The organism is Mesorhizobium sp. M0018, assembly GCF_040323955.1.
Lineage (GTDB): Bacteria > Pseudomonadota > Alphaproteobacteria > Rhizobiales > Rhizobiaceae > Mesorhizobium.
In genome coordinates this window covers 336,358-392,392 of record NZ_JAMYVL010000002.1, presented here as the reverse complement: position 1 = coordinate 392,392, position 56,035 = coordinate 336,358, and the positions used below count along the sequence as shown (strand labels likewise).

At 63.4% G+C, this 56,035-nt stretch carries 53 protein-coding genes (2 of these 53 running past the window's edge); 23 read left to right on the top strand and 30 right to left on the bottom strand.

The window, feature by feature from the left end:
- The 3 genes from NKJ81_RS04165 to NKJ81_RS04155 form a co-directional block, all read right to left on the bottom strand.
- On the bottom strand, positions 1-165 hold the beginning of the coding sequence (locus NKJ81_RS04165) for a nuclear transport factor 2 family protein (protein WP_352539721.1). Its footprint begins 282 nt before the window's first position; only the first 165 of its 447 coding nucleotides appear in the window; its start codon is at positions 163-165; the stop codon falls past the left edge of the window.
- Positions 166-312: 147 nt separating this feature from the next.
- Complete coding sequence (locus NKJ81_RS04160) at positions 313-654, bottom strand: nuclear transport factor 2 family protein (RefSeq protein ID WP_352539720.1); 342 nt, start codon at positions 652-654, stop codon at positions 313-315.
- Between the two features lie 138 nt (positions 655-792).
- Complete coding sequence (locus NKJ81_RS04155) at positions 793-1,701, bottom strand: LysR family transcriptional regulator (protein WP_352539719.1); 909 nt, start codon at positions 1,699-1,701, stop codon at positions 793-795.
- A gap of 169 nt (positions 1,702-1,870) precedes the next feature.
- Between NKJ81_RS04155 and NKJ81_RS04150 the strand changes: the two genes are divergently transcribed.
- The gene (locus tag NKJ81_RS04150) at positions 1,871-2,569 is read left to right on the top strand and encodes a type 1 glutamine amidotransferase domain-containing protein (RefSeq protein ID WP_352539718.1); all 699 of its coding nucleotides are present in this window, start codon (positions 1,871-1,873) and stop codon (positions 2,567-2,569) included.
- A 237-nt stretch (positions 2,570-2,806) separates the two neighbouring features.
- Here NKJ81_RS04150 and NKJ81_RS04145 read toward each other — a convergent pair whose 3' ends face one another.
- From NKJ81_RS04145 to NKJ81_RS04135, 3 genes are read right to left on the bottom strand one after another with little or no spacing between them, the layout of a single operon-like run.
- Positions 2,807-3,361: a nuclear transport factor 2 family protein gene (locus tag NKJ81_RS04145; RefSeq protein WP_352539717.1), complete on the bottom strand. Its 555-nt coding sequence runs from the start codon at positions 3,359-3,361 to the stop codon at positions 2,807-2,809.
- Entirely contained in the window at positions 3,358-4,341 is a 984-nt protein-coding gene (locus tag NKJ81_RS04140; protein WP_352539716.1) for an alpha/beta hydrolase, read from the bottom strand. The genes NKJ81_RS04145 and NKJ81_RS04140 overlap by 4 nt, the downstream gene beginning before the upstream one ends.
- 59 nt (positions 4,342-4,400) lie before the next feature.
- The gene (locus tag NKJ81_RS04135) at positions 4,401-4,904 is read right to left on the bottom strand and encodes a nuclear transport factor 2 family protein (RefSeq protein ID WP_352539715.1); all 504 of its coding nucleotides are present in this window, start codon (positions 4,902-4,904) and stop codon (positions 4,401-4,403) included.
- A gap of 128 nt (positions 4,905-5,032) precedes the next feature.
- On the opposite strand from NKJ81_RS04135, the gene NKJ81_RS04130 reads away from it, so the two are divergent.
- The gene (locus NKJ81_RS04130) at positions 5,033-5,941 is read left to right on the top strand and encodes a LysR family transcriptional regulator (RefSeq protein ID WP_352539714.1); all 909 of its coding nucleotides are present in this window, start codon (positions 5,033-5,035) and stop codon (positions 5,939-5,941) included.
- Between the two features lie 27 nt (positions 5,942-5,968).
- Here NKJ81_RS04130 and NKJ81_RS04125 read toward each other — a convergent pair whose 3' ends face one another.
- Positions 5,969-6,424: a carboxymuconolactone decarboxylase family protein gene (locus NKJ81_RS04125; RefSeq protein WP_352470362.1), complete on the bottom strand. Its 456-nt coding sequence runs from the start codon at positions 6,422-6,424 to the stop codon at positions 5,969-5,971.
- Positions 6,425-6,665: 241 nt separating this feature from the next.
- On the opposite strand from NKJ81_RS04125, the gene NKJ81_RS04120 reads away from it, so the two are divergent.
- Both NKJ81_RS04120 and NKJ81_RS04115 read left to right on the top strand, forming a co-directional pair.
- Positions 6,666-7,430, top strand: a complete 765-nt coding sequence (locus NKJ81_RS04120) for a copper homeostasis protein CutC (protein ID WP_352539713.1) — start codon at positions 6,666-6,668, stop codon at positions 7,428-7,430.
- Positions 7,431-7,449: 19 nt separating this feature from the next.
- Positions 7,450-7,947 (top strand): GNAT family N-acetyltransferase, encoded by a 498-nt coding sequence (locus NKJ81_RS04115; RefSeq protein ID WP_352470358.1) that lies wholly within the window; start codon positions 7,450-7,452, stop codon positions 7,945-7,947.
- 19 nt (positions 7,948-7,966) lie between these two features.
- On the opposite strand, the gene NKJ81_RS04110 is transcribed toward NKJ81_RS04115, so the two are convergent.
- Positions 7,967-8,989 carry an acyltransferase family protein gene (locus NKJ81_RS04110; protein ID WP_352470357.1) on the bottom strand — a complete coding sequence of 341 codons (1,023 nt, stop codon included), beginning with the start codon at positions 8,987-8,989 and terminating at the stop codon, positions 7,967-7,969.
- Positions 8,990-9,358: 369 nt separating this feature from the next.
- Between NKJ81_RS04110 and NKJ81_RS04105 the strand changes: the two genes are divergently transcribed.
- The 3 genes from NKJ81_RS04105 to NKJ81_RS04095 are packed head-to-tail and all read left to right on the top strand — an operon-like array spanning position 9,359 to position 11,790.
- A complete protein-coding gene (locus NKJ81_RS04105) occupies positions 9,359-10,069 on the top strand; it encodes a fumarylacetoacetate hydrolase family protein (protein ID WP_352470356.1) in 711 nt (236 codons plus the stop codon).
- Positions 10,066-10,716, top strand: a complete 651-nt coding sequence (gene maiA / locus NKJ81_RS04100) for a maleylacetoacetate isomerase (RefSeq protein WP_352500892.1) — start codon at positions 10,066-10,068, stop codon at positions 10,714-10,716. Before NKJ81_RS04105 ends, maiA begins: the two co-directional genes overlap by 4 nt.
- Before the next feature lie 33 nt (positions 10,717-10,749).
- Entirely contained in the window at positions 10,750-11,790 is a 1,041-nt protein-coding gene (locus NKJ81_RS04095; RefSeq protein ID WP_352500893.1) for a zinc-dependent alcohol dehydrogenase family protein, read from the top strand.
- A gap of 19 nt (positions 11,791-11,809) precedes the next feature.
- Here the strand turns inward: NKJ81_RS04095 and NKJ81_RS04090 are convergent, their stop codons facing one another.
- Positions 11,810-12,703, bottom strand: coding sequence for a LysR family transcriptional regulator (locus NKJ81_RS04090; protein ID WP_352470466.1), 894 nt, complete (start codon positions 12,701-12,703; stop codon positions 11,810-11,812).
- Between the two features lie 139 nt (positions 12,704-12,842).
- Between NKJ81_RS04090 and NKJ81_RS04085 the strand changes: the two genes are divergently transcribed.
- Entirely contained in the window at positions 12,843-14,291 is a 1,449-nt protein-coding gene (locus tag NKJ81_RS04085; RefSeq protein ID WP_352539712.1) for an MFS transporter, read from the top strand.
- Between the two features lie 43 nt (positions 14,292-14,334).
- On the opposite strand, the gene NKJ81_RS04080 is transcribed toward NKJ81_RS04085, so the two are convergent.
- Positions 14,335-15,228 (bottom strand): DMT family transporter, encoded by an 894-nt coding sequence (locus NKJ81_RS04080; RefSeq protein ID WP_352539711.1) that lies wholly within the window; start codon positions 15,226-15,228, stop codon positions 14,335-14,337.
- Positions 15,229-15,332: 104 nt separating this feature from the next.
- Between NKJ81_RS04080 and NKJ81_RS04075 the strand changes: the two genes are divergently transcribed.
- The gene (locus NKJ81_RS04075) at positions 15,333-16,736 is read left to right on the top strand and encodes an aminotransferase-like domain-containing protein (protein ID WP_352539710.1); all 1,404 of its coding nucleotides are present in this window, start codon (positions 15,333-15,335) and stop codon (positions 16,734-16,736) included.
- 30 nt (positions 16,737-16,766) lie between these two features.
- On the opposite strand, the gene NKJ81_RS04070 is transcribed toward NKJ81_RS04075, so the two are convergent.
- The 3 genes from NKJ81_RS04070 to NKJ81_RS04060 form a co-directional block, all read right to left on the bottom strand.
- The gene (locus NKJ81_RS04070) at positions 16,767-17,264 is read right to left on the bottom strand and encodes a MaoC family dehydratase (protein ID WP_023676428.1); all 498 of its coding nucleotides are present in this window, start codon (positions 17,262-17,264) and stop codon (positions 16,767-16,769) included.
- A gap of 138 nt (positions 17,265-17,402) precedes the next feature.
- Positions 17,403-17,831, bottom strand: coding sequence for a phasin family protein (locus tag NKJ81_RS04065; RefSeq protein WP_352500896.1), 429 nt, complete (start codon positions 17,829-17,831; stop codon positions 17,403-17,405).
- Positions 17,832-17,914: 83 nt separating this feature from the next.
- The gene (locus NKJ81_RS04060) at positions 17,915-19,219 is read right to left on the bottom strand and encodes a DUF445 domain-containing protein (protein ID WP_352500897.1); all 1,305 of its coding nucleotides are present in this window, start codon (positions 19,217-19,219) and stop codon (positions 17,915-17,917) included.
- A gap of 191 nt (positions 19,220-19,410) precedes the next feature.
- On the opposite strand from NKJ81_RS04060, the gene rirA reads away from it, so the two are divergent.
- The gene (gene rirA, locus NKJ81_RS04055) at positions 19,411-19,872 is read left to right on the top strand and encodes an iron-responsive transcriptional regulator RirA (protein ID WP_023676431.1); all 462 of its coding nucleotides are present in this window, start codon (positions 19,411-19,413) and stop codon (positions 19,870-19,872) included.
- A 244-nt stretch (positions 19,873-20,116) separates the two neighbouring features.
- Here rirA and NKJ81_RS04050 read toward each other — a convergent pair whose 3' ends face one another.
- Genes NKJ81_RS04050 through hemP form a run of 5 tightly spaced genes read right to left on the bottom strand, consistent with a single transcriptional unit; the run spans position 20,117 to position 24,219 of the window.
- Positions 20,117-20,905, bottom strand: coding sequence for a heme ABC transporter ATP-binding protein (locus NKJ81_RS04050; RefSeq protein WP_352539709.1), 789 nt, complete (start codon positions 20,903-20,905; stop codon positions 20,117-20,119).
- A 10-nt stretch (positions 20,906-20,915) separates the two neighbouring features.
- On the bottom strand, positions 20,916-22,019 hold the full coding sequence (locus NKJ81_RS04045; protein WP_352539708.1) for a FecCD family ABC transporter permease: 1,104 nt from the start codon (positions 22,017-22,019) through the stop codon (positions 20,916-20,918).
- Positions 22,020-22,024: 5 nt separating this feature from the next.
- Positions 22,025-22,933: a heme/hemin ABC transporter substrate-binding protein gene (locus NKJ81_RS04040; protein WP_352539707.1), complete on the bottom strand. Its 909-nt coding sequence runs from the start codon at positions 22,931-22,933 to the stop codon at positions 22,025-22,027.
- A gap of 11 nt (positions 22,934-22,944) precedes the next feature.
- Positions 22,945-24,003 carry a hemin-degrading factor gene (locus tag NKJ81_RS04035; RefSeq protein WP_352539706.1) on the bottom strand — a complete coding sequence of 353 codons (1,059 nt, stop codon included), beginning with the start codon at positions 24,001-24,003 and terminating at the stop codon, positions 22,945-22,947.
- A gap of 9 nt (positions 24,004-24,012) precedes the next feature.
- Positions 24,013-24,219, bottom strand: a complete 207-nt coding sequence (gene hemP / locus NKJ81_RS04030) for a hemin uptake protein HemP (RefSeq protein ID WP_352451949.1) — start codon at positions 24,217-24,219, stop codon at positions 24,013-24,015.
- 201 nt (positions 24,220-24,420) lie between these two features.
- Between hemP and NKJ81_RS04025 the strand changes: the two genes are divergently transcribed.
- The 3 genes from NKJ81_RS04025 to NKJ81_RS04015 are packed head-to-tail and all read left to right on the top strand — an operon-like array spanning position 24,421 to position 28,399.
- Positions 24,421-26,634, top strand: coding sequence for a TonB-dependent hemoglobin/transferrin/lactoferrin family receptor (locus NKJ81_RS04025; protein ID WP_502904269.1), 2,214 nt, complete (start codon positions 24,421-24,423; stop codon positions 26,632-26,634).
- Positions 26,635-26,638: 4 nt separating this feature from the next.
- Positions 26,639-27,070 (top strand): hypothetical protein, encoded by a 432-nt coding sequence (locus NKJ81_RS04020; RefSeq protein WP_352451951.1) that lies wholly within the window; start codon positions 26,639-26,641, stop codon positions 27,068-27,070.
- A 36-nt stretch (positions 27,071-27,106) separates the two neighbouring features.
- Entirely contained in the window at positions 27,107-28,399 is a 1,293-nt protein-coding gene (locus NKJ81_RS04015; protein ID WP_352539704.1) for a TonB family protein, read from the top strand.
- 69 nt (positions 28,400-28,468) lie between these two features.
- Here NKJ81_RS04015 and putA read toward each other — a convergent pair whose 3' ends face one another.
- Entirely contained in the window at positions 28,469-32,080 is a 3,612-nt protein-coding gene (gene putA / locus NKJ81_RS04010) for a bifunctional proline dehydrogenase/L-glutamate gamma-semialdehyde dehydrogenase PutA (protein ID WP_352539703.1), read from the bottom strand.
- Positions 32,081-32,243: 163 nt separating this feature from the next.
- Between putA and NKJ81_RS04005 the strand changes: the two genes are divergently transcribed.
- Complete coding sequence (locus tag NKJ81_RS04005; RefSeq protein ID WP_023676441.1) at positions 32,244-32,696, top strand: Lrp/AsnC family transcriptional regulator; 453 nt, start codon at positions 32,244-32,246, stop codon at positions 32,694-32,696.
- 27 nt (positions 32,697-32,723) lie between these two features.
- Here NKJ81_RS04005 and NKJ81_RS04000 read toward each other — a convergent pair whose 3' ends face one another.
- Both NKJ81_RS04000 and NKJ81_RS03995 read right to left on the bottom strand, forming a co-directional pair.
- Positions 32,724-33,923: a cytochrome-c peroxidase gene (locus tag NKJ81_RS04000; protein WP_352539702.1), complete on the bottom strand. Its 1,200-nt coding sequence runs from the start codon at positions 33,921-33,923 to the stop codon at positions 32,724-32,726.
- Between the two features lie 7 nt (positions 33,924-33,930).
- The gene (locus NKJ81_RS03995) at positions 33,931-34,377 is read right to left on the bottom strand and encodes a FixH family protein (protein ID WP_352539765.1); all 447 of its coding nucleotides are present in this window, start codon (positions 34,375-34,377) and stop codon (positions 33,931-33,933) included.
- A 157-nt stretch (positions 34,378-34,534) separates the two neighbouring features.
- On the opposite strand from NKJ81_RS03995, the gene NKJ81_RS03990 reads away from it, so the two are divergent.
- On the top strand, positions 34,535-35,464 hold the full coding sequence (locus NKJ81_RS03990; protein ID WP_352539701.1) for a sugar kinase: 930 nt from the start codon (positions 34,535-34,537) through the stop codon (positions 35,462-35,464).
- Here the strand turns inward: NKJ81_RS03990 and NKJ81_RS03985 are convergent.
- The 3 genes from NKJ81_RS03985 to NKJ81_RS03975 form a co-directional block, all read right to left on the bottom strand.
- Positions 35,457-36,458 (bottom strand): NADP-dependent oxidoreductase, encoded by a 1,002-nt coding sequence (locus NKJ81_RS03985; RefSeq protein ID WP_352470339.1) that lies wholly within the window; start codon positions 36,456-36,458, stop codon positions 35,457-35,459. The genes NKJ81_RS03990 and NKJ81_RS03985 overlap by 8 nt on opposite strands.
- A gap of 5 nt (positions 36,459-36,463) precedes the next feature.
- A complete protein-coding gene (locus tag NKJ81_RS03980; RefSeq protein ID WP_352539700.1) occupies positions 36,464-37,411 on the bottom strand; it encodes an alpha/beta fold hydrolase in 948 nt (315 codons plus the stop codon).
- An 86-nt stretch (positions 37,412-37,497) separates the two neighbouring features.
- The gene (locus NKJ81_RS03975) at positions 37,498-38,313 is read right to left on the bottom strand and encodes an oxidoreductase (RefSeq protein ID WP_352539699.1); all 816 of its coding nucleotides are present in this window, start codon (positions 38,311-38,313) and stop codon (positions 37,498-37,500) included.
- A 107-nt stretch (positions 38,314-38,420) separates the two neighbouring features.
- Here NKJ81_RS03975 and NKJ81_RS03970 point away from each other — a divergent pair, with 107 nt between their 5' ends.
- Entirely contained in the window at positions 38,421-39,005 is a 585-nt protein-coding gene (locus NKJ81_RS03970; protein ID WP_352451959.1) for a TetR/AcrR family transcriptional regulator, read from the top strand.
- Between the two features lie 12 nt (positions 39,006-39,017).
- On the opposite strand, the gene NKJ81_RS03965 is transcribed toward NKJ81_RS03970, so the two are convergent.
- Positions 39,018-40,181, bottom strand: a complete 1,164-nt coding sequence (locus NKJ81_RS03965; RefSeq protein ID WP_352539698.1) for a LacI family DNA-binding transcriptional regulator — start codon at positions 40,179-40,181, stop codon at positions 39,018-39,020.
- Positions 40,182-40,214: 33 nt separating this feature from the next.
- On the opposite strand from NKJ81_RS03965, the gene NKJ81_RS03960 reads away from it, so the two are divergent.
- From NKJ81_RS03960 to NKJ81_RS03940, 5 genes are all read left to right on the top strand, one after another.
- Entirely contained in the window at positions 40,215-41,255 is a 1,041-nt protein-coding gene (locus tag NKJ81_RS03960; RefSeq protein ID WP_352470335.1) for an ABC transporter substrate-binding protein, read from the top strand.
- Positions 41,256-41,382: 127 nt separating this feature from the next.
- Entirely contained in the window at positions 41,383-42,420 is a 1,038-nt protein-coding gene (locus NKJ81_RS03955) for an ABC transporter ATP-binding protein (protein ID WP_352539764.1), read from the top strand.
- The gene (locus NKJ81_RS03950) at positions 42,417-43,304 is read left to right on the top strand and encodes an ABC transporter permease (protein WP_352539697.1); all 888 of its coding nucleotides are present in this window, start codon (positions 42,417-42,419) and stop codon (positions 43,302-43,304) included. The genes NKJ81_RS03955 and NKJ81_RS03950 overlap by 4 nt, the downstream gene beginning before the upstream one ends.
- Positions 43,297-44,088: an ABC transporter permease gene (locus tag NKJ81_RS03945; RefSeq protein ID WP_352470332.1), complete on the top strand. Its 792-nt coding sequence runs from the start codon at positions 43,297-43,299 to the stop codon at positions 44,086-44,088. The genes NKJ81_RS03950 and NKJ81_RS03945 overlap by 8 nt, the downstream gene beginning before the upstream one ends.
- Positions 44,089-44,102: 14 nt before the next feature.
- Positions 44,103-45,023, top strand: coding sequence for a phosphorylase family protein (locus tag NKJ81_RS03940; protein WP_023676454.1), 921 nt, complete (start codon positions 44,103-44,105; stop codon positions 45,021-45,023).
- A gap of 354 nt (positions 45,024-45,377) precedes the next feature.
- Here the strand turns inward: NKJ81_RS03940 and NKJ81_RS03935 are convergent, their stop codons facing one another.
- The 4 genes from NKJ81_RS03935 to NKJ81_RS03920 all read right to left on the bottom strand — a co-directional run bounded on the left by NKJ81_RS03935 (position 45,378) and on the right by NKJ81_RS03920 (position 51,182).
- Positions 45,378-47,135 carry an adenylate/guanylate cyclase domain-containing protein gene (locus NKJ81_RS03935; RefSeq protein WP_352539696.1) on the bottom strand — a complete coding sequence of 586 codons (1,758 nt, stop codon included), beginning with the start codon at positions 47,133-47,135 and terminating at the stop codon, positions 45,378-45,380.
- A gap of 342 nt (positions 47,136-47,477) precedes the next feature.
- Positions 47,478-48,503 carry an aldose epimerase family protein gene (locus NKJ81_RS03930; RefSeq protein WP_254818213.1) on the bottom strand — a complete coding sequence of 342 codons (1,026 nt, stop codon included), beginning with the start codon at positions 48,501-48,503 and terminating at the stop codon, positions 47,478-47,480.
- Positions 48,504-48,583: 80 nt separating this feature from the next.
- Positions 48,584-50,041, bottom strand: coding sequence for an NAD-dependent succinate-semialdehyde dehydrogenase (locus NKJ81_RS03925; protein ID WP_352539695.1), 1,458 nt, complete (start codon positions 50,039-50,041; stop codon positions 48,584-48,586).
- 190 nt (positions 50,042-50,231) lie between these two features.
- Positions 50,232-51,182 carry an AEC family transporter gene (locus tag NKJ81_RS03920; protein WP_292659709.1) on the bottom strand — a complete coding sequence of 317 codons (951 nt, stop codon included), beginning with the start codon at positions 51,180-51,182 and terminating at the stop codon, positions 50,232-50,234.
- Between the two features lie 150 nt (positions 51,183-51,332).
- Here NKJ81_RS03920 and NKJ81_RS03915 point away from each other — a divergent pair, with 150 nt between their 5' ends.
- The gene (locus tag NKJ81_RS03915; protein ID WP_352539694.1) at positions 51,333-54,344 is read left to right on the top strand and encodes a caspase family protein; all 3,012 of its coding nucleotides are present in this window, start codon (positions 51,333-51,335) and stop codon (positions 54,342-54,344) included.
- A 106-nt stretch (positions 54,345-54,450) separates the two neighbouring features.
- Entirely contained in the window at positions 54,451-54,999 is a 549-nt protein-coding gene (locus NKJ81_RS03910; protein ID WP_352539693.1) for a histidine phosphatase family protein, read from the top strand.
- A gap of 127 nt (positions 55,000-55,126) precedes the next feature.
- Here the strand turns inward: NKJ81_RS03910 and NKJ81_RS03905 are convergent, their stop codons facing one another.
- Positions 55,127-56,035 carry the 3' portion of an epoxide hydrolase family protein gene (locus NKJ81_RS03905; RefSeq protein WP_352539692.1) on the bottom strand. Its footprint extends 258 nt past the window's final position, so 909 of the gene's 1,167 nt are visible here — the last part of the coding sequence; the start codon falls outside the window, past its right edge; it ends in the stop codon at positions 55,127-55,129.

Below are 56,035 nucleotides of genomic sequence, written 5' to 3'. Positions count from 1 at the left end.
CACACCGCTCCTGATTCCACCTGTTACAGTGTCGTCAAGCAAGGCATCGGGTGTGAATATTTTGCGATAGGCTTCCCAGTCGCGATCGTCCACCGCATAGCAATAGCGAACAAGCAGCTGTTCGATCTCAAGCCTATCGGAAACCTCCTGCAATGAAAGGGTCATGTCCTGTCTCCGCGGTTGGCGGCACTAATGCCGCATGCGCCAAGCCTGCCCCGACATTTCGATCAATATTCACGTTGCCGATGCTCCGAGCAACCTCGCCGCGCGATTGGGCCTGCGCAAACCCGAACACTCATTTGGCCTTCGCCTTTACCCGGTCGGCCGCAGCGGCCAGAACGGCGCGATCCCCCTCTTCGTACAAGCGGCGGATGGAGATTGCCTTGACGCGCCAGCCTTCCGGCGTCCGCACCAGCCGGTGGAGATACTGCCGCCGACCGTCCAGAACCTGGCACCGATCCAGTGGGCTGCGCGGACATGGCTGCGTGCAACCGCGTCATTGCCCGCGCCTTCGACAATGATGTTGGTGATGAGGTGCTGGGTGGCGTCGAAGCCCGGCAGCAGCCCTTGCCACTGCGCGATCAGCGCGTCGCTGCCGCTGGTCGCGGCTTCGCCGCCGAAGAGGCTGGTATAGTCGGTCGTGACGGACAGCACTTAGTTGGCGGCATGGTGCGACCCTAGCTGCCGCTTGCTGATAGCTCGGGCAAGTCCGGATCTGGTGCTCGGCATACGGCACGATGAATGGCCCGGTTTGGCCTTTGCGGACATCAACGCGAATACAAGAAAGCCGTCTTAGGTCTCCGACGTCATTTCTTTTGCCAATTCGCCGATCATCGAACGCAACCACATGTGGGCTGGGTCGTGGCGGTAGCGAATGTGCCAAGCCATCTGCACTGGAAAAGTGCCGAGGTCGACGGGCGCCGGTAGTATCTTCAGGCGCGGATCCCTCTCAAGGCTGCGGCAGATCAGTCTCGGCAGCGTTGCGCAGTAATCCGTGACGGCAAGCATCTCTGGTACGGCCAGGAAGTGCGTGACAGAAAGGGCAATCTCTCGCTTGAGGTTTTGTTGCTCCAATGCCTGGAAGAGGCCCGCCCGCAGCCGGCCCGGCGGGAGCACGTTCACGTGCTTGAGCCTTTCATACTGTTCTCGGGAAATATGGTCTCGAACGTCGGGATGATCCTTGCGCACCGCGCAGGCGAGCCCATCGTCCATAAGATGCTGGACGACAAGATTGCCCGGCGGATCGACGATCCGGCCAATCACCATGGCCGTGGTACCGGAAATGACGCCGGTCTCGGCGAGATCGTTGCCAAATGCTGTCATGCGGAGCTTGATACCAGGCGCCAGCTCACGCGTCCTCGCGACGAGGGCCGGCATCAACACAAGCTCCACGTAACTGTTGGGGGCAAGCGTGAACAGCCGTTCGGCCTTTGCTGGCTGAAACTCCTGCTGGTTCAAAATGAGATCGTCCAGTTGCGCCAGCGCTGCTTCGATCGTCGGAGCGATCTCCTCGGCCAATTGCGTCGGCTTTATGCCATACCTTTCCCGGATGAATAGCGGATCCCGGAGGGTGTCGCGCAGGCGGTTCAACGAATTGGACAGCGCCGGCTGGGTGATGCCCAGTCGCGCTGCTGCCCGTGTCACGCTCCGCTCTTCCATCAGGGCCAAGAAAACCGGGAGCAGGTTCAGATCGTATCTCATCGAGATATAATCTCGACATGAATATATAAAATAAATGAAATAAATTTCTGAAATACATGGGCAGGTGCCATTATCCGTGCATCGACAGGCCGACGCGGCCGATTGAGCTCCAAATCAACCAACTACGACGCCTCATCGGCGCGGCATCACCTGAGAAAAGGATCCGACAATGAAAGTCCTGATGGTACTCACCTCCCACGACACTCTCGGTAACACCGGCAAGAAGACCGGCTTCTGGCTCGAGGAACTGGCAGCCCCCTACTACGTCTTCAAGGACGCCGGCGCCGAGATCACCCTCGCCTCGCCGAAGGGCGGCCAGCCGCCTCTCGATCCGAAAAGCGACGAGCCTATGTTCCAGACCGACCTTACACGGCGCTTCAGTGCTGACGAGGTTGCCAGGGCGCAGCTCGCAGAAACCGTGCGCCTGGACAGTGTCGACCAGAAGGACTTCGACACGGTCTTCTACCCCGGCGGCCACGGCCCGCTGTGGGATTTGGCCGAAGATCCGAATTCGATCAAGCTGATCGGATCCTTCATCGCGGCCGGCAAGCCGATCGCCCTCGTTTGCCACGCACCGGGCGTTCTGCATCGCGTGACCAGTCCCGACGGCACGCCGTTTGTGCAGGGACGCTACGTCACCGGCTTCACCAATAGCGAGGAGGAGACCGTAGGTCTCACGAATGTCGTGCCGTTCTTGGTCGAGGACGAGCTGATCAGCCTCGGCGCGGTTTTCTCCAAGGTCAAGGACTGGGGCGTCCACACAGTCGTCGATGGCCAGCTTATCACGGGTCAGAACCCAGCATCATCGAGCGAGGCAGCTGAGGCGCTGCTAGGCGCTTTGAGCCAGAGGAAGAGCAAGACCGCCTGAGCGGTCTGGAACAACCGTGATCTGCCGACGGCTCGCGTCGGCGGATCAACTTCAGAACCCGCTACAGTCTCAAGCCTATCGGAAACCTCCTGCAATGAAAGGGTCATGTCCTGTCTCCGCGGTTGGCGGCACTAATGCCGCATGCGCCAAGCCTGCCCCGACATTTCGATCAATATTCACGTTGCCGATGCTCCGAGCAACCTCGCCGCGCGACTGGGCCTGCGCAAACCCGAACACTCATTTGGCCTCCGCCTTTACCCGGCCGGCAGCGGCGGCCAGAACGGCGCGATCCCCCTCTTCGTACAAGCGGCGGATGGAGATTGCCTTGACGCGCCAACCTTCCGGCGTCCGCACCAGCCGGTGGAGGTAGCTGCCACCGACCGTCCAGAACCGCCCGCCGATCCAGTGGGTTGCGCGGACATGGCTGCGTGCGACCGCGTCATTGCCCGCGCCCTCGACGGTGATGTTGGTTATGAGGTGCTGGGTGGCGTCGAAGCCCGGCAGCAGCCCTTGCCACTGCGCGATCAACGCGTCGCGGCCGCTAGTCGTGACCTTGCCGCCGAAGAGGCTGGTGTAGTCGGTCGTGACACGGGCTGCGAGATAGGATCTGACCCGGTTCCATTCACGCAGATCGGCATAGAGGCCGATCCCGGCAATCGCCTCGGCGATTGCGATCCTGTCTTTGACCGTCAGCGCATCTCCCGGAGCGCTCGAGGCGGGCGCCGAGACGGCGGAAATCATCGCAGCGGAAACCGCCGAGGCCAGGACATGCCGGCGCGTGACGAGGCTCATTGTCCCGCCTCCCCCGCACTGCCCAGCGTCGCGCGGAAGTGCGCGGCGACGGCATCGCTTGCGGCCTCCACCGGCGCGGCACGATCGTAGAAATCGAATTGGGTGACGTTGTCGAGCCACAGCTCCCGCCTGGAACTGTTCAGCCGCGTGTAGAATTTGTGCGCCCCCTGCGGAATGGCAGCCGCCTCGCTGTGCACCATCAAAAAAGGCTGGCGCAGGCGCGGAGCAGCCTGGATGGCGTCGAACGTCAGCCAGCCGCGCCAGAACGCCGGATCGGCCTCGTTGCGCCAGGCCGGGATCATGCCGCGATCGGGTTCGGTGTAGTAAGGCACCTTGAACATGATCGCGCGCTCGTCGGTCAGGCTCGCGGCCGGAAGGAATGCCTGTCTGCCGGTGCGGCGATATTCCGCCTCTGCCGCATCGCTCGTGGCTTCAAGCCTGGCGACGCCATGCCTGCCGCCATAGGCCTGCTCGACCACTTCGGCATCCTGTAACCAGGGCGCAACGAGGGCGACCGATTTGATCGCCGCGTTTTCGGCGGCGGCGGTGACCATATAGCCGGAGCTGGCGCAAATGCCGAGCCCGCCGATGCGGTCCTGATCGGCTTCGGGCCGGCTCGAGAGATAGGCGACCGCCGCTTCGATGTCGGCGATCTTGGCCCTAGGATCCTCGTACTGGCGGCGTAGGCCGCCGCTTTCGCCCCAACCGCGAAAATCGAAGGTCAAGGCGACGAAGCCACGATCGGCCATCTCGCGGGCGTAGCGGGCCGGCATCTGTTCCTTCACCGTCATCCAGGCGCCGGTCACGACCAGCGCCGGCCGAGGTTTTGCCGCGTCCATATCCTCCGGCAGATAGAGCTCGCCGACAAGCTGCTCACCATGCGAGGAGAATGTGACGTGCTCGACGCGCGGTGCGGCGACGGCATTGGTGACGGCGAGCGCGGCGGTGGTTGCTACGGCAAGTGTCAGGGTTTTAAACATCGCAAGTCTCCTTTGGCTTGGAGTGAGAAGCGCTGCGCGTTGCGAGAAAGACCGCCGTCTCAGCGCTCGCCAGCCAGTCGGCCGGGCAGCGGCTTCAGCGGGTAATGCGCCCAGTAGAAAGCGTCCGACTGGTACATGTCGGTCAAAAAATTCTGTGCCTCGGCGATCTTGCCGTCCTTGATGCGGAACATCAGCGCGTAGAACTGGTCGATCTCGGGACCTGAGCCGACATTCGACCAGCCGCGATGGACGTCGACAACGAGGTCGCCTTGCGCCTGGAAGAAGATCGGCTCGGCCTTGAACTTGCCATCGGCCAGGCCGCGGAAGAAGGCGACCACCTCGTCCGGCCCGCGCTTGTCGCCGGCGAGCGGATGATGGCCGGGAATGCGCCACACGATGTTGGGCGCGAGGAAGGGCCGCACGGCCTCGGGATTACCGGTCGCGTAAGCTGCGTAATAGCCTTTGATGAGCTGGATATTGCGGTCTTCCAGTGGTCCGCTGTGCGCCGGGGCGGCAGACACCGCCAGAAGAGTGCCGGCGGCGAGTAAAGCAAGCCTGGTCATCGGTCCTGTCTCCTTGCCTGTTCGAGCCGTTCCCAACACCGAGGCCCGTTCGTCAGACCCAACATGACGCCTTTCGTTCGCCGGAAAAACCGGTAGAATTCGACAGGGCTATTTGGAAAATCCTTACAATGCGCCTCGACCAGTTCAGCGGCATCGTCGCCTTCGTCAAAGTCGCCGAGGCCAAAAGCTTCACCCGCGCCGCCGCCGAGCTCGGCGTCGCTCCGGCCTCGTTAAGCGAGGCGATCAAGGGGCTCGAGGAGCGCCTGGGGGTGCGGCTGCTCAACCGGACGACCCGCAGCGTTGGCTTGACCGAAGCTGGCGCTGAATACCTCGACCACGTGCGCCCGGCAGCCGAAGATATCTGGGCGGCTGGCGCGGCACTGCGCGAAGCTCGCGACCGTCCCGCCGGCACGCTGCGCCTCAGCCTGCCGTGGATCGCCGCGCCGCTGCTGATAGAGCCACTGATGCGGCCGTTCATGGATGCTTATCCCGAAGTGCGGCTTAGTCTGATTTTCGACGACAGCTTCGTCGACATCGCCGCCGAGGGCTTCGATGCCGGCCTGCGCATCGGCGAGCTTCTCGAGAAAGACATGATCGGCGCGCGTCTGGGCGGGCCACTGCAGATGGTCGTGGTGGGTAGCCCCGATTATCTGGCGCGCAAAGGCACACCGAAGCGGCCGGCCGACCTCGCCGCCCATCGCTGCATCGCATTCGCCCTCACCCGCACGCGCGCGATTTCGCCCTGGGAGTTCACCGTGGATGGACGCGAAGTCGCATTCACGCCGGACGCATGTCTGGTCGTGAACACACTTCCGCTGTGCATTACCGCCGCCGCGCAAGGGCTGGGCCTCGCCTTCGCCGTCGAGGGCCTCGCCGCGCCGCTTCTCGCCTCAGGCGCGCTGGTCAAGGTGCTGGAGCCTTTCTGTCCCGCTTACGAGCCGCTCCACCTCTATTATCCGAGCCGCCGCCTGGTACCGCCGAAGCTGCGGGCCTTCATCGACTTCGTCCGCGCGAATTCGTACAAGCTGCGGATCTGAAGTGGCTTTTCGAGAACCCGGCCCCGTTCAGCCCCAGGCGCCGACCATCTGCCTGGTGGTTGCGTTGAGCCGGTTGAATGCGTTGATCAGGGCAATCTGGACGACCAGGGCGGCAAGCGCCTTTTCGTCATAGTGCCGGGCGGCCTCGTCCCAGACTGCATCCGGCACCGGATCCGGCCGATCGGCCAACCGGGTTGCCGCCTCGGTCAGTGCCAGCGCGGCGCGTTCGGCGTCGGTGAAGTAGGGTGTCTCCCGCCATGCGGACACGGCAAAGATGCGCTCGTCCTTCTCGCCGGCCTTCTTCAATTCGCGCGCATGCATATCGACGCAGAGGCTGCATCCGTTGATCTGGCTGGCGCGTAAATGGACGAGCTTGCGCGTCACATATGACAGGTCGGCCGTCTCCGTCGACTTGTCCAGCGCGAGCAGTGCCTGCAAGGCGCCGGGAATGAGCATCACCGGGTTTTTCAACCGTGCTTGCATGGTGGTCTCCTTAGGCGTGTTTCTGCCGGCCGCACATTTAGCTTTCGGTCGGCTGTGCTGTTAATCAATCAATAACTCGCTAGCTATGAATCGACATATAGCTGAACGGTTATGGATATGTCAAGCGGCAAAATTGGAGCACCGCCGGCCGCCCTGTCGCGTGTTGAGCCAACAGTTCCGGCTTTCATCGCACCATGCCCGATGCTACCGCTGGGCAGCTGAAATCATCGACGGATCGCCTATGATCGAGACCGAACGCCCTCGCCTGCCGCTGATCGAGATCTGCGTCGAAGGCATAGACGGCCTGCTGGCCGCGCAAGCCGCAGGCGCCGACCGTGTCGAGCTCTGTGCCAGCCTGATCGAGGGCGGCATCACACCGAGCTTCGGCACGGTGCACACGGCGCTCGAGCTGGCGACGATCCCCTTCCACGTCATCGTGCGGCCGCGCGGCGGCGATTTTCTCTATGGCGAAGCCGAATATCGTTCGATGCTCGCCGATGTCGGCGCGCTTGCCGAGCTCGGCGTCGCCGGTGTCGTCGTTGGTTGCCTCACTGCCGACGGCACCATCGACGAACAGCGCATGAGCGAATTGGTTAAGGCGGCGGGAAACTTGAACGTCACCTGCCACCGCGCCTTCGACATGACCCGCAATCCGACAGAGGCGCTGGAAGCGCTGATCCGCTGCAAGGTCGGCCGCGTGCTGACCAGCGGCCAGCGCGACACGGCGCTCGAGGGCGCTGACCTGCTCGCCGATCTTGTCAGGCAGGCCGGCGACCGCATCATCATCCTCGGCTGCGGCGGGCTTGATCCCGAGAACATCGGCAAGGTGCGGAGGAAAACCGGGTTGAGCGAAATGCACTTCGCCGCGCTCAAGGACGTGCCGAGTGCCATGCGTTACCGCAACCCGAAAGTCGGCATGGGCGGCACCGACCTCGACCGCGAATACCGCAACACCGTGACCGACGAGGCGCTGGTGGCGGCGACCATCGCAGCCGCCCGGCTGTGATCCTGGAAGATCGAACAACATGATCGAAGTGCGTTTGCCGATCGAACGGGTTTCGCCGCGTGATGAGTCCGCAATCCTCGCGCTCAACAACGAGCATGCCGCCGAATTGTCGTGGCTCGAACCCGAGCGCCTGTCCTTCCTGCTCGCCGAAGCGTTTTACACGCGCCGCATCGGTACGCTCGAAGCCTTCATCATGACCTTCGACCAGGACGCCAGCTACGACAGCCCGAACTTCCTGTGGTTTCGCCAGCGTTACCCGCGGTTCGTCTATGTCGATCGCGTCGTGGTCGCCGCCGCAGCGCGCGGGCGCGGCCATGCCCGCCGGCTGTACGAGGATCTGTTCGAGCAGGCGTCACGCGCGGGCCAGGCGATCGTCACCTGCGAAGTCAATGCCGAGCCACCCAATCCGGCTTCGGACGCCTTCCATGCCGCACTCGGCTTTGCGGAAGTGGGCGACGCGGTAATCCACGGCGGCAGGAAAGCCGTGCGGTATTATGCAAGACGGATCGCCGGCTGAACGGCGGGCGCCGTACGCCCTACCAATTGCGGTTCAGCCAGGAGCGGGCCGGCTTTTCGATGATGTAGTAGCTGCACAGCGCGCAAGCGAACGCCGCCGCAAGCATCAACCACGGCGAACTGCCTTTTATGTCGACGAATTGATAAAAGGGCTGCTGCCAAAGATAGAGCGAATACGACCACAGCCCCAGCATCGTCATCGGCAGGGACGATAGAAACCCGGTCAGATACCGGCTGCCGAAGTCGAGCGAATTGACGGCGAGTGCCAGCAGCGGCACCGCGACCAGATAGTGGATCGGGGTTGGCACGGCAGCCATGAAAAGGAGCACAGCCAGTACTGAGGCCGCCAGGGCGACATGCGGCCCCTTGAACAGCGCCGGCAGCCTGTCGTCGGCCTTGAGCAGGCATATCACCGCCGACAGCAGGATCGAGGCGATGTGCACGTCGGTGCGCCAATAGGTGCCCTCGTAGCCTATTGCGAGCACCCAGTAGGAGATGGCGCCGTTTGCCATGGCCAGCACCGACAATGCACCGAGCAACATGATGACCCGGGACCGCCCCGAGACGACGACGCTGATCAGCGCCAGGATGATATAGGCGTGCTCTTCGACGCAGAGCGACCAGATATGGTCGAGCGCGCCGGCGCGGGTGACGAGAATTCCGGCATAGTTGTAGGTGAACGTCAGCGCCGTCAGCGCCGCCTTCCACTTGAAGGCGATGAATGTGCCGGACAGGGCAACCATCGCGGCGACGACAAAAATCAGCAGTGCCGGGTAGATGCGGGAGAACCGGCGCTTGAAGAATTTCTTCAGCGGATAGTATTCGACAAACAGGATCTCGGCCATCAGCCGGCCGCTGAGCACGAAGAAGAATTCGACGCCCAGGACGCCGAGATTGATGCCGGGAACGGGGAAGAAATGGCCGATCAGCACCAGCGCGATCGACAGGCCGCGCCAGCCGTCGAGATAGGCAAGCCTGGTTCTTGCCGAGCTATCGGCGACAGGCCTGGACACGACAAGACGCGTCGCGGAGATGTCCGTCATGCCGGTCCCTTCATTGAACCTGCGAAAGGCGGGCTGGAGGCCGCATTCCTCCAGCTATATTGCAGCGCACCAGAGCTTTGTGCAAGTGCGAGATAACGACACGCCCGAAGTACGGGGGCGGACCGAAAGGGGGCTGTCACGTCCGTTCCCCGAAACGGTCGACAGTCTCAGGCGTTGGCGGCAGGCGCTGCGCGCCATGGCCAGCCTAACGGCAAATGGTACATCTCCATCTTGGCCGGCAGAGCAAAATGTACCGGTGATTTCCGCGGCACCGTGCGGCAGGCCTGCTCTTCCGCCATCCAATGCCTTGCCCGTTTGCCCAAATCGGCCGAATGTGCCGGCGACATATCCACTGAACTGAGACAGTGCATGACAGACTTCGTCCTTCCCCTGCCCGCAACCCCGTCGGTGGCCGTGGCCGGCTCGCCGGAGCGTTTTGCCGTGCGCCGGATCTTCTGCGTCGGCCGCAACTACGCCGCTCATGCCCGCGAGCTCGGCAATGACGAGCGCGACCCGCCCTTCTTCTTCACCAAGCCAGGCGACGCAGTGGTCGATGCGGCGGTCGGTTCGGGCACGATTATCCCCTACCCGCCGCTGACCCAAAACCTGCATCACGAAATCGAGCTGGTCGTCGCGATCGGCGGAGCCGGCTTCCGCATCCGGCGCGAGCGCGCGCTGGACCATGTCTGGGGCTACGGCGTCGGCGTCGACCTGACTCGCCGCGACCTTCAGGACGAGGCAAAAAAGGCGGCAAGGCCGTGGGACTGGTCGAAAGCCTTCGACCGTTCAGCGCCCTGCGGCCCGCTGGTTCCGGCGCAAAAATCCGGTCATCCCGACAAGGGCCGCATCTGGCTCGCGGTCGACGGCGAGATCAGGCAGGACGGCGACCTCGCCGAACTGATCTGGCCGGTTCCCGACATCGTCTCGATTTGCAGCGAGGCGCTAGAGCTTAAGCCCGGCGACCTGATCTTCACCGGAACACCGGCTGGCGTCGGCGCCGTCGGGCCGGGCGAAAAGATCACCGGTGGCGTCGACGGCATCGGCGAAATCGAACTGACCATCGGCCAACCGATCCGATGAGCGACATCGTCCTCCATAACTACTACCGCTCCTCGACCTCTTACCGGGTGCGGATCGCGCTGGAGATGAAGGGCCTGTCCTACGACTACGTGCCGCATCATTTGCGCCACGGCGAGCATCTCGAACCCGCCTACCTCGCGGTCAATCCGCAAGGGCTGGTGCCGGCACTGGTCCTGGACGACGGCAGGCTACTGACGCAATCGCTGGCGATCATCGAATATCTCGACGAGACCACGCCTGAGCCACCGCTGCTGCCCACGGATGCGCCTGGCCGCGCCCGCGTCAGGATGCTGGCGCAGATGATCGCCTGCGACATCCATCCGGTGAACAATCTGCGCGTGCTGACCTCGCTGCGCACACTGTTCGGCGCCGGCGACCAGGATGTCGTCAACTGGTTCCGGCACTGGGTCAACGAAGGCTTCCAGCCGCTTGAAAAGATTCTGGCTTCCTCGCCCGAGACCAAGACATTCTGCCATGGCGACACGCCGGGGCTGGCCGACATCTGCCTGGTCGCACAGGTCACCAGCAATGCCCGCTTCGGCGTCGACATGACGCCCTACCCGACAATCTCGCGCATCAATGCCGCCTGCACGGCGCTGCCGGCGTTCCAGAAGGCCGCGCCTGAGAACCAGATCGATGCCGAATAGACCGCAAATCGCAGAAGTCATGAGGAACAGCCGATGAAAGCCGTCGTCTTCGAAAAATTCGGCGAGGCGCCGACGATCCAGACCGTGCCGGATCCGACGCCGGCGCCGGAAGGCGTCGTCATCAAGGTTGAGGCCACCGGCCTCTGCCGCAGCGACTGGCATGGCTGGATGGGGCACGACGACGGTATCCGCCTGCCGCATGTGCCTGGCCACGAGCTTGCCGGCGTCGTGGCCGCGGTGGGCAACCAGGTGACCCGCTGGAAGGGCGGCGAGCGCGTCACTGTGCCGTTTGCCGTCGGCTGCGGCCGCTGCTTCGAATGCACGTCGGGCAACCACCAGGTCTGCGAACATCAGTTCCAGCCCGGCTTCAGCGCCTGGGGTTCGTTCGCCGAATATGTCGCCATCGACCATGCCGACACCAATCTCGTACGCTTGCCCGACGAGATGGAATTCGCCACCGCCGCTAGCCTCGGCTGCCGCTTCGTCACCTCGTTCCGCGCCATCGTCGATCAGGGCCGGGTGACGCCCGGCGAATGGGTTGCCGTGCATGGCTGCGGCGGCGTCGGCCTGTCGGCGATCATGATCGCCAGCGCCATGGGCGCCAATGTCGTCGCCATCGACCTCACGGACGAGAAGCTGGACTTTGCCAAAAAGATCGGCGCGGTGGCGACGATCAACGCGGCAAAGACGCCGAACGTGGTCAAGGCGGTCAAGCAGATCACCAATGGCGGCGCGCATATGTCGATGGACGCGCTCGGCCACCCCACAACCTCTTTCAACTCGATCGCGAACCTGCGCCGTCGCGGCCGCCACGTGCAGGTCGGCCTGATGCTCGGCGACCATGCCAGGCCGCAGATACCGATGGACAAGGTGATCGCATTCGAGCTCGAAATCCGCGGCAGCCACGGCATGCAGGCGTTTCGCTACCAGGCGATGATGGAGATGATCCGTACCGGCAAGCTGAAACCCGAACTGCTGGTCGGCAAGAAGATCAGCCTCGAAGAGGCGCCGGCCGCATTGATGGCGATGGGCGGCTTCGAAGGCATAGGCATCGGCGTGGTGACCAGATTCTAGATCACGCCCTGAGCCTGGATCAGCGAAACGACGCGCAGACCTCCCGCACGCAGGCTCGCAGCCAGCGTTGTGCTGGATCGGCATCGAGTCGCGGATGCCACAGCATCGAAATGGTGACCTCCTCGATATCGACCGGCAACGGGAAGCTGTACATGCCCGTGCGCGCGCCCAGCGTGTGCCGTTCGGGGACGCTGGCGATCAGATCGGAGGCGCGCGCCATGGCGAGCGTGGCCGAGAAGCTGGAAACCATGCACACGATCGTCCGCTGGAGACCGAGCAGTTTCAAGGCCTCGTCGATCGGGCCCTTTTCGCGGCCACGCCGCGAAACGCTGATGTGGCGGCCGGCCGCATAGCGTTCCGGCGTCATTGGGCCCTCGCCCAGGCTGTGACCCGTTCGCACCGCACCGATGAAGCGGTCGCGAAACAGCGCCTGAATGCGCATTTCAGGGTTCGTTTCACTGGCAACCCCGATTTCGAGGTCAACCGCCGCGTCACGCAACGACATGTCGTTCTTGTCGGATTTCGGCGCAAAACGCAGCCGCACGCCAGGTGCATCCGCTTCGACACGGGTCAGAAGACGCGGGGCGAACTCCTCGACGAAACTTTCGTTGGCGCGCAGTGTGAAGACCTTGTCGAGAGCAGGGAGGTCGAGGAGCTTGGCCGGGCGCAGCAGCGCTTCCGCATCCTGAACGACGCGGCCTACCTGTTGCTGCAACTCGAGCGCGCGCGGCGTCGCAACCAGGCCACGGCCGGCCCGGACCAACAATGGGTCGCCTGTCGCCTGGCGCAACCGCGCCAACGTCCGGCTCATCGCCGAGGGACTGAGGCGCAGCCGCCCGGCCGCGCGCGCCACACTGCCCTCGCTCAGCAGCACATCGAGGGCGACAAGCAGATTGAGATCGGGTGACGACATGGAAGGACCGTAGCACAGCTCGGCCGCGATGTGGCGTTTCATGCACGAATAAGATGCAAATACTGCGCCTTCCGCCACATCATGCGAGGGAATAGCGTCCGACAGCTCCGATTGGGGGCTGCCGGCAAAGGAGTTCACCTTGGCATCGACCGCTGAAAAGACCTGGGACGAAGTTGCCCCGGTGAGCGCACGCTCGATCCGATGGGCATTGGCAAGCCTGTCGCTTTCAACGCTGCTGTCGTCGCTCGCCACCAGCATCGCCAGCGTCGGGCTGCCATCGCTGATGCAGGCGTTCGACGCATCGTTCCAGCTCGTGCAATGGGTCGTCCTGGCCTATCTGCTCGCCATCACCACCTTGATCGTCAGCGTCGGGCGGCTCGCCGACATATTCGGCCGCCGACCGCTGTTGCTCGGCGGCATTGCCCTGTTCACCTTCGCATCGGTGCTTTGCGGGCTCGCGCCGACGCTCTGGCTGCTGATCGCCGCACGGGCGGCACAGGGGCTCGGCGCGGCCGTCATGATGGCTCTGACGCTGGCCTTTGTTGCCGACGCGGTTCCCCGGGATAAAACCGGCAGCGCCATGGGCCTGCTCGGCGCCATGTCGGCGATCGGCACCACGCTTGGCCCCTCGCTTGGCGGACTGTTGATTGCCGGCCTCGGCTGGCGCGCGATCTTCCTCATCAATCTGCCGTTGGGGGTGCTGGCCTTTGCGCTTGCCTGGCGCTTCCTGCCGGCCGGAAAAAAGACGCCAGGTCGGCGCGGTTTCGACGGGATCGGCACGGCTTTGCTCGCGCTGACGCTAGCCGCCTATGCGCTTGCCATGACCCTTGGGCGTGGCAGTTTTGGTTCTCTCAATGTCGGCTTGCTGATTGCCGCCACCGTGGCTGGCCTGCTGTTTGTCATTGCGCAGACAAGGGTCCAGAACCCTTTGATCCAGCCTGCGAGGTTCCGCGACCACGCGTTGAACGCAAGCCTCGCCATGAACCTGATCGTCGCCACGGTGATGATGGCGACGCTGGTGGTCGCACCATTCTATCTGTCGCGCGCGCTTGGGCTAGACGCGGCCATGGTCGGGCTGGTTCTGTCGACCGGCCCTCTGGTTACCGCATTGGCGGCGCTGCCGGCCGGACGCCTGGTCGATCGTTTCGGGGCGAGCCGGATGATGATCGTCGGCCTGTTCGATCTCGCTATTGGCACCTTTGGTCTGTCGCGGGCGGAATTCGGTATTGCCGGCTATGTCGTACCAATCATCATCGTCTGCACCGGCTACAGCCTGTTTCAGACCTCCAACAATTCGGCCGTGATGACGGGCGTCGCATCCGACCAGCGTGGCGTCGTCTCCGGCCTGCTCAATCTGTCGCGCAATCTCGGCCTGATCACCGGTGCGTCGGTGATGGGCGCGGTGTTCGCCTTCGCATCGGCTGGGGAAGGCACTGGCTTGGCAGTGTTGGCACCTGCGGCAGCGGCACGAGGGATGCAGGTCACTTTCCAGCTGGCGACGGGCCTGGTGCTGATGGCGCTGATCCTTGCGGTATTTTCAGCCCGCGCCACGGCCGGGCGAACTGATATCGTTGCCAAGCATCCTTGAGGGTTTCCACCCCGTTCGCATGCAACTCCGGCAGCTGGCGCACCTATCTCGCATATCTCTTGGCACCGACGACGCAAAGTACGACGGCGGCGGTGACGGCGATCATGGCGGGACTGACCTGCTCATGCAGCAGCGCTGCCGCCAGCCCGAGGCCGAAGAAGGGCTGCAGCAGTTGCAACTGCCCGACGGCGGCGATGCCGCCTTGCGCCAGGCCGCGATACCAGAACACGAAACCGATCAGCATGCTGAACAGCGAAACATAGGCCAAACCGATCCAGGCGCCCCTGCCGGCACTTTCGAGCGACGGCGGCAAAGTGATGAACGTCAGCGCCAGCATGAGGGGCAGCGACAGCACCAGCGCCCACGAAATCACCTGCCAACCGCCGAGTTTGCGCGACAGCGCCGCTCCTTCGGCATAGCCCAATCCACACACGATGATGGCGGCCAGCATCAAGATGTCGCCGAGCGGCGAGACCGACAGGCCTTGGGTGACTGCGAAACCGGCGACAAGGGCGCTGCCGAGGCACGAGAACAGCCAGAACGCCGGCCTCGGGCGATCACCGCCTCGAACCACACCGAAGATCGCGGTCGCCAACGGCAACAGGCCGACGAAGATGATGGAGTGAGCCGACGTGATGTGCTTGAGCGCCAGCGCCGTCAGCAGGGGAAAGCCGACCACGACGCCAAGCGCCACGATCGCCAGCGGGAACAGATCTCGCCGCTCCGGACGCTTCTGACGAAAAATGAGCAGCAGCGCCAGGCCGAGGATGCCCGCCGAAGCCGCACGGGCGACCGTTACGAACACCGGATCGAAATCCATCACCGCCACGCGCGTCGCCGGAAGCGAACCGCTGAAGATCAGCACGCCTATGAACCCGTTAACCCAGCCACTCGCCGCCCAACTACTCGCCGCCCAACGACTCGCCGCCTTGTTCATTGATGCCCCGCTGATTTCGCCCTCTATCGGGCCGGGCGTATGGCTCCGCCAGAGACAATCAGGTACAGTTTGACAAAACCGTTATGGTAGGGCGAGCAGTACGGATGGATGAGCAGACGACAACAGATGAGGGCAGCCGGACGCTTGTCGAAAGCGTCATGGCGACGATCAGGCACAGGATCGCCGCGCGCAGCCTCACACCGGGAATGCGGCTGCCTTCGATCCGGGCGTTCGCCAAGGCCATGCAGGTTTCCAAATCCACCGTGGTCGAAGCCTATGAGCGTCTTGCGGCGGAAGGCATGATCCGCTCGCGGCCGGGCTCGGGCTTCTATGCCGCCGGACCGCTGGCTCCGCTGTCGCTGGCCGAGATCGGCCCCAGGCTTGACCGTGCTGTCGACCCGCTCTGGGTCTCGCGCCAATCGCTGGAAGCCGGCGACGGCGTCCTGAAACCGGGTTGCGGCTGGTTGCCGGCGTCATGGATGCCCGAGGCCGGATTGCGTCGCGCGCTGCGGACGATGGCCCGCGCCGACGACGCAGCGCTGACCGATTACGGCACGCCGCTCGGCTTGCCGGCGCTACGCCATCTGCTGGCGCGGCGCATGGCCGAGCACGGTATCGAAGCCTCCCCGGACCAGATCATGCTGGCGGAATCGGGCACTCAGGCGATCGACCTGCTGTGCCGGTTCCTGCTCGAACCGGGTGACACGGTGTTGGTCGACGATCCCTGCTACTTCAACTTCCATGCCCTGTTGCGCGCCCATCGGGCCAAGGTGATCAGCGTCCCCTACACGCGCTCGGGTCCGGACATCGAGCTGTTCGCGCAGGCACTGAACGAGCATCGGCCGCGCCTCTACATCACCAATTCGGCGCTCCACAATCCGACCGGCGCCATATTGTCCCCGGTCGTTGCCCATCGGGTGCTGAAGCTCGCCGACCAGTCAGGGCTGACCATCATCGAGGACGATATCTTCGCCGATTTCGAACACACGCCCGCGCCCCGGCTGGCTGCCTTCGACGGCCTCAGCCGGGTCATCCACATCGGAAGCTTTTCCAAGACGCTGTCGGCATCGGTGCGCTGCGGCTTCATCGCCGCTCCTCGCGACTGGATGGAAGGATTGACCGATCTCAAGATCGCCACGTCGTTCGGCAGCGGTCGGCTTGCATCCGAACTGGTACTGACGCTGCTGAAGGATGGCCTCTATCGCAAGCACGTGGACCTGCTGCGCGCGCGGCTTTCGCGCGCAATGGAGGAAACCAGCACCCGCCTGAGGGCGATCGGCATCGTGCCATGGATAGATCAGCCGGCCGGCATGTTTCTGTGGTGCAGGCTGCCGGAGGGGATAGATGCCGCGGATGTCGCCCGCCATGCCCTGTCGGCCAACGTCGTGCTCGCGCCCGGCAATGCGTTCAGCCTGTCCCGGTCGGCCAGCCGTTACATGCGCTTCAACGTCGCCCAATCGGGAGACGACCGGGTTTTCAGGGCGCTTGAACAGGCGATGTCGCGTTGATTGCGCTGCCGCAAAACTGAGGCTGAACTCTCAGGCCCCTGCCCGCTTGCGGCGTGCATAAAGCATGACGAGCGTCTCGGCGGTCAGCGCCGGCCTCTGCTCGCCTTCGATCTCGACCGTATTGGCGGCCTTCATCAGATATTGCCCCGGACCTTTGTCTTCCATCGACAACAGCGTGGTGCGCAGCCTGATTCGCGAGCCGACCCTGACCGGCGCCACGAAGCGCACTTTGTCGAAACCGTAGTTGAACGCGGCCTGCGTGTTTTCGGGTACGATCCCCATCTCGAGCGCCAGCGCGCCGATGATGGACAGAGTCAGATAGCCATGCGCGATCGTGGTGCGGAACGGGCTTTGCCGCTTCGCCCGCTCGGGATCGACATGGATCCATTGATGATCGCCCGTGCATTCGGCAAACTGGTCGATGCGGTGCTGATCGACCAGCGTCCAGTCCGAAACGCCCAACTCCTGCCCGGCCATCGCCCTGAGTTGCTCGAAGGTCGGCGGCGTCCTCGGCCGTATCTGCGTCATTCCTGCTTTCCCGATCGCTTGCCTGTTCCGGACCACGACGGGCCGCCCCTGTCAATTCGCCAGTGCGATTCCAGCCCATAATCTTCGGCCGCGAACCGCCGGTCTTCGCCGCCGGCAAGCGTGCTGCCGGGGAACAGCTTACCTCTTGTCGTGGCCGGCGCGGATCTCCTCCATCGCCTCCTTGATGCGGCTGCGCAGGATTTCGATCGATTCGGTGCCGGACGCCCTCGCCAGTTCGGTCATCTCGCCGGCATTCTTCAGCGCGGTCTCGAAGGATTTCCTGGCGAACGCCGCCTGCTTCTGCATCATTTCCTGCGGATTGCCGGGCGCTCTGTAGCTTTGTGCCATGTCGGTGATTTCGCGCAGTGTGTCCTGCAGCATCTCGCGTTGCCTTGACAACAGCGCCGACGCTCCGGCGGCACTCGCCCGTGCCGACTTCTCCAGCGCTTCCAAGTTCCTGGCGTGGTGGGCGAGGATCGCCTCGACATCGACATTCGGCAGCTTCAGGTCGCGGCCGAACTTGCCGAATATGTCGATGAAGGACTCGGACTCCGGTCGTTTTGCCATGCTGGTTCTCTCCCCCTGTTGCCGCCAACGCCGCCACTGCACGGAAGATAGTGCAGCGAAGCTCAGCGGTCCATTCGGACGAGTCAGCCGACAAGAAACAGCCGTTCGGCAGTGTAGAGCACGAGGCCGGCAAGGCCACCGATGATCATGCCGTTGAAGCGGATATATTGCAGGTCCTTGCCGATGTTCATTTCGATAAGCCTTGTCAGTTGCGCGAGGTCCCAGCGCTTGACCTGGTCGGCGATGAACTTCGACACGCCGCTCTTCTGGCTTTCGACGAAGGAGGCCAGCGCCACGATGAAGCCCTGGTTCATGTCGGCCCTGATCTGCGCGTCGTCGGCAAGATGGCGGCCGACCTCGACGAACATGGTGGCGAGATGGTCGCGGATCATCGAATTGGGCGCCTTGGCGTCCTGTTCGATGAACAGCCGCAGGCTGTCCCACATATCGCCGGCCAGCGCACTGAGCTCCGGCCGGGCAAGGAAATCGCGCTTCAGCTTTTCGGCGCGCCTGGCATATTGTTTGGATGTCCTCAACCGCTCGACGAAGGTTTCGACGAAAAGGTCGAATTCGGCTCGCATCGGGTGGTGCGGATCGGCGCGCACCTCATCGAGCAGCGAGCCGGCCGACGCAACGATCTTCTTCAACAGATAGGCGTCGGCGCGAAACAGGTTGAACAGCGACGGCAGTTCCTCGCGGATCTTCTCGCGCATCGTCGCCAGCGCCTGCTCGTCGCTCAGGAAGCGGCCGACCACCTTGGTGAACTCGTCGAATAATTTCTGGTGGCGACGATCATCAGTCAGCGCCGACAGCAGCTCGGCGGCGAGCGGCGCCAGCGGCACCTTTTCGATCTGCTCCAGCATACGGCTGGTGACGAAGCCGCGCAGTCCGGATTGCTCGACCGCCGCCAGCGTCTGCGGCACCAGCCGGCCGACGAAGCGCGACAAATCGGCGGCGCGGTTCGGGTCGGCCAGCCAGTCCGCGACCAGCGCGGAAAAGTCGACCTCGGCGAGCTTTTCGCGCACCGGTTCCGGCGCCAGGAAATTCACCTCGATGAAGCGGCCGAGATTGTCGGCGATGCGATTCTGGTTTTCCGGGATGATGGCCGTATGCGGGATCGGCAGGCCAAGCGGCCGCCGAAACAGCGCCACCACCGCATACCAGTCGGCCAGCCCGCCGATCGTCGCCGCCTCGGCGAAAGCGGCGACGAAGCCCAGCCATGCATGCCGGCTCTCGAGCGATTTCGCCACCGCGAAGATCAGCACGCAAAACGCGAGTGCTGCGGCGGCGACGAACTTGGTGCGCCTGAGCGCCGAAAGCTTGGCGTCGGCATCGGCGTCGAACCGGACGGACGCGACGGATGCAAATGCCGGGGCTGGTCGTGACATGATGGGCCGCTCCTGATCGTGTATGCGAACTTATCTAGTGCCGCCTGCCCTAGAAAGCGCGCCGCTGGTTCCGGTGCGCGCAATCGTGCACGCAAACTTGACGCCGGAATTCATCTATTATGCAGCGCCAGTCTGGAATTGTTCCAAACTATAGGCCATATTGACGCCAACCACTGTTATGTGAGGACACAATGCGGCTTACCCGTCAGACCAACTACGCCATGCGCATTCTGATGTATTGCGCCGCCAACACAGAGCGGTTGAGCCGCATCCCCGAGATCGCCGCCGCCTATTCGGTATCGGAACTTTTCCTGTTCAAGATCCTGCAGCCGCTGGTCGAAAACGGCCTGATCGAAACGGTGCGCGGCAGGAATGGCGGCGTCAGGCTCGGCCGCGCGGCCGAATCAATCAGCCTGTTCGATGTCGTGCGGGTAACGGAGGAAAGCTTTGCCATGGCCGAGTGCTTCGAGAACGACGCCGCCGAATGTCCGCTGGTTGACAGCTGCGCGCTGAATTCGGCATTGCGCGAAGCGCTCAACGCCTTCTTCGCCGTGCTGTCGCGCTACACGATCGCTGACCTAGTGGCGGCGCGCCCGAATGTGCGCCACCTGCTCGGCATCGACATGCTGGTGCAAAGGGCGCCGGCCGCCTGATTCTGGTCGCATCTCAGTTGGTGAGGTCTGTTGAGAGTCAGGTCAGGCCGAGCCGGAGTCGAAGACGGGCGCGAAGCGACCAAAATGGCGGGTTCCGAGAACCGGAACGGAGCGTACGTTTGGGTACGTGAGTACCGGCCTGCGCCGGCCATAGCGTTAACTGCCGCACCTCTCATGAATGCTTCGGCCGGCGAAGGCCGGAAGCGCAGGAAACCGCCATTTGCAGGCCGGCATCACCTGGATATCAACAGACCGACTGCGGCAATACGAACGGCATGTTTGCGGCCGGCAACACGCCGACCTTCAGCCGGCAATCGAAGACCTTTTCGATCAGCTCGTCGCTGAGCACCTGTTGCGGCGAACCTGTCGCGGCGAGCCTGCCGCGATGCATGACGAAAATCCGGTCGGCATACATCGCCGTCAAATTGAGGTCGTGCAGGATGGCGACCACGCCGCCTCCCCGTCTGGCGAAATCGCGCGCGATGTCCATGATGATCAGCTGGTGCTTGATATCGAGGCTGGACACCGGCTCATCGAGGAACAAATAGCGCGGCTTGCCATCGAGCACCGGCGCCCAGACCTGGCAGAGTACGCGGGCAAGCTGCACGCGCTGCTGCTCGCCGCCGGACAGCTCCTGGTAGAAGCGGCCGGCAAAACCGTCGAGGTCGACGCGAGCCAGCGCCCGTTCGGGCAGGCGCTGGTCCTCGCCGGGCAACGCGCCGGAGCGCCCGCCGACCAGGCCTAGCCTGACGATCTCACGCACGGTGAACGGAAACGACAGCGTCGTCGCCTGCGGCAGCACCGCACGGACCGTCGCCGCATCGACCGGCTTCATCGCCGATAGATTGCGGCCGTTGACGGTGACCTCTCCCGAATAGCCAAGATCGCCGGACAGTGCTCTGAGGAAGGTCGTCTTGCCCGAACCGTTGGGGCCGACGATGGCCGCGATTTCGCCGGGCCGCGCCTCGAAATCGACATTGGCGACAATGCGCTTGCCGCCAATCGCCACCGAGACATCGCGCGCTTCGATCATAGGCAAAGTCTCACAAGTCGATGACGCCGCGCTTGCGCAGCAGGATCCACAGGAAGAACGGCGCACCGGCGACCGCGGTGACGATGCCGATCGGCAATTCGGCCGGGGCAACGATGGTGCGGGCGACGGCGTCGGCCAACAGCAGCAGCGCGGCACCAAGCAGTGCCGATGCCGGCAGCAAATAGCGGTTGTCGGGGCCGATCAGCAGGCGCAGCAAATGCGGCACGACGATGCCGACGAAGCCGATGCCGCCGCTGACGGCGACCGACGCGCCGACCGCTGCCGAGACGCCGACAATCGCGGAGTATTTCAGCCGCTGCACCGGAATGCCGAGATGGCCGGCCGTGGCCTCGCCGAGCGCCAGCGCGTTGAGGCCGCGCGCCAGGAACGGCATTGCCGCCAGCGCCAGCACGATGACCGGCCCGACCGAGCCGATCTTCTGCCACGTTGCGCCGCCCAGCGAGCCGAGCTGCCAGAAGGTCAGGTCGCGCAATTGCCGGTCGTCGGCCATGAAGATCAGGATGCCGGTCAGCGCCATGGCAAGCGCGGCCAGCGCGATGCCGGCGAGCAGCATGGTGGCGACGGAGGTCTGGCCTTGCCGTGTCGCGACCCGATAGAGCAGCAATGTCGTAGCCAGCCCGCCGCAGAACGCAGCCAGCGGCAAAGCCATCGTGCCGAGCGCCGAAGTCAGCGGCGCCAGCATGGTCGAGCCAAGCACGATGACGGCGACCGCACCGAGGCTCGATCCGGCCGAAACGCCGATCAGGCCGGGGTCGGCCAGCGGATTGCGGAACAACCCCTGCATGACGGCACCGGAGACTGCAAGCGATGCGCCGATCAGCACGCCCAGAACAACGCGCGGCAGACGGATGTCATGGATGATCAGGCGGTCGCGGGCGCTCAATGCCGCGTCGCCGGGCAACGCGCCGAACAGCCAATCATGCATGACGCCGATGGCCGAGGCATCGGATGCGCCGGAGGTCAGCGACAACAGCACGGCGATAGCCAGCCCGACGCAGAGCAGCACGATGACGAGGCGGGCGCGCCGCGAACGATCACCCTCGGCTGCCGTCGCCATAATGCCCGCCGCACCGGCGATCGAATGATCGGCCATCGCGCTCAATCCGTGACCTGGCCGCCATAGAGCGAGACGGCGAGGTCGTGGATGGCGTCGGCCGTGCGCGGGCCGAAGCCGAGCAGGTAGCCGCCGTCCATGCGGATCAGCCTGCGGGCGGCACCCGCCGGCGTCGAAGCCACGGCAGGGTTCGAAAACAATTCGTCATCCGCGGTGCCCGGTCCGGCATTGTTCATCATCAGGATCACGTCGGGCCTGGCGGTGATGACTGCCTCGTCCGACAATTGCTTGTAGCCGGCAAAGCCGTCGATGGCGTTGATGCCGCCCGAAAGCTTGATGATGCCGTCGGCGGCGGTGTCGCTGCCGGCGGCAAGCAGCTTGCCGCCCTGCATCGACAGCACGAACAGGACGCGCTTGCGATCCTTGATCGAGGCGGTCTGCTTTTCGGCTGCCTTCAGCTTGGCGTCTATCTGGGCCGCCAGCGCATCGGCCTTGGCCTCGGTGCCAAGCGCCTTGCCGACGATGTGGATCTTTTCGAGAATGCCTTGATTATCATAGCGCTCGGTCACCTCGATGAACGGGATGCTTGATTTCTTCAAGACGTCGACGGCTTCCTTCGGTCCGCTGCCGCCCAGGGCCAATATGCCCGACGGCTTGACCGACAGCACACCCTCCGGCGACAGCTGGCGCATGTAGCCGACATCCGGCAGTTCCACCGCCGCTTGCGGATAGCGGCTGGTCGAATCGCGTGCGACAAGACGATCCTGTTCACCGAGCGCGTAGACGATCTCGGTGATCGAGCCACCAATAGCCACGATCCTCGAGCGATCGGCGAAAGTCGCGATGCCCTCAGCGGTTTGAGCCGTTATCAGCGCGGCGAAGGCCAGGAAAACGGCGGCCGCAGGACCAAGCGCCGACCTGGAGACCGATGCCAGCCTGGAGACAAGAACCATCGTCGTTTTCCTCAGGCTGCGGTCGGGCTTGGGATACGCGGCAGGTTTTCGGCCAGAAAGCGCCAGTCGTCGCGCTCGCTTTCGCCTTCATGCCGCTTACCGAAGAACTGGATGATCATCTTGCCGTCGGCGCCATAGACTTCGAGCGACGTGACATGGCCGTCCCTGGTCGGCTTGCGCACGGCCCAGACCTCATCGATGTGGTCGGTCCGCAGGTGCAGATGGAAGGTCTCGTCGAGCACGTTGAGCCATGGTCCCATCGGCTTGATCGAGGCGACGGGGCCGGAATGGATCTGGATGCAGCCGCGATTGCCGACAAAGCACATGATCGGCATGGCGCCGGCAGCGGCGTGGTTGAACATGGCGTTCACTGCATCCTTGTCGACCAGCCAGGCGTAGTCCTGGCCGACCATGCGCACCGCCTGTCGGCGGCTGATCTTCAGTGTCTTCAGCATGCCGAAGAACTGGTGCACGTCGGTCAGCCGGCTCCAGCGGTCGCGCAGATCGTCGATGCTCGCCGAATTGTCCGCAGTCTCGGTCTCGTCAGCCGTGCCCGCTGAAATCGCCACCGTCGGCTCCTGGTTCGGCGATTCCAGCCCGGCCACCAGTTTCTGATAGGCGTAGAGGTTGGAGGCTGGCCTGAGATGCACCTTGTGTACCGCCTCGCCTGCGGTGTCGAAGAACTGCAGGCTGCGGCGGATGTCGGCGCCGTCGCGCTTTTCCACGGCAAAGCCGTGTGCCCAGACTTTTGGGAAAATGCGCAGGTCGATATTGTCACCGAGCACCATGGCATTGTGATTGCCGGTGACGACCTTGTCGTAGACGCCGATCTTCTCGTGCACCGCGCTTTCGTTGCGGGTCAGCGCCATCACCTCACCGACAGCTTCGAGGCCAGTCAAAAGGTCGTTGACACGCGGCTCGACGCGCACGACGCCGTCGCCGCAATGCGCGGCGACCAGTTCGGCCTCCGAAATACCGAGCTGGGCGGCGAGGTCGCGCTCGCGCATTTTCGGATTGTCTGCCCGTGCCCGCCGGATCTCGTGCGGGGCGGGTTTTACGCGCTGGTCCATTTCTGCCACCTACTTGTTGAGGATGAGCTTGCCCTGCCGGGTGATCTTCAGCCGGTACAGCGCACCATGATGCTCGATGCCGATCTCGTGCTCGCCCTGGAACAGCGTGTTGCTGGACAGCGTTCTCACGGCCGATTGGACCCGGTCGAAACGGACGGAATTTTCGTCGGAACGGCGGACGCGATAGCGAAAGTCGCTGGGATTGTGCGTGTTCATGGGTTCGATCCCTTTCCTGTGCCTGGCATCTGGCTCGGGGCCTGCGTGAAATGCCGATTCAATTCTTGACTCGAATGATCATGTTATCTAGCTGTGCAATACCGGAGTAAATGAGTCAACATTTGAGACGCCGGACGCGATGAAAAATGCCAGCGAGCCCCAAGCCAGCCAGCATCGAACATGGATTCTTGGAGTTGCAGCATGGGGTTGGCGAATTGGGGACGGCTGGCGGGCAGCGGCCTGACACATTGTTCTATGACAAGCAAAATGGCCGCGTTGCTGGCCGGCGCGGCGGCGATCCCGCTGCTCGCCACACCGGCCGGCGCCCAGCAGGCCGCCCAAGCGGCAGCCGACCAGCAGCAGACTGACCCGTCTCAACAGCCCGAAAAGGTAAAGCCGGCCCCGGCGGGTACCACACTGCTCGACAAGATCCTGATCCTCAGCCGTACCGGCGAGACGGCGATCGAGTCGCTTGCTTCAGCCAGCCATGTCGACGAGGAACAGCTCGAGCGCCGCATGGCGACGACGCCCAACGAAATGCTGTTCGGTGTGCCGGGTGTCGCCGTCCAGGCCGACACAAGGCGTGTCAGTTCCAGCATCAACATCCGCGGCCTGCAGGACTTCGGCCGCGTCTCCGTCATCGTCGACGGCGCCCGCCAGAATTTCCAGCGCTCGGATCATGGCACGCAATCGACCTTCTACATCGATCCCGAATTGATCAAATCCGTCGATGTGATCCGCGGTCCGGTCGCCAACACCTATGGCTCCGGGGCGATCGGCGGCGTCGTATTTTTCGACACCAAGGATGCGCAGGATTTCCTCAAGCCCGACGAGACCTGGGCGGCATCCGCGACCGGGCGCTACCAAACCAACGGCGAAGGCTGGACCACCAGCGCCACCGGCGCCTATCGGATCAACGAGAACTGGGACGTGCTCGGCAATATCGTCTACCGCGACTATGACGACTACAAGCATGGCGGCGGCGACACTGTGGCGGGCACTGGCTTCGACGTCTTGAGCGGCCTCCTCAAGACGACCATCCGCCCCAGCGAAAACAGCGAGCTGAAGCTGGGCTGGATCGGCTCGAACGACGGATGGACCGAGACCAGCGGAAGCGTGCCGGTGAACGACGCCGACCTGAAGGCGAATACGTTCACGGCCCGCTACAACATCACCGACGAAGACAAGAGCTGGCTCGACCTCCACATCAACGCATCCTACAACAAGACCAAGCTCGATCTGACGACCCTTGTGGCGCAAAACCGGTTTGATCCGGTCACCGGTCTGCCCGTGGTTTTGCCGGCGGGTTCGAAATCGACGTTCGACATCGGCACCTCCGGCATCGACATTTGGAACACGTCGAGATTCGAGACCGTCGGCATTGCGCATGAGCTGACCTATGGCGGTGACTGGGTTGGCGACGATGTCGAGACAGGCGGCACGGCGGGCGGCGACAGCTTCTATACGCCCTCGGGCAACAGGAACGTCTCCGGCGCTTACGTTCAGGACAAGCTCACCTGGGACCGGCTCGAGATCATCGCCGGGCTGCGCTACGACAGCTACAAGCTTGACAGCGATGTCGGCGAAACCTCTGGCGACCGGCTGTCGCCACGCATCACAGTGGGCATTTCGCCCTTCGAGAGCGCCAGCCTTTCCGGGCTGCAATTCTACGGCACCTACGCTGAAGGCTATCGTTCTCCGTCGCTGTCGGAGACCCTGATCAGCGGCAACCATCCAGCCGGCGTCAGCTTCCCGTTCCTCCCCAATCCCAATCTCAAGCCCGAAACCGGCAAGACCGTGGAGTTTGGCGTCAATTACAGCACCAACGGCGTCATTGAGGCTGATGACGCGCTGCGGCTGAAGGCGGCCTATTTCAACAACAACGTCGACGATTACATAGACGGCGTGACGCTCTCGCCGTTCGACCCGACCAGCGGCTGCCCGTTCGGCCCGGGCATCCCGATCTGCTTCCAGTATCAGAACTTCGCCAAGGCCAATATCCACGGTTTCGAGATGGAGGGCGTCTATGATGCCGCCTGGGGCTTTGCCGGGCTTTCGGCGTCGTTCACCGACGGCCATACGATTTCCTATGAAGGCGAACGGGCGGACCTTGTCACCGTCCCTTCCTCCCAGGTCACCGGGCAACTCGGCTTTCGCTTCCTCGAGGACAGGCTGACCGTCGGCGGCGAGGTGCAATACAACGGCAAGCCGCAAGGCAACGCCGTCGCCAAGGACTACACGCTGGTCAATGCCTTCGCCAGCTACCAGGCAACCGACAATTTCAAGGTCGATTTCCGCGCCGACAATCTGTTCGACGTCAAATACGCCAACCCGCTGAACGCATCGACCACCAGTGTTGTCTACGAGCCAGGCGTCACCCTGAAGCTGGCGGCGACCATGAGGTTTGGAGGCTGAGACAATGAAAGGTATGACGGCATCCCTTCGTCTGTTCGCCGCGGTGCTGGCAATATTGCTTGCGGCGGCTCCAGCGTGGACACAACAGCAAGCACCGGCGCTGATCCTCGAGCTCAACGGCGCGCAGCCCTCCGACAAGGGCTGCCGCCTGACCTTCGTGGTCACCAACAATCTCGGCGCCGACCTTTCCAAGGCGGCATTCGAGATCGCATTGTTCAACGAGGCCGGCGTCGTCGAGCGGCTGACCGTGCTCGACTTCAAGGAGCTGCCGGCAGGCAAGACCAAGGTGACGCGTTTCGATCTTGCCGGCACGGATTGCGGCAAGGTCAGCCGCGTGTTGATCAACAGCGCCACGGAATGCGCCGGCGCCGAGCCGAATGCCTGCATGCGCGGGCTGAAGACGCAGACCAGGACCGGCATCGCCTTCGGGGTCTGAATTTTGGGACCGGAACCCGCATTCGCACGAAACGCCGTGGCGTGGCCACTAGCCGGTTTCCTGCCGCCGGAGCCGGACGATCCGGACTTCGCCATCCCGCGCGAGGCGCTGCGTGTTTCGCTGCGCGACAGGCCGGAAGACAGTTACATCGCCGATGCCGACGGCGACTTGCCGACGGTGCCTGCGGAGCCATTGCGGCAGGCACGACAGACGCGGCGCCGCCGCAACTGGACGGTGGCGATCGCCTGCTCTTGCGCATTCCACGTAGCCGTGGCGCTGGCCTTTCTCACGCTGCCGGACGACCGGCCAAGCATCGAAGGTGCCGACCAGCAAGGCGAAATGCTGCTCGGCGCCGACCCGCAGCAGGCGGCCGGCGATGTCGGAGACGATCCGGAAGTGGCCAACGTGACGATGGTGACCATGCTGGACGCCAAGCCGGTCGAAACGGTCGAGGCGCAGGCGGCCGCGGCAGAGGAGACGCTCCAGCCGGTCACTGACGCGGCCGAAGCATCGGGAACAGAAGTGGTCGAGCCGGTCAGCGAGGCCGCCACGGAAATCGCTGCCGTTGCCGACCGGGCCGAGCCTGCGCAACCTGTCCAGCCCGCGCGCCAGGACCCGTCGCCCGACGTTCTTGCAACCGACAGGCTGGTGCCTGCCGACGACAATGCCGTGCCGCCGCCAGTCAGCGCGGTCGAAACGGCCGAACCTGCCGAGACGAGTGCGCCGGCACCAACCGACCCGGCGCCGGCGGAAACAGTTCAGACGACCGAGACAGTCGGCGCGGCGGAAGAACCGAAGCCGGACAGGCCGGAGCCCAGGCAGCCGAAGAAGGCAACCGCAAAGAACAAGCCGGCCAGGAAGGCCGAACCAAACGAGCCTGAAAAGCCGGCCCTGCGCAAGAAGGCGGGCAAGGCTGCGGCCAAAGCCGACACCAAGAAGAAAAAAGCCGGCTCCGGCGGCCGTGACGAAACGGATGTCGCGCGCGGCATGGCCGACGGGAGGAAGGACGGCAAGATCCTGACCGCCAGCAGAGGCGGCAAATCAGGCATCGGCAATGCAGCCGTCACGAACTATCCCGGCAAGATCAGGTCAAAACTGGTGCGGGCCTTCAATTCGACACGCACACGCGCCACCGGCACAGCAACCGTTGCCTTTACCGTCGGCTCGAATGGCAGCGTCCGGTCAGCCAGGCTGACGGGCAGTTCGGGTGTTGCCGCGCTGGACAAAGCCGCACTCGACGCAGTCCGCCGGGCTTCTCCGTTTCCTCCCATTCCGGAAGGAGCCGGTCGCTCGGCTTGGCAGTTCGAAGTGCCGCTCGCTATCAGGTAATGATCGTCCTCATGCGGATACCAAAGTCGGCGCCACCCCTGCCCCGCGATGCGCGAACCCTGGCGAAACCTACGCAGCGGCCAGCAGGCTGGCATTGCCGCCCGCCGCCGTGGTGTCGACGCAGACGGCGCGCTCGTGGGCGTAGGCGGCCGGATAATAGACTTCGCTGATCAGCGGCACGATCGGGCCGGCGCGCTCGGCGATGACCTTGCGCACGATGCGCGCGGCCTCGGGCGTGCCGGAAAAGGCCACGACATCGACCCGCAGCGAGCGCGCTTCGACCGGGTCCGGCCGGCCGTCGATGGCCGCCAGCGGCAGGCCCTTGCCGGTCAGCGCCGACAGCGCTGCCGGCGCGCCGGGTGCGACGGCGAGCACGGCATTGCCGGCGGCCAGCGCCTGGATCGTCTGCGCAAGCAGCGTATCCGCGTCGGGACCCAGACACAGCACGCGCCCGCGCGGCGACAGCGACAGCGTGTTGGCCTCGCCGGTCGGCCCGGGCAGGTCGACCTGGCCGAAATCGATGGCGGCGGCAGTGCCGATAGCCGCGGCACCCTTGCCGCGCAGATGTTTCCTCAGGATGGCGACGCGATCCGGCCGCGTCGACCAGCCGCCAAAGGCCGGGTCCGGCAGATTGTCGGCGAGCTCGGTCGCAGTCACCTTGCGGCCTTCGGCAAGATGGGTGCCGGCCTCCGGTCCCTTGCGGAAGCGCCGGAGATAATGTGGCCCGCCGGCCTTCGGCCCGGTGCCGGAAAGGCTCTCGCCGCCGAACGGCTGCGCGCCGACGACGGCGCCGATCTGGTTGCGGTTGACGTAGATGTTGCCGGCATGGATGCCATCGACGAAATGCTGGGCGCGGCCTTCGATGCGGGTGTGCAGGCCGAAGGTCAGGCCATAGCCCTTGCGGTTGATCGCCGCGATCACCGCATCAATCTCGTCGGCATCGAAGGTGGCGACATGCAGCACCGGCCCGAACACCTCGCGCTCCAACTCCTCGATGCCCTTGACCCGAAAGACGTGCGGCGCAACGAAGCGGCCGTCCTTCGGCGCTTCGAGCTTGGCGATCAGCCGGCCCTGCAGGCCCATTTTGGTGCAATAGTCACGGATCGACGCTTGCGCCTCGTCATCGATGACCGGACCGACATCGGTCGATATCCGCCACGGGTCGCCGAGGCTGAGCGCTTCCATCGCGCCTTTCAGCATCTCAAGCATCTTCTTCTCGACGTCCTTCTGCACATAGAGAATGCGCAATGCCGAGCAGCGCTGGCCGGCGCTCTGGAAGGCGGAGGCCAGGATGTCGCGCACCGCCTGTTCGGGCAGCGCAGTGGAATCGACAATCATGGCGTTCAGGCCGCCGGTCTCGGCGATCAGCATGGCGTCGGGCGCGGCGGTGTCGGCGAGCTGCTTTTCGATCAGCTTGGCGACCTCGGTCGAGCCGGTGAAGCAGACGCCGGCAATGCGCGGGTCAGCGGTCAGCGGGCCGCCGACCGAGGGGCCGTCGCCGGGCAGAAGCTGGATGACATCCTCCGGCACGCCGGCCTCGCGCAGCAACTGGACAGCGCGGAAAGCGATCAGCGGCGTCTGTTCGGCCGGCTTGGCGATCACCGAATTACCGGTGACGAGTGCCGCCGCGATCTGCCCGGTGAAGATGGCGAGCGGAAAATTCCACGGCGAGATGCAGGCGATGGCGCCGCGCGCCTCGGTGCCCGCCTCGGCATTGGCGGCCTCAGCCGCATAGTAGCGCAGGAAATCGACCGCCTCGCGCACTTCGGCGACGCCGTCGGCGAGCGATTTGCCGGCCTCGCGGGCGGCGAGTGCAAAGAACTCGACGGCGTTTGCTTCGTAGAGATCGGCCGCCCGGTTGAGGATGGCAGCGCGCTCGGCGACCGGCCGTCTTGCCCATGCCGGTTGTGCCTCGACGGCGATGCGCACGGCGGTCTCGACCTGCTTGGCGCCGGCCTCGCTGACCGTGCCGACCACTTCCGAAGGTTTTGCCGGATTGACGACCGGACGCTGCTTGCCGTAGCCGGCCGCGCGGCTGACCGGCTTGGCGTGCCAGCGCTCCGGCCCGGCGAACTCGGCCCTCGCCTTGTCGATCGCAGCCAGCGTCAGCGTGTCGGTGATATCGAAGCCCTTGGAGTTGCGCCGGCCGGGACCGAAGATCGCCGACGGCGGCACGATCGCTGGATTGGCGGCGGGACCTTGTTTCTCCACCGTTTCGAGCGGGTCGCGGGCAATGTCCTCGGGCTCGACTTCCTCGTCGGTGAGCTGGTGGACAAAGGAGGAATTGGCGCCGTTTTCGAGCAGCCGGCGGACCAGATAGGCGAGCAGGTCGGAATGAGCACCGACCGGCGCATAGATGCGGCAGCGCGTGCCTTCGGCCCGCCGCACCGTCTCATGCAGCGCCTCGCCCATGCCATGCAGCCGCTGGAACTCGAACGTATCGCGCTCCGTCGTCATCGACAGAATCGCGGCGACGGTGTGGGCGTTGTGGGTGGCGAATTGCGGATAGATGCGGTCGGTCATCGCCAACAGCTTCTTGGCGCAGGCCAGGTAGGAGACGTCGGTGTTGGCCTTGCGGGTAAAAACCGGATAGCCGTCGAGCCCGAGCGTCTGCGCCCGCTTGATCTCGGTGTCCCAATAGGCACCCTTGACCAGCCGCACCATGATGCTGCGGTCGTATTTCCTCGCCAGCTCGTAGAGCCAGTCGATGACGAAGGCCGCGCGCGGGCCATAGGCCTGCACGACGACGCCAAAACCGTTCCAGCCGGCAAGCTCCGGTTCGGCCAGCACCCGCTCGATGACGTCGAGCGACAAATCGAGGCGGTCGGCTTCCTCGGCGTCGATGTTGAGGCCCATGCGTGAATGGCGCGCCGCCAGCGCCAGCGACAACAGCCGCTCGGCCATGACGGGCAGCATCTTTTCCTTCTGCGTCACTTCATAACGCGGATGCAGCGCAGACAGTTTTACCGAGATGCCGTGGTTCTGGCGGATGTCGGGGCCGTTGGCGCCGGCATCGAGCGAAGAGATGGCATCGGCATATGCCTTGAGGTAGCGCAGCGCGTCGGCCTCGGTGCGGGCCGCCTCGCCCAGCATGTCGAAAGAATAGAGATGGCCCTTCTGCGTCATCGGTCGGCCGCGCCTGACCGCCTCGGCAATGGTGCGGCCGAGCACGAATTGCTCGCCCATTTCGCGCATGGCGGCGGCGACGGCCTTGCGGATGACCGGCTCGCCAAGCCGGCGCACCATGGCGCGCAGCGTGCCTTCGATGCCGCCCTCGCCCTCGTCGAGCACGCGGCCGGTCAGCATCAGCGCCCAGGTCGACGCATTGATGAAGATCGAGCTCGAGCCGCCCGCATGCGCCGACCAGTCGTGCGGCGCGATCTTGTCGGCGATAAGGTCGTCCATCGTCTCGGTGTCTGGCACCCGCAGCAGCGCCTCGGCCAGGCACATCAGCGCCACGCCCTCCTTGGTCGACAGGCCATAGGCGGACAGGAACACCTCCATCAGCCGCGGATCGGACGAGCCGCGCACCGCCCGCACCAGATCGGCGGCACGCGCCGAAATCGCCTTGCGGTCTTGCGCGGACAGCCCGGCCGCCTCGGCCAGCCGCTTCACCGCCTGGTCTTCGTCGGGCAAATAATTGGCACGGATCTGCTGGCGGATGGTGTCGAGCGCTGGCATGGCGGTCCTGTAGAGCGAGCATAAGTGAGCGGGCCGGCGGTTACCGGACCGAACGGCGCAAGCTAACATAAGTAGGGATTGCAGTCGGTCCAAAGAAGTCGACAAGACAGATCGATCGATCTATCATTAGGACTGATCACCTCCAATTTCGACCAGGAATCCAGTGACAGAAGACCAATTGGACCGGATCGACAGGAACATCCTGTCGGCTCTGGGCAGCAATGGCCGGCTTTCCATGTCGGAACTGGCGGCGAAAGTCGGCCTGTCGAAGACGCCGGTGCAGGCACGAGTCAAACGGCTGGAGAAGGACGGCTTCATCAGGGGCTACCAGGCGATCATCGACCGTGAGCGCATGGGCGAAGGCCATGTCGCCTTCGTCCAGGTGAAACTGTCCGACACCCGCTCGGCCGCGCTCGACGCCTTCAACCGCGCCGTGCAGGCGGTGCCGGAGATCGAGCAGTGCCACATGATGGCATCGAGCTTCGACTATCTGCTGAAGGTCCGCACCACCGACATCGCCGCCTACCGCCGCGTGCTTGGCGAGCGCATCTCCGCCCTGCCGCACGTTGCCCAGACCTCGACGTTTGTCGCGATGGAGACGGTGAAGGATCGGTAGGAGAGCGCTGTTGTTGTCCCGCCACCCTCAGTCCGCCAGTGTCTTCAGGAACGCCACCAACGCCGCGCGCTCGCGGTCCGAAAGCTGCAGCGGGTGGATCTCGGATGTGCCCTCGACGCTTGCCGGTGCCTTCGAATAATGCGCCACCACCTCGTCGAGCGAGGAAAACTGCCCGGCGTGCATGTAGGGCGGCCGGGTGGCGGCACCCCGCAACGACGGCGTCTTGTAGGCGTGGACGAGTTCCGGCCCGGTCTTGGCCATGAAGCGCAACTCGCGGCAGGCGCTGGCATCGCCGTCGCGAAAGGCACCGAAACAGTTGAACGGATCGGCCTCGACCTGCGCCACCGCGTCGACGCGGCCGCGATCCGGCGGCAGGCCCGCGACCGGCGGCACGCCGGTGTTGTGGAAGCTGCCGTCGGTAAAACGCGGGCCGTTATGGCAGGTCACGCAATTGGCCTTGCCGATGAACAGCTTCAGGCCGAGGATTTCCTCCGGCGAAAAGGCGGCGTCGCCTTTCGGCTCGGCGCCCGCAGCCAGGTCGATGGCGAAGCGGTCGAAGCGTGTCTGCGGCGGCGCGATCGAGCGCTCGAAGGCGGCGATCGCCTTGCCGATGTTGGCAAAGACGCGGTTGACCTCCTCGGCTTGACTGGCGGGCATGGCGTTCCAGGCCGCCTTCTCGGCATCGGTGCCGAGCGGGCCGGCATTGGCCGGCACGCCCGAAAGGTCCGGCAGCGGCCCGAAGATGCGCTCGTAGCGCTCGCCGAAGCGGGCCTTGATGTAATGCGCGAAGGCGGCGCGGTTGCCGGCCTGCTCCAGCGGATTTTCGAGCGGTGTCAGCGCTTGCGCCCACAGGCTGTCGCGCCGCCCGTCCCAGAAGAACCAGGGATCATGCGCGACGCCGGCCAACGGCATGGTACGACGGTTGGTGCGGCCGACGGCGACCGCTTGCGGCAAGTCGTCCTGGAATTGGCGGTCGATCTTGTGGCAGGTCGAGCACGATACCGTGCCGTCGCCGCTCATCCCGGTGTCGAAGAACAGCGTCGAGCCGAGTGCCGCGGCGGCCGGCACATCGGCGAAGCGATTGGTGGTGTCGGGCTTCAGCGGCGGCAGCCTGGACAGCGCCAATGAGGCGATGGTCTGCTTCTCGGCGTCGGAAAACTCCGGTCTGCCGCAGCCGGCGAGCACCGCCACCATCACCAACGCGAGAAGACTGGAAAACCGGCTCATCTATGGCTCACAGCACCACATTGAAGACGACAGTGTCCGAACCGGCCGCAGCGGAAATGGCAAAATGCAATTGCCACCACCCGCTCATCGTGAATTTGACGCCGTCGATGCGATAGCGCCCCGCGCCGAGGTAATCGGTCGCCTGCGGGCTGGTCGGCAGACCGTGCTTGTGCTGCGGCATGCCGCCGGAAATCGTTATCGCAGCACCTTCCACCGGCGCACCCTCGACGGTTTTGAGCGTGAGCAGCCAGGATTCCAGTTCGCCCTGCCGGATGACGCCTTTCTCGGGCTCGAAAGTCGCCGCGAACAGCTTGTTCGCCGTCGTCTTGGAACGGCCGACGTCCGAACTTGGTTGGGGTGCAGGCGGCGCCGTCAGATAGACGATTGCCAGCACGCCGGCGAGCAAGGCAGCCAGGCCGAGGCCTCCAAGAAGATAACGCCATAACGATGCCAAACCCATTCCTGTTCTGCGGATAACGTTTCGCTGGGCAGATCGCGTCCCACGCCCCTGTGGGAAATCGAGCCCAGTGCAAGAATCCGCCGTCGCCAAGCATGGCGCTGCCGGCTGCAAAAAGCTACAGCACCGCAATTGCAGGATGGAGGAGTGCTTCATGGCAGGAAACGGCATCGCCTCGATCGGCGAGTGCATGCTCGAGCTTTCGGGCCAGGCCGGGCCGAACTGGCGCATGGGCTTTGCCGGCGACACGTTCAACACGTTATGGGCGCTGCATGCCTTGAGCGGCGAGCGGCCGGCGACCTATGTGTCGGCCTTCGGCGACGACCCGTTCTCGCGCGACCAGATCAAGTTCCTGGCCGAGAGCGGCATCGGCATCGGCGCCAGCCCGGTGATAGCGGGCGCCCGCCCCGGCCTCTATGCGATCACGCTGACCGGCGCCGAACGTTCTTTCACCTATTGGCGGGCCGATGCGGCCGCAAGGCAGTTGGCTTCGGACCCAGCCGCCTTGCAGAAAAGCCTTGAAAACCAGGCGCTTGTCTATTTTTCCGGTATAACTTTGGCAATTCTCGACGAGGCTCCACGCAAGGTACTGCTGACGGCCGTGGCCACGGCGCGCGCCGCCGGCTCGCTGATTGCCTTCGATCCCAATTACCGGCCGCGGCTGTGGCGCCGGCGCGAGGACGCGCAGGCCGCGATCCTCGAGGCACTCGCCGTCGCCGACATCGCGCTCCCGACCTTTCCCGACGAGCAGATGCTGTTTGGTGATACGACACCGCAGAAAACAGCCGAACGGCTGCGAAAGCTGGCCGGCGAAGTCGTCGTCAAGAACGGTGAGGAACCGGCGCTGATCGCGCAAAACGGAACCTTGCAATCGGTTCCGGCGGTGCACGTCGCCACCCCGGTCGACACCACCGGCGCCGGCGACTCCTTCAACGGCGCCTACCTCGCCGCCCGCCTTGCCGGCCATGCCCCGGCAGAAGCCGTGCTGCGCGCTCATCGCGTCGCCGCCGCCGTCGTGCAGGTGCGCGGCGCCCTGGCGCCGTTCGAGACGCTCAAGGGTGCGTTCGAGGCACCCGCTATCTGACCTTGATGACGACCTTGCCCTTGGCGCGTCCTGTTTCGACATAGGCCAGGGCGTCATTGGTCGCTTCGAATGGAAAGACCCGATCCACAACCGGGCGGATCGCGCCGGTTTCGATGAGAGCGGTGATTTTGCTCAGCTGATCGCCCTGCGCCCACATGAACAGGAACGAAAACTGCACGCCGCGGCGCTTGGCTTTGGCCCGAATTCCGCGACTCAGGAAGCGCAGCACCAGCCTCAGCATCAAGTTCAGTCCCTTTTCCCTGGCAAATTCGGCATCCGGTGGACCGGAGATGGAGATGAGCTTGCCACCCGGTTTCAGCACCCTCAGGGATTTTTCCAGTGTCTTGGCGTCCTGGCTGTTCAAAACGACATCGTAGCCCGACAGAACTTTCTCGAAGTCGTCTTTCCTGTAGTCGACGACGACATCGGCGCCGAGACTTTTGACCAGATCGGCACTTGCCGCGCTCGCGGTTGTCGCAACGGTCGCGCCGAGGTGCTTGGCCAACTGAATAGCAAATGTCCCGACGCCGCCGGAACCAGCCTGAATGAAGACCTTCTGTCCCTTCTTCAGGTTTGCCCGTTCGATGAGCGTCTGCCAGGCGGTGAGACCGACCAGGGGAATCGACGCCGCCTCTTCCATACTGAGATTCTCGGGCTTCAAGGCTACGTCGGCCTCATTCACGGCAATGAATTCGGCGAATGTCCCAATCCGGCCGTCGCGCGGCCGCGCATAGACCTCGTCGCCGGCCTTGAACTTGCTGACTTGCGATCCTACGCGGATAACCTTCCCAGCCACGTCGTGGCCCAGGATGAAGGGCCGGCGGTAGGGCAGGATGAGCTTGAATTCTCCGGTTTTGACCTTGGAATCGAGCAGGTTCACCCCTGCGGCATGGACCTCGACCAAGACATCGCTGTCCTGGAGCTCCGGCTCCGGCATTTCGGCCAGCCGCAGGGCGCCCTTTTTATTATACTTATCGACAACGAATGCCTTCATGGCAGTTACTTTCCAAGAATGTCTGTTGCTGTTCGGGACGAAACAAGCCGAACGTTTTCAGCTGCATGGCCGCCCTGCGGCAAGGCCTCAGCCTCGAGGAAGGACAGCGCCTTCGGGACAAAAGCGGCGTGGTTCTGAAATACCCCGCCATGCCCGGCATCCGGATAGATGACCAGATGCGCCCCCGGGATACGCCCGGCGAGATCGTAGGTATTGCTGCTCGGCACCATCCTGTCCTGGTCGCCATTCGCAACCAAAGTGGGAATGCGGATGGTGCTCAGGTCTTGTGGCGCCTGGAGTCCGTAGGCCTTGATCGCCTTGAGTTGCGCGCCGAACGCGCTCAGCGATATCGCCTTGTCCCGGTTATTCCGGCGCTCTTTCAGCCGTTGCAGAAATGCGTTTGCGGCGCGGCGCCCATTCGGCGTTCTTGTGAAGAAGAGATAGTACTTCGGATCCCGAAAAGTCAGCGCGCCCTTGATCATGTCCACGATCGTCAGCGGCGTCACCTTGTCGATGCCTTGCCCACCGGCCGGCCCCGTGCCAGCCAGGATGAGTTTGCGCACAAGCTTGGGCTCGGTCAGCACAATCTCTTGCGCCACGAAGCCGCCGAGTGAAAAGCCGAAGAGATCGACTTCTTCGAACCCCAGCGCCCGGACAAAGGCGACCGCATCCCGCGCCATGCCGGAAATGGTCGACGGAGTTTTGCCACCCGAAGCACCGATTCCGCGATTGTCGAAGGCAATTACCCGCCGGGTCGCAGCGAGGCCATCGACGATGCGCGGATCAAAATTGTCCAGCTGAGCAGCCAGATGGTTGAGCAGGATCACTGGCACGCCCGTCCTGGGCCCGAGTTCCCTGTAAGCAAAGGCTGTGCCGCCGACGTCGATCGAGAGCGTTGGCACGTCCTGGAACAATGCCGGTGAACGCGGCAACCGATTGGATCTATGTGTCATGCTTGGCGCCTCCGTTTCGTAGGGCCTGGCCAAATGTGTTGTGGTTGCTAGTCGCATGTGCGTGAAATCCTCTGGCTCGCCGTTGTTCAGACCGGCAGTCGGAACTGCTTGCGCAGGCTCTTGTCGAAAATCCCCGCGGGGGCAAAGCGGCGCAGCAGGCTGACCTGGCGCGCTGCCTTGCCAGCGGTATAGCGCCGTCGCGGACGGGCATCGGTCGCTGCCTTCACAACCACATCCGCCACCACTTCCGGCCGATCGGCCTTGGGCATCACATCGCCCAGCAGCGCCTTGAGCCCGGCTCGAGCCCGATCGTATTCCTTCAACAGCGAATCCGGCTCGATGCCGTTCTGGTCGAAGACGGTGCGGACGAATGCCGGCTCGATGACGGAAACGCGGACGTTGAAGGCGCGCACCTCGTGGTCGAGCGATTCCGAATAGCCTTCGAGCGCGTGCTTGACCGCCGAGTAATGAGCTGAGTATGGCGCGGGTACCAGTCCCAGAATCGAGCCGATATTGATGATGCGCCCTTCGCCGCGCCGCCGCATCGACGGCAACACCGCATTGGTCATCCGCATGACGCCGAACAGATTGACGTCGAACAGGGCTTGTACCTGGGCGACCGAGGATTCCTCGGCGCCTCCTAGCAGACCGACACCGGCATTGTTGACCAGGAGGTCGATCCGGCCGGTCTGCGCGAGCACGGTGGCAACGAGCGCATTGACGGCCGCATCATCGGTCACGTCGCATGCCAGCATGGTCACTCCGCCCGGACCATTACTGGTCTTGCGGCGACTTGTCCCGAAGACAGTGAAACCCGCCCGCGCCAAGGCCTCGGCGCTGGCGCGGCCGATGCCGGAGGAGGCTCCGGTCACGATTGCGGTCTTTTCAGAATTCCCATTCATTTTTGATGTTCCAGGTTCGAGAGGTCTAGCTTATTTCCACGAGTTGAATTATGATCGTAATATCAGATTATGAGCATAATGCAATAGCAGGACAGGAAAGAAAGACCATGCGCTACGAAAAGGGCCGAAAAGACGCGTCACGCAGCCGGATCATGGAGGTCGCCGCCGAACGTTTTCGATCTGACGGCATCGCGGCGTCCGGGCTGGCAACCATCATGAGCGACGCCGGGCTGACGAACGGCGCCTTCTATCCGCACTTCCAGTCGAAGGCGGAGCTCGTCCGTGAAAGCGTGGCGGCGGCCTTGGACGCGCAGTCGCATGAAGTGCAGGAAGCATTGGCCGCCGGCGGTCCGGAAATGGCCATAGAGACGTATCTATCGGCCGAGCACCGGGACAATCCTGGAAAGGGTTGCGCTTCGGCCGCGTTGTTGCCGGAAATCGCGCGGCAGCCGCCTGAAACGCGAGCCCTCTATGCCGAGCGCGCTCAATCCCTCGTGCGCCAGATAGCTGAAGCTCTGCCGCAGACGAACGATCCCGAGGGCGCTGCGTTGGGCATGTTTGCAACGCTCATCGGCGCGCTTCAACTCGCGCGCGCCGTGGAAGGAACGGAATTATCGGATCGTATCCTAGCGGCGGGAGCAGCTGCCGCAAAGGCGCTGATCCGGCCGGTTCAAGACGAGGTGGCCTCCTGATGGCAGCCCGGATTATTCGGCCGGCTCGAATCTGCCTTGCACCAAGACTGTCTCCACCGGCCCAAGCGGATTGATGATCCGGCTAACCAGGACTTCGATAAGTTTGCGTCCAACACCCGCCATATCCACGGAATGAACTCCGATCTTTGCCGGCAGGAAGCGTGCCAGCCGCGTGCTGTCACGGGTGACGATGTGGACGTCGCGGCCTGGTGTGAGACCCCGCTTGCCGAGAGCGTGCAACGCTCCCAGAAGGCCCAGTTCGTTGGCGCACGCCAAGCCCGTTGGCGGATCTGATGACGCCAGCAAGCGATCGAACCAGCCTGCGCTCGATTCCATGGTGAACATGCCATGACCGATCAACGATGGGTCGATCGGAATGCCAGCCTCGGCCATTGCCCTTCCATACCCGGAAAGACGCGTGGCACTCGCCTGGTCCTCCGGAACGAGAAGTTGCAGCGCAATACGTCGACAGCCCTTATCCATGAGCCGCCGGGTCGCCTCATAGGCAATCTGTTCATTGTCGACATCGACGTAAGGATACGCGATATCCAAGTCGGTTCTTCCAAACGCGACGAACGGCATGCGTTTATCCAGCAGCAGCTTGACGCGCGGATCAGCCGACACCAGGCGCGTGATGACCAGGCCGTCTGCGCTGTGCGCCTGAAGCTGCCGCTGCACACTCTCAACGGGATCGTCGTCGGGAGTGGTGGAATAGATGGACAGACTATAACCGGCTTGCCGCGCCGCCAGCGTCATGCCTTCGATTAAAGGAAGCTTTAATAGATCGGACAGATGGTCTCGTGTTTCCATCGGGAGTACTGCCGTCAGCGTCTGCGTTCGACCGGTTTTGAGCGCGCGACCATGATGATTTGGTAGATAGCCGACCCGCTTGGCCGCCTCCTTGACGCGGGCTATGGTCGAGGGCTGCACCTCCGGCCCATCCTTCAGAGCGCGGGATACCGTGGTCACCGACAGGGAAAGTTCAGCGGCGATCTGCTTTAGATTGGCCATTGTTCGCCCGACTTCATTTGCGAAAGCGCCGGCTGATTTGCTGACCGCCATAACGTTACCGAATTCGACATCCCGGTCAATCCAAACTCCCGCAGGAAGCAGCTTGACTCCGGCGCATTCAGATGCAATCGTAACGTTACGATTACAAAATAATGGCTCTTTCAAGCGATATTCCATAAAAGTTGGGGAGGAGAACCTATGTCCTGGCTACGCATTTCCTTAACAGCATTCGCAATCTCGGCTGCCCTGCCCGTGCATGCGCAGACGGTCACAATCACGACCGCGGGTGGCGACTATGGCAACGCCATGAAGGAGGCCATGTGGGCCCCTGCTGCAAAAGAGCTTGGCTATGATGTCCGCGAGGAGACCCTAAGCGACGGCTTGGCCGCCCTGAAAATGCAGGTCACCTCGGGTGCGGTCACGACCGACGTCATTCACCTGGGCTCACCGGAAGGCGCGCAGGCTGCCGCACAATCGCTGCTGGAGCCGCTCGACTACAAGATCATCGATCCGAAATCCGTGCCGGAGGGTGCGAAGTCCGACTACTGCTATCCGTTTGACTCCTATGGCACCGTCATGTCGTGGAACACCAAGACCTATGGCGAGAACCCGCCGAAGACGTGGGCGGAATTCTGGGATGTTGCCAAATTTTCTGGCCGTCGCGCGTTGCGCGCCAATGCGCAAGACTCGATCGAGATCGCGCTTCTCTCCGATGGCGTGGCACCGGCGGACGTCTATTCCGTGCTCAGCACCCCGGAAGGGCTAGAGCGCGCCATCAAGCGGCTTGAAGCGATCAAACCAGATGTCGCCGTGTGGTGGACCTCGGGCGCCCAGTCCGCGCAGTTGCTGAAAGACGGTGAGGCGGATTTGGTCATTACCTGGAACGGACGCGCCCAAACCGTGAAAGCCGATGGCGGCGCGGCTGACTACACGTTCAAGGGTTCGGTCATCGGCACGGACTGTCTTGGGGTGCCGAAGGGAGCGCCGAACAAGGAAGCCGCGATGAAGCTCATCGCAGCGATGACGCAGCCCGCGCGGGTTGCCAAGCTGACCGATTTCATTGCCTACGGCCCAGTCAATCCTGCGGCATATGAGGGTGGCCTTATTCCCGAGGACCGTCTGAAGACCCTTGCGACCGCACCTGAAAATGCTGGCACTTCGGTGTTTTCCAATTCAGAATGGTGGGTCAAGAATGGCGAGGCTGCCCAAAGAGCCTTCGATGAAATGATGGCTCGCTGACTCTCAGCTCTGACGCATGTCGCGCAAAAATGTGCAGCGCGCGACAATGACATGCATGAAAACAAGAACCTAAAGCGCGTCGCGTGAAGCCGGTCGAACGCGACGCGCTTCAAGGCTGGAGCACATGATGAAGTCGCTCGCGATCACCATCGAAAGCGTGCACAAGGCTTATGGGTCCTACGTCGCACTGGATGATGTTTCGCTCGACATTCAGGCTGGCGAATTCCTCACGCTGTTAGGACCATCGGGATCGGGCAAGACCACGTTACTCATGGCTCTGGCCGGTTTTGTCCGGCCGGATTCCGGTAAACTTTTCTTGAGCGATCGAGACATCACCCGCCTGCCGCCCAACAAACGAGACATCGGCATAGTATTCCAGAATTACGCCTTGTTTCCCCACATGAATGTCCTGGCGAATGTCGCGTATCCGCTGGTGCTGCGCCAGGTACCGAGAGCGGAGGCGCGTCAGCGGGCGCTTGATACCTTGGCCCGCGTGAAGCTGGATGGTCTGGCGGAGCGCAATATTGCCGCACTATCCGGCGGCCAACGTCAACGGGTGGCATTGGCGCGGGCTATCGTTTTCGAACCGCGCGTGATGTTGATGGACGAGCCGCTGTCGGCGCTCGACAAGAACCTGCGCGAGACCATGCAGTATGAGATCCGGCGTCTGCATGATCATCTACGGATCACCACGATCTATGTAACCCACGACCAGCGCGAAGCGCTGATTATGTCTGACCGGATTGCGGTGATGAATTCTGGCCGCATCCAGCAGATAGATACGCCGCAGCGGATTTATGATCGTCCATCGACCCGCTTCGTCGCGGAGTTCATGGGCGAGGCCAACATTGTGGCCCCGGGCTCGGCGCGCAGAATCGACGGCGCCGAAGCATCACGCGAAACCCTGATGATCCGCGCCGAAAGCTTCCATCTTGATGCGAAGCTCGTCGGGGGAGACGGAGTGGCTCTCGAAGGAATACTGCGCGCCAAAGCGTTCCGCGGCGAGAACTGGCTTTTGACGCTGGCGCTTGACGGCGGGCAAGAGGTTCTTGTCTGCATTCCGGCAGCGCTGGCCGGCGGCTGCGCCGAGCTTGCCGCCGGTCAGCGGATGACCGCATATGCACCAGCAGCGAAGGTTCACGCGATACCGGGAGCGATGGCGTGACCGTCGTCCGGGACCCGGCGCTCGCGGCGGATGCGCGGCGCGAGCGGCGGTTTTTTCTTTCACTTTCGCTCCCGGCGCTGTTCATCGTTGGACTGGCGGCGATACTGCCCATCCTTTGGATCATCCGGCAATCCTTCCTGACCACCGGGGGTGAGTACACCGTCGGCAACTACCAGAAGGTCCTTTCGAGCGGACTGACGTGGTCAGCGCTCGTCACGACCCTCGAACTGTCCTTGGGTACGCTGGCGGGCTGCATACTCCTCGGTACTCCTCTGGCGCTGGCGCTGGCCAGCGTCAGACCAAGGCTGGCCAACGTGCTCATGGCGTTCGTCATGCTGCCGCTGTGGACCTCTATTCTGGTGCGTACCTATGGTTGGCTCGTGCTCTTGCGGCGCGACGGCCTGATCAACGCGGCTTTGACCGGTTCAGGCCTGACGGCGGAGCCATTGCCGCTGGTCTACAACTTCACGGGAACGCTCATCGGCATGGTGCACTACATGCTGCCACTTTTTCTGCTGCCTGTTTATGCTGCGATGCGCGATATCGACCCAAATCTCATTCGCGCGGCTGCGAGCATGGGAGCCACTCTCAGGCAGGTCATCCGCACAGTCATTATGCCGCTTTCGGCGGGCGGCATCTTCTCGGGTTCGATCATCGTCCTCATCTACGCCATAGGTTTTTTCATCACGCCGGCGGTGCTTGGCGGCGGCAAGGTAAATCCGCTCTCTACCCGGATCGAGCGTACACTCTCGACCTTTCAGGACTGGGGGTCGGCAAGCGTCCTGGGCATTCTGCTCCTCGTTCTCATGGCGCTGATCGGCGTGATGTTGCTGGCGGCACGCCGTCTGGTTGCCCGGAACACCGTGGAAGCCTCCCATGCTTGAAGCCTATCCGCAAAACAGGCTCGCCCGCACTTTGCTCTGGAGCTTTGCCGCTCTTGTCATGGCATTTCTGATGCTGCCGACGCTCGTGGTGGTGCCGCTTTCCTTTTCGGCGTCGAATCTCCTCGAGTTTCCGCCGCACGCCTACTCATTGCGCTGGTACGAGAACTTCTTCGGCTCGGCAACGTGGATGGCCGCGCTCAGAACGAGTTTGATCCTTGGGACGTTGACGGCGTTGATCGCGGTGCCTTTCGCGCTGCTCGCCTGCATTTCAATGAATCGGCTTGGCGGAAAGACCGCTGCGGCCATCCAGAGTGTCCTGCTGACCCCCTCGATCACTCCAGGTATCCTGCTTGCGATCGGTCTCTTCTTTGTGTTGGCCGCACAACATCTGATCGGAACGCTATTCGGCGTGCTGGTCGGACATGTGGTGCTGGCCGTTCCGGTCGCCTGCATTGTGTTGCTACCCGCTCTCGCCCGCTTTGACTGGAACCAGGTTCAGGCGGCGCGCAGCCTCGGTGCAAACTGGGCCAGGTCCATTGGCGGAATCATCGTTCCGCAACTTCGGATCAGCTTGCTGTCGGCGACATTGATGGCGTTCCTGACTTCGCTCGACGAGTCCGTGATTTCGATCTTCATCGCAAGCGGTCGCAACAGCACGATGCCGAAGCTTATGTTCCTGTCGCTGCGCGATCAGATCGATCCGACCATTGCGGCGATCTCGACATTGTGGACCGTCATCGTCGTGGCCGTGGTCCTGATTGTGACCCTTCGCCAAAAATCCTGACCGAGACTGGAAACATGCCCACCAATTACCATGCAGCCGACGATCTGACGGATCATTCGACGGACATCCCTCAGGTAGGGTTGGCCATCATCACCGGGTCGGCAAACTGGGGGCTTGCCTTCCCGGAAGATGTCGAATTCGATGGTGTGCGCACCTTGCGGCGCGACATGAGTTTTGAAACACCTTTCGGTCGCACCGACAACTGGAAGCTGCTCGAATTCGATGCGTCGATCACAGCGGAAGGGAGAGCAAAACGCGCGCTGTGCATGTATTCGCACGGCAATCCCCGCGACCGTATCGACCATTCCTGCCATCGCCGCGCGTTCTGGGTATTGATGCGGGCGGGTGTACGGCAAGTTCTCGCCTGCTCGACTGTAGGCGCCGTCAACAAGGCGATCCAGCCGGGCGACATGGTGGTGACCGCCGATATCATTGAACTAACGCAGACCCCGTTTTCACTGCTTCCTGACCGTCAGAGCTTTGACTGTTCGGGCAAGCAAATCGTGTGTCCAAGATGTGCGGCGGTTCTGGTCGAAACGGCCCGCCGTCATTGGCCAGCCGAATGCCGCGTTTATGGCATCGAACAGCAGTTGGTGGCTGCCCATTGTTATGGGCCCCGGCTGACAACGCCTGCCGAAGCCTTGGCATATCGGGGCATGGGGGCGGATGTACTCAACCATTCCATCGCCCCTGAGGCGACCTTGTCGCGCGAGATCGGCGCGTGTTTCGTGCCTTGCGCGTTCGTGACGGCGGGCTTCAACGACTATATGGATCGCAATCGCCAGAAATTGCTGCAGGAGGACGTGCTGCCCAGTCTCTCCATGACAGCCTCGCGGGTCGCGCTGGAGACCGCCGCGCGACTTCCCGCTGATCCGGAATGCTCCTGTCACGGCTTGAAGTCGCCTCAGCCGAAAGAACGCTCCAGCCGGTTCTGAGACGACCTTGGTGCGCCGGATAGCTGAAGCTCTGCCACCGACCAACAATCCCGAGGGCGCTGCATTGGGCGTGTTTGCGACGTTCGAAACGCTGAGGGCGGCGTTTGAGGATTAGGGTCAAAACTCAATCAGACTGGCTGCCGCCAATGGCCCAGATGGACGGAACTTGCCGTTTAAATCAGTCGGCGGGAATGAGCACAGAGCGCCAGGAGCGGAAGCTTAGCAGGGGTCACGCCAGCGCCCAGTTAGCGCTACGAAGCAGACCTTCAGCCTGTGCCGGAAGCGAGGCCCGGCTTACCAAGTGGCATATCCAGGAAGCGCGTCCTCCTCCTCAGCTAGGCACCGTTTTCGGCTCTACGCTATGCCTGCGCGACGAGCCCCTTCCTTAATCGCAGCGAGGGCCAGAGGATTGGTGACGGGATAGGTTCGGATGAAGTTCTCGACGGTGAACCTTGGAAACTCGACGGCAATCCGCCTGGCGATCGACTGCGCCTGCGCCGACTCTTCGAGCAGCGCGTGGCACAGGGCACGGAACATCAGAGTGACGGGAATATCCGGCGGACTTTGGCACAGCGACGACAGACTGTCGGCATAGCGACCGGCGACGAACCGCGCCCGGGCGAGCTGCGCGTAGTACCAACTCGGAGCCTGCGGATTGAGGCGAAGCGCCCGTTCGGCGAGAGCACAGCCTTCTTCCGGATTTCCACACACGAGAGCTCGGCTTGAGGCAAGCATCGACAGCACATCGGCGTCATTGGGTGCCAGGGCCAGCGCCCGGTCGTATTCCTCTGCTGCCCCGCTGATATCGCCGTCAATGGCGCGGAGAGCGCCCATGTAAAGGCGCGTCATCGGATCGGTAGGGTCGAGCGCCAGAGCCTTTTCCACGCATTCTCGCCAGCGCTCGACCGAAGTGGCTGAATCTGGCGTGAAGGCATTGAAGGCATCGACCGCATGTGCCAATCCCAACGTCATCCAGGCCCGCGCGAAGCCGGGGTCGAGTTCCACGGCGCGGGACAGCATGCGTATGGCTTCTGCCCTCGCATCGGTCGTGAATCTGTCGTGCAGTTCCACCCCGAGCAGATAGCAGTCGTAAGCACCCAGGCTCGAGGGAGGCTTCCGCCGAGCCACCTCACGCCCGAGATTGGCAAGCTTGCCGAAAGTGCCTGCCAGGGCGTTGATAACGTTCTGTGTGATGCTGTCCTGCATGAGAAAAAAATCATCGGTCGACTCGTCGAACCGCGCCGACCAAAGGTTGGCTCCGGTCCGGGTGTCGACCAGCTGCACCGCGACGCGGACACGCTGTCCGATCGCCTGGAGGGTGCCTTCCAGCAGGTAATCGGCGTTCAGTTCCCGTCCGACCGAGCGTGTGTCGCTCGCCCGTCCCCGATAGGACTGCATGGTCTGGCGCGAAATGACCGCAAGGTCGGGATAGCGCGCTAGGTCGCCGATCATGTCGGCCGACAGGCCGTCTGCCAGCCGCGTCCAGCCGTCGTCGGCGCTCAGGTTTTCGAACGGCAAAACCGCAATTACCGGCGGCTTACTGTCGTCGCCGGAAGAAAGGCGTGGTTTGGCACCGACGATCTTGCCCGCAGTAGCAGGGTCGATCAAGACACGGTACACGCGAACCGGTTCGGCGATACTTTTCATTTTCTGCACGCCGAGTGAGGCAAAGCCGATCGGCACCTTTCCCCTCACATGGTCGCAGGCGGTGGCGGAAATCGCGATTCCTCCAGGTTCCGCCAGCCCTTGTAGCCGATCGGCGATGTTCACCGCGTCACCGTGGATGTCGTCACCCTCAACGATAACATCGCCCAGATTGATGCCGATGCGGAAATCAAGCCGCCGTTCTGGCTGCGTGAAATCGTTCACCTCCGCCTTCTGTCGCTGGATTTCGACCGCGCAGCGTAGGGCGTCGACCACACTGTGGAACTCGACCAACATCCCATCTCCCATGGTTTTCACCAGTCGACCATGGTGCGCAGCGATCCTTGGCTTGAATACTTCGTTCAGGTCGGTTCGGAAAAGCGCACGCGTACCCTCGTCGTCGATCTGGCTCAAGCGGCCATAGCCGACGACATCGGCAATCAGGACGGCTGCGAGATGACGTTCCATCCCCCCAATCCTTCGCGGATCGTTACCCGCTTTCCAAGCTTACAGCAGGTCGCAGGTTGATGCCATTGCCGCCGCCCCTGAAAGACAGCTTTTCAGGTCTGTGTACTTTGCTGCATGAGAGCCCGAATGTCGGATAAGGGTCAACTTGCGTCGTCAGGGCTCTCGGCGTCAAAGGTCCGAGAGGGTTCGAAGTCGGTCGTTCAGAGTGATTGCGTTTTGACTCCAGAGCGCCGCGCGTCATTGGACGCGCAAAGGACGCTATAACACTTTGAATTTTGCATGATCCTTTCCGAACCGGAGGTCAGCGCAGCAAAACCATGCCGGTTTCCGGGGGGTCATGCCCTAAGGCAGCCTGAACCGGTATTCCGTCACGTGATGGTAGATCTGCCCGGGCCACAGCGTGGCTTGCGGGAAATACGGCCGGTTCGGCGCATCCGGCCAGATTTGCGGCTCCAGGCAGAAGCCCGAAAACGCCTTGTACTGGCGTCCGCCCAATCCAGGCGAGGACGGCGCCAGATACTGGCCGGTATAGAGCTGGACGCCCGGCTCGGTGGTCCAGAGCTCCATCTCGACGCCGGAATTCGCGCCTTGCGCCCACGACGCCTGCTTCAGCGGCCCGCGCGTCGAGGCGAGGCAGAAATTCTGGTCATAGGGGAGCTGTTCGCCCTCGGTCTCCATGCGCAGCGGCCGCGCCTGGCGAAAGTCGAAGGGCGTGCCGTCGACCGGCTTTACCGTGCCTGTCGGAATGAGATCCGCGTCGACCGGCAGATAGGCGCCGGCATTCAGCATCAGCCGGTGATCGAGAATGTCGCCGGCGCCGCCGTCATCCAAGTTGAAATAGGAATGCTGGGTGAGGTTGCAGAGCGTCGGCTCCTCGCAGGTGGCGGTCAGTTCGACGCTGAGCGTGCCCGGGATCTTGAGCCGGTAGGTGCAGGTCACGTCGAGCGCGCCGGGAAAGCCCATCGTGCCGTCCGGGTCGTGCAGGGTCAGCGTGACAAAATCCCTGCCATGCAGCGAAACCGCCCAGGCCCGGCGCGAAAAACCTTGCGAACCGCCATGCAGCGTGTGCTTTTCGAGGAAATTGCGCTCAGTCTGATAGCGTTTGCCGGCAAGCGTGAAGCGGCCGTCGCGGATACGGTTGGCATAGCGCCCGACGACGGTGCCGAAGAAGGCGGTATCCGTCTCATAGTGCTCGAAACGATCATAGCCGAGCACCAGCGGCGCGTCGTGCCCGGCCAGACGCAGATCCTGGATGATCGCACCCAGCCCGATGATGTTGGCGGTGAGGCCGCCGCCACGGATGGTGAAGCGGCGGACGGCCTCGCCCGCCTGCGTCGTGCCGAAAACCTCGCCGTCCTTCATTGCCATGCTCGCAAGTTCATTGATCGATGCCAGCCTGGCCTTTCGAAGCGGCTCAGGGTCTTCTTCGGTATTACCGCATCAGGCTTCTAGAGACCAAGTCCGCCGATGCAGACATATTTGGTGTCGAGATAGTCCTCGATGCCCTGATGGCCGCCTTCCTTACCGAGGCCCGATTCCTTGACGCCGCCGAACGGCGCCTCAGGGGTGGTGATGAGCCCTTCATTGACGCCGACCATGCCGTATTTGAGCCCTTCCATGACCCGGAAGGCGCGGCCGAGATCGCCGGTGTAGAAGTAGCAGGCCAGCCCGAACTCGGTGTCGTTGGCGAGTGCCACGGCCTCTTCCTCGGTCTCGAACTTGAATACCGGCGCCACCGGGCCGAAGATTTCTTCCTTCATGAAGCGCATCTTCGGCGTCGCATTGGCGATCACCGTCGGCTGGAAGAACGAGCCGCCGAGCGCGTGGCGCTTGCCGCCGGCGACGACCTTGCCGCCCTTGGCGGTAGCGTCGGCAATCAGCTCCTCGACCTTCTCCACCGCCTTTTCGTCGATCAGCGGTCCCTGCTGGACGCCTTCCTCGAGGCCGGAACCGACCTTCAGCCCGTTGCTCGCAGCAGCCAGCTTTTCGACAAACCGGTCGTAGATGCCGGCCTGCACCAGGAAGCGGTTGGTGCAGACGCAGGTCTGGCCGGAATTGCGGTACTTGGCGGTGATGGCGCCGGCGACGGCCCGCTCGAGATCGGCGTCATCGAAGACGATGAACGGCGCGTTGCCGCCGAGCTCCATCGACACTTTCTTGACCGTCACCGACGACTTCTGGATCAGGATCTTGCCGACCTCCGTCGAGCCGGTGAAGGTGATCTTCTTGACCAGCGGGTTGGCGCAGATCTCGTCGCCGATCTCACCGGCGGCGCCGGTCAGGATATTGATTACGCCTTTAGGGAAGCCGACTTCCTCGGCAAGCGCGCCCCAGGCAAGGCCGGAATAAGGCGTCTGCGACGCCGGCTTGACCACGGCGGTACAGCCGGCGGCAAGCGCCGGGCCAAGCTTGCGGGCCAGCATCGAGGATGGGAAATTCCACGGTGTGATGGCGGCGATGACGCCGACCGGTTCCTTGGTCACCAGGATACGGCGGTCCGCCCAGGGCGACGGCACGACGTCGCCATAGGTGCGGCGGCCTTCTTCGGCGAACCACAATATGTAGGACGCGGCCGAGCCGATCTCGCCCTTCGATTCGAACAGCGACTTGCCCTGTTCGATGGTCAGCAGTTCGGCCAACACGTCCTGATTATCCATCATCGCGTCGTGCAGCTTGCGCAACAGCTTCGAGCGTTCGAGCGCGGTGGTCTTGCGCCATGTCTGGAAGGCCGCATCGGCGGCTTCGATGGCGCGGCGGGTCTCGGCCTTGCCCGACTTCGGCACCGTGCCTATCTTGAGGCCGGTGGCAGGATTGTTGACGTCGACCGTCTGGCCTGAATCGGCCTGCACCCATTCGCCATTGATGAGATTGGCCTGCCGCATGAAATGGCTGGTCTTCTGAAGCATGATCTCGCCTCCGTTCGGCACCTGGCGGGCCGGTCGCTGATTTCGTGAATGGACGTGCGCGATAGCATCGCTAGAGCCACTGCTCTTAGCCCAGGGCAAGCCCCGCAAGCAATCACAAGATGGCATATAGGGTTTGGGCCAGCCAAAGCGAGAGGCGATGCAGCCGGGTTCTTATCCAAAAACCGGGTTCTTATCCAAAAATATGGACGACCACTGTCAGCCAAAACGCAGTGGTCACGACCGCACAGGCGGTGGCGATGGTCATCTGGTTCGACGCCAGCGCCTGGCCGGTGTTGAACTGCACCGCGATGAGATAGGAATTGATGCCGGACGGCAACGCCGCAACCATGACCGCCACCTTGGCCGTCAATGGCGGCAGGCCGATCAGCCAGACCAGGCCGAGAACCAGCGCCGGCATCAGGAACAGTTTCAGCGCCGACAGCGCCAGCGCCGGCCTTACATTGCCAGAAATGCCGAAACGGCGCAGGCTGAGACCCATGGCGAACAGCGCCACCGGGGCGGCCGTGCCGGCCAGCGCGTCGCTCAGCCGCGTCGCAAGCACCGGCAGCGGCGCACCGGTGAAGCGCCACGCCAGCCCGGCCAGTATGCCGATGATCAGCGGATTGATGAATACCCGCCTGAGAAAGCTCCTGACGACGCGGAGCGGATGCACAGGCTCGCTGCCGCCGCGGCCGAACATCTCGAAAAGGATGATCGAGGCCATCATCATCACCGGCAGGTGAATGGAAACGAGCAGTGACAGCACTTCGAACCCGGCCGGCCCGAACACGCCGATGATGAAGGGCGCGCCGAGGAGGACAACGTTGGAGTAGGACGACGACACGCCGCCGACGACGCCAGCGCGGGCGTCCCGCCCGAAGATGCGCGTAATGACCAGATGGCCGGCAGCCCAGGTAAGCGCCACTGCTGCGAAATAGGCGCCCCACAGCGACCACGGCGCCACGCCGTGGAAATCAGCCTTTACCATGGTCTGGAACAGTAAAAGCGGCATTGCCACGTTGATGGCGAATTCGGATACGCCCTCGCCGCTCGCCGGCTTCAAATAGCCGGTGAACCCGGCAAGATAGCCGAGCCCGACAAGACTGAAAACGAAGAGGACGGTTTCGGTAAGCGGAGACATTTTTCCCGTGATAGGCGAGGCTCGGCGGCGGCGCAATCGCCCTTCCCTCGCGAATGTACCGGCCAACAATCCGGCCGCTCGGATCTTGCCCGAATTTGCTCATGGTTGGATGCCAGCGCTATACAGGGTTGTTGGGGGGAAACGCGGCGAATGGGCGCTGTCGGAAATCAGCACTTCTTCAAGCAGGCGTGGCTGACGGCTTTCGTCGGCGCCATGCTTTGCCTCGTGGTGACCTCGGCTCATGCCGCGGAGCCGGCGAGCCTCAAGGGCGTGGCGCTGATTGTCGGCCAGTCGAAATACCAGCACATAGCGGCGCTCCCCAACCCCGCCAACGACGCCCGCGACATCGCCAAGATGCTGACCGATCTCGGCTTCGAGGCGCGCAGCGTCACCGACCGCGACACGGCAAAGCTGAAGCGCGACCTCGAGCGTTTCGCCGAGGATGCAGAGGACGCCGACGTCGCCTTGATCTACTATTCCGGCCACGGCATCGAGGCCGGCGGCGAAAACTATCTGGTGCCGGTCGACGCCGATGTTTCTTCATTGAAGGACGCCGATCAGGCCCTGGTGCCGATCTCCACCGTCATGGACGAATTGAAGACGACCGTGCCGGTAACGATCATGCTGCTCGATGCCTGCCGCACCAACCCGTTTCCGGCGGATGCGGTGCTGCGCCGGGCGCCCACGGCCTCGGCCTCGCCGATTGGCGCCGGTGGCCTGGAGCCGGTGCGCGGTGCCAGGGCACTGGCAAACGCGACCGCGACGGAAAATCTGGGAACGGTGATCGGCTTTGCCGCCGAGCCGGGGCGGCCGGCACTCGATGGCATCGTCGGCGAAAACAGCCCCTACGCAGCGGCACTTCTGCGCCATCTCGCGGCGATGAAGGGCACCGAGTTCGGCTCGGTCATGCGCATGGTGACAGAGGAGGTCTATCTCGACACCAAGGCAAAGCAGCGGCCATGGGTCAATGAAAGCCTGCGCCGGCTGCTCTATTTCGGCGTTGCACCGCAGGAGCCGACCGGCGACGACGGCCTGATCACCGGCGAGCGGCGGCAATTGCTGCTGACGATCGCCGAGTTGCCTGACCCCAAGCGGGTACAGGTCGAACTGGCCTCGCTGCAGGACGGCGTGCCGCTCGACGCGCTTTATGGCGTGCTGAAGGCGCTCGGCACCGAAAACATGCCGGAGGACCCCACCGACCTGCAAAAGCTGCTCGACGCCCAGGCCGAGCGCCTGAAGAAGTTGATCACCGAACGCAACGCCCTGCGCACCGACGACCCCGAGATCAGCCGCCTCGTCGCCTCGGCCGACAAGGCGATCGGCCAGGGCGCCATCGTCACCGCGCGCAACTTCCTCGACCAGGCGGTGGGCCGGGTCGAGCAGGCCAGCGGCGTGGTCGATCGGGCAGAGGATCTGGTCAGGCAGAAGCGTCTTGCCGACGCGGCGATCTATGCCAGGCGCGCCGACGCTTCGGCGCTGGTCTTCGACTATCTGTCGGCCGCCAACGATTACGGCAAGGCCTTCTCGCTGGTCGAGAAATGGGACGACAGGCTGCGCTGGAACTACAAGAACCAGGAGGCGGAAGCGCTTAACGCGCATGGCAACGCCACCGGCGACAGGCAAGCGCTGCAGCACGCCATCGACGCCTACCGCGTCATCCTGAACTTCATCCCCAACGGCGAGCAGAACCGCGACTGGGCGATCACCCGCAACAACATGGCGGTGGTGCTGCAGACGATCGGCGAGCGCGAGCGCCAAATCGACCGGCTGGAAGAGGCAGCGAACATCTTTCGCGATTCGCTTGCCGTGTTCGAGCGCGAGAAGGATGATCTCAACTGGGCGGCCGCCCAGAATAACCTGGCCAATGTGCTGTTGAAGATCGGCGAACGCCAGAGCGACCCGAAACGCCTGAACGAGGCGGTGGTGGCGATGCGCGCCACGCTGGAGAAGCGGCCGCGCGACAAAGTCCCGCTGGATTGGGCCGCCTCGCAAAGCAACCTTGGCCTTGCGCTTTACGCGCTTTCGGAGCGCGAACCGGACGGCGAGCGCCTGACCGAGGCCGAGGCCGCCTACCGGCTGGCGCTTGAAGAATACACGCGCGAAAAGGCGCCCGTTCAGTGGGCGATGGTCCAGAACAACCTCGGCAATACGCTGGTGTCTCTGGGCACGCAACGCAACGACAAGGCAAAAATCGACGAGGCAGCCGACGCCTTCCGCGCCGCGCTCGAAATCCGCACACGCGATACCTTCCCGCTCTCGTGGGCGAGCAGCCGTCTCAATCTGGGTAACGCGCTGAGCAGTGCTGCCCGTTTCGATCTCGGCACCGGCCTGCTCGAAGAGGCGGCTGCCGCCTATGGCGACGCGCTGACCATATTTACACGCCAACGTTTTCCGACGGATTGGGCTTCGGCGGAGAACAATCTCGGCTCGATCTACCAGACGCTCGGCCAGCGCACGCGCGATCCTGCCAGGCTTGAGCAGTCGGCTGCTGCATACCGGGCGGCACGGCGCGTCTATACCAAAAAGGAGTTTCCGCTCGACTGGGCGATGACCCACTACAATCTCGGCAACACGCTGCAACTGCTCGGCGGCGTGACCGACAAGCCGGTGCATTACGAGGCGGCGATCGAGGCCTATCGCGATGCACTGCGCGAATACAAGCGCGAGACGACGCCGCGGCAATGGGCACTGGCGCAGGCCGGCCTCGGCTCGGCGCTGCAATGGCTGAGCATGAGCGAGGCCGACCCCGGCAAACTGGCGGCATCGATCGCCGCGCGCCGGGCGGCGCTGGAGGTGCTGACCTTCGAGACCTCGCCCGTCGACTGGGCAAACGCGCAGAACGGCATCGGCATGAGCCTGATCAATCTCGGCAATCTCGAACGCACCGGCAAATATCTGGACGAAGCCGAAGCCGCCTTCGAGGCAACGCTCAAGGTCTTCACCCGCGAAAGCCAGCCGATGCAATGGGCCTTCGAGCAGAACAATCTCGGCGACGTCCACTGGAACCGCGGCAGCTATGGCGGCGGCAATGCCGAATACCAAAAGGCGATCGAATTCTTCGAGAACGCCAAGCAGGGCTTTACCGAAGCCGGCTACACACTCCCCATACCGCTGACCGACCGCAAGATCGATCTGGTGAAGAAGCAGATAGCGAGGAAATAGGCTTTTCGGCCGCAGGTTGCACTCGGCTTGTCTTTCAGCCGGCTTTGCCGTCCCTATATGCCGGTCACCGGGGACCTGCCTGCCGGTCACCCGAAAAGGATGTCTGATGCTTCGATTTGTGCTGGCGCTGCTGTTGCTTGCCGTTTCCGCCACAGCCCATGCGACGGAAGCCGGCTGGGCGCTGCTGCGCGACGGCGGGCATGTGGTGCTGCTTCGCCATGCCATGGTCACAGGCACCACCGATGCGGCCAATTTCGACCTCGGCAAATGCGCCACCCAGGTCAATCTCTCGGAGCGCGGCAAGCAGCAGGCGCGCAAGATCGGCGCGCTGTTTGGCGCCCGCGCGGCACCGGTCGAGCGCGTGCTGTCCAGCCGCTATTGCCGCTGTCTCGAGACCGCCCGCATCGCTTTCGAAAGCGAGCCGGAGCCGTTCGCACCGCTTGACCTGCTGAAGACCGACGAAAAGGAGAAGGCGGCCCAGATCGCTGCGATCGTAGCCGAAATCCGCGGCTATTCCGGCTCCGACAATCTGGTCATGGTCACGCATCTCGAAAACATCAAGGAATTGACCGGCATCTCGCCGCGTGAAGGCGAAGCCGTGGTCGTCGCGCCGCAGGGCGACGGCCTGCGGGTACTCGGCCGCGTTACCTTCTGACCGGGCCGGAGCCGGTTGAAGTGAAAATCTAGCGCTTGGTACCTTAAGCCGAATACCGGTTCCGACCCGCGATGAGGTCTTGGTCGAGTCCAAGGTCGACATTGAGTCAGGAGGCAGGTTTTCGTCCTTACTTTGCCGGCCGGAGCCTCAGCGGCCGAAAAAAGGCCCGGATGTCCTCGACCAGGAGTTCGGGTTGCTCAATCGCCGCGAAATGTCCGCCTTTCGGCATGTCGGTCCAGCGCTCGACACGGAAGACTCGCTCGACCCAGGAGCGAGGTGGCATAGGAAGCTCTCGAGGGAAGACTGCAACGCCGAGGGGCGGTGTTATTCGCTCCCTTGGCCCGAAGATCAGGGGGCAGAGCCGGTTCTCTTTGTAAATCCGGAGCGAGGCCTCGATCGTGTTACCGAACCAGTAGAGCGAGATGTCGGTAAGCAGCGTGTCTAGAGGGATGGCGCGTTCGAGTTCGCCTTCGCAGTCGCTCCAACTGCGGAACTTCTCGGCAATCCATGCGGCTAGCCCGATTGGGGAATCTGTCAGTGCAAAGGCTAGCGTCTGGGGCTTGGTCCCCTGCAGAAAAGCGTAGGCCCCCTCCGTTGCGGCGAAATTCGCCGCACTGTCGAGGAATGCCTTCTCCTCCGGCGTGACAGGTGGGTCGTCGCGACCGAGGGTCGGGCGGAAACTGCCTGGAATGTAATTCAGGTGCAATCCGATAAGGTCGTCCGGGTAAAGCCGAGCGAGCCAGGTCGAGACGCCTGCGCCGATGTCGCCACCTTGTGCGGCGAAGCGATCATATCCCAGTTCGCGCATCAGCCCCCGCCACAGCTTCGCGACACGCTTTGAGCTAACGCCGGCCTGATGCGGCGGGGACGAGAAGCCGAAACCCGGAAGCGACGGTGCGACGACATCGAAGGCGTCCTCGGCATCCCCGCCGTATTTGGCAGGATCCGTGAGCAGCGGGATGACGTGCTCGAACTCGGCGAAGGAGCCGGGCCAGCCATGAGTGAGGATCAACGGCAAGGGTGCTGACCCCTTTCC

Coding starts and splice junctions, on each gene's coding strand:
- NKJ81_RS04155 (WP_352539719.1), bottom strand. CDS start 1,701: ATGAGATACGATCTGAACCTGCTCCCGGTTTTCTTGGCCCTGATGGAA.
- NKJ81_RS04150 (WP_352539718.1), top strand. CDS start 1,871: ATGAAAGTCCTGATGGTACTCACCTCCCACGACACTCTCGGTAACACC.
- NKJ81_RS04145 (WP_352539717.1), bottom strand. CDS start 3,361: ATGAGCCTCGTCACGCGCCGGCATGTCCTGGCCTCGGCGGTTTCCGCT.
- NKJ81_RS04140 (WP_352539716.1), bottom strand. CDS start 4,341: ATGTTTAAAACCCTGACACTTGCCGTAGCAACCACCGCCGCGCTCGCC.
- NKJ81_RS04135 (WP_352539715.1), bottom strand. CDS start 4,904: ATGACCAGGCTTGCTTTACTCGCCGCCGGCACTCTTCTGGCGGTGTCT.
- NKJ81_RS04130 (WP_352539714.1), top strand. CDS start 5,033: ATGCGCCTCGACCAGTTCAGCGGCATCGTCGCCTTCGTCAAAGTCGCC.
- NKJ81_RS04125 (WP_352470362.1), bottom strand. CDS start 6,424: ATGCAAGCACGGTTGAAAAACCCGGTGATGCTCATTCCCGGCGCCTTG.
- NKJ81_RS04120 (WP_352539713.1), top strand. CDS start 6,666: ATGATCGAGACCGAACGCCCTCGCCTGCCGCTGATCGAGATCTGCGTC.
- NKJ81_RS04115 (WP_352470358.1), top strand. CDS start 7,450: ATGATCGAAGTGCGTTTGCCGATCGAACGGGTTTCGCCGCGTGATGAG.
- NKJ81_RS04110 (WP_352470357.1), bottom strand. CDS start 8,989: ATGACGGACATCTCCGCGACGCGTCTTGTCGTGTCCAGGCCTGTCGCC.
- NKJ81_RS04105 (WP_352470356.1), top strand. CDS start 9,359: ATGACAGACTTCGTCCTTCCCCTGCCCGCAACCCCGTCGGTGGCCGTG.
- maiA (WP_352500892.1), top strand. CDS start 10,066: ATGAGCGACATCGTCCTCCATAACTACTACCGCTCCTCGACCTCTTAC.
- NKJ81_RS04095 (WP_352500893.1), top strand. CDS start 10,750: ATGAAAGCCGTCGTCTTCGAAAAATTCGGCGAGGCGCCGACGATCCAG.
- NKJ81_RS04090 (WP_352470466.1), bottom strand. CDS start 12,703: ATGTCGTCACCCGATCTCAATCTGCTTGTCGCCCTCGATGTGCTGCTG.
- NKJ81_RS04080 (WP_352539711.1), bottom strand. CDS start 15,228: ATGAACAAGGCGGCGAGTCGTTGGGCGGCGAGTAGTTGGGCGGCGAGT.
- NKJ81_RS04075 (WP_352539710.1), top strand. CDS start 15,333: ATGGATGAGCAGACGACAACAGATGAGGGCAGCCGGACGCTTGTCGAA.
- NKJ81_RS04070 (WP_023676428.1), bottom strand. CDS start 17,264: ATGACGCAGATACGGCCGAGGACGCCGCCGACCTTCGAGCAACTCAGG.
- NKJ81_RS04065 (WP_352500896.1), bottom strand. CDS start 17,831: ATGGCAAAACGACCGGAGTCCGAGTCCTTCATCGACATATTCGGCAAG.
- NKJ81_RS04060 (WP_352500897.1), bottom strand. CDS start 19,219: ATGTCACGACCAGCCCCGGCATTTGCATCCGTCGCGTCCGTCCGGTTC.
- rirA (WP_023676431.1), top strand. CDS start 19,411: ATGCGGCTTACCCGTCAGACCAACTACGCCATGCGCATTCTGATGTAT.
- NKJ81_RS04050 (WP_352539709.1), bottom strand. CDS start 20,905: ATGATCGAAGCGCGCGATGTCTCGGTGGCGATTGGCGGCAAGCGCATT.
- NKJ81_RS04045 (WP_352539708.1), bottom strand. CDS start 22,019: ATGGCCGATCATTCGATCGCCGGTGCGGCGGGCATTATGGCGACGGCA.
- NKJ81_RS04040 (WP_352539707.1), bottom strand. CDS start 22,933: ATGGTTCTTGTCTCCAGGCTGGCATCGGTCTCCAGGTCGGCGCTTGGT.
- NKJ81_RS04035 (WP_352539706.1), bottom strand. CDS start 24,003: ATGGACCAGCGCGTAAAACCCGCCCCGCACGAGATCCGGCGGGCACGG.
- hemP (WP_352451949.1), bottom strand. CDS start 24,219: ATGAACACGCACAATCCCAGCGACTTTCGCTATCGCGTCCGCCGTTCC.
- NKJ81_RS04025 (WP_502904269.1), top strand. CDS start 24,421: ATGGGGTTGGCGAATTGGGGACGGCTGGCGGGCAGCGGCCTGACACAT.
- NKJ81_RS04020 (WP_352451951.1), top strand. CDS start 26,639: ATGAAAGGTATGACGGCATCCCTTCGTCTGTTCGCCGCGGTGCTGGCA.
- putA (WP_352539703.1), bottom strand. CDS start 32,080: ATGCCAGCGCTCGACACCATCCGCCAGCAGATCCGTGCCAATTATTTG.
- NKJ81_RS04000 (WP_352539702.1), bottom strand. CDS start 33,923: ATGAGCCGGTTTTCCAGTCTTCTCGCGTTGGTGATGGTGGCGGTGCTC.
- NKJ81_RS03990 (WP_352539701.1), top strand. CDS start 34,535: ATGGCAGGAAACGGCATCGCCTCGATCGGCGAGTGCATGCTCGAGCTT.
- NKJ81_RS03985 (WP_352470339.1), bottom strand. CDS start 36,458: ATGAAGGCATTCGTTGTCGATAAGTATAATAAAAAGGGCGCCCTGCGG.
- NKJ81_RS03980 (WP_352539700.1), bottom strand. CDS start 37,411: ATGACACATAGATCCAATCGGTTGCCGCGTTCACCGGCATTGTTCCAG.
- NKJ81_RS03975 (WP_352539699.1), bottom strand. CDS start 38,313: ATGAATGGGAATTCTGAAAAGACCGCAATCGTGACCGGAGCCTCCTCC.
- NKJ81_RS03970 (WP_352451959.1), top strand. CDS start 38,421: ATGCGCTACGAAAAGGGCCGAAAAGACGCGTCACGCAGCCGGATCATG.
- NKJ81_RS03960 (WP_352470335.1), top strand. CDS start 40,215: ATGTCCTGGCTACGCATTTCCTTAACAGCATTCGCAATCTCGGCTGCC.
- NKJ81_RS03955 (WP_352539764.1), top strand. CDS start 41,383: ATGAAGTCGCTCGCGATCACCATCGAAAGCGTGCACAAGGCTTATGGG.
- NKJ81_RS03945 (WP_352470332.1), top strand. CDS start 43,297: ATGCTTGAAGCCTATCCGCAAAACAGGCTCGCCCGCACTTTGCTCTGG.
- NKJ81_RS03940 (WP_023676454.1), top strand. CDS start 44,103: ATGCCCACCAATTACCATGCAGCCGACGATCTGACGGATCATTCGACG.
- NKJ81_RS03935 (WP_352539696.1), bottom strand. CDS start 47,135: ATGGAACGTCATCTCGCAGCCGTCCTGATTGCCGATGTCGTCGGCTAT.
- NKJ81_RS03930 (WP_254818213.1), bottom strand. CDS start 48,503: ATGGCAATGAAGGACGGCGAGGTTTTCGGCACGACGCAGGCGGGCGAG.
- NKJ81_RS03925 (WP_352539695.1), bottom strand. CDS start 50,041: ATGCTTCAGAAGACCAGCCATTTCATGCGGCAGGCCAATCTCATCAAT.
- NKJ81_RS03920 (WP_292659709.1), bottom strand. CDS start 51,182: ATGTCTCCGCTTACCGAAACCGTCCTCTTCGTTTTCAGTCTTGTCGGG.
- NKJ81_RS03915 (WP_352539694.1), top strand. CDS start 51,333: ATGGGCGCTGTCGGAAATCAGCACTTCTTCAAGCAGGCGTGGCTGACG.
- NKJ81_RS03910 (WP_352539693.1), top strand. CDS start 54,451: ATGCTTCGATTTGTGCTGGCGCTGCTGTTGCTTGCCGTTTCCGCCACA.